The sequence below is a fragment of the Lysinibacillus sp. A4 genome (genome assembly GCF_024919535.1).
Classification (GTDB): domain Bacteria; phylum Bacillota; class Bacilli; order Bacillales_A; family Planococcaceae; genus Lysinibacillus; species Lysinibacillus capsici.
The window spans coordinates 1-57,671 of the sequence record NZ_JANWTB010000011.1 but is presented as its reverse complement, the minus strand read 5'-3'; the positions used below and the strand labels follow the sequence as shown (position 1 = coordinate 57,671).

Here is a 57,671-nt window from a genome sequence, read left to right as displayed (position 1 = left end):
TACCAGTGATAGCATTCAAATAAACAGCCATTGTCGCTGTTAAAGTTTTACCTTCCCCGGTTTTCATCTCCGCGATATTTCCCTCATCAAGAGCAGCAGCCCCCATGATTTGAACACGGAATGGGTACATCTCTAATACACGTTTTGCCGCTTCTCGACAAACAGCAAACGCTTCGGCACGAATCGACTCTAAATGCTCACCCTCAGCATAGCGTTTTTTAAATTCATCTGTTTTCGCTTGTAGTTGATCATCTGAAAGCTGTTCCATTTGAGAAGCGAATCCCTCAACTTGGTCAGCGATTTTTTCTAATTTTTTTAACTCACGTTTATTGAAATCAAATAATTTATTTAATAGGTTTGCCATGAATGTTTTTCACTTCCTATATAGATTCAACTTTCATTTTACCATTGTGTAACAGTTTCATGCAAACTGTCACCTCGGGTACATATGATTGTCATACAAAAAAAGACCCTCGCCATCGCGAGAGCCTTTGTCATCATGAAGTTTTAAGTAGTTTCAATTAAGCCATATTTTCCATCTTTACGTTTATATACAATATTTGTGCCGTTCGATTCAGCATCAGTAAAGACATAAAAATCATGTCCAAGCATATTCATTTGTAGAACTGCCTCTTCTTGATCCATAGGTTTTAAATCAAATTGCTTTGTACGAACAATTGAGTATTCTTCTTCCTCTGACACAGCATCAGCGGCTGCTTGAGTAGTAGCAAAATAAAGGCCTGCACCTTCACGCTCGCGGAATTTACGGTTTACTTTTGTTTTATGTTTGCGGATCTGACGCTCTAATTTATCAACAATTAGATCAACAGCAGCATACATATCATTATGACGCTCTTCAGCACGAAGAGTTAGGTTCTTCATTGGAATAGTGACTTCCACTTTAGTTTGTTTGTCATTGTAAACCTTTAAATTGACATTAGCGTTGGCATTAACATCTTCGTTAAAATAGCGTTCAACTTTATCGATTTTGTTCTCAACATACTCTCGAATAGCTGGAGTTACCTCAATATTTTCACCACGAATGTTAAAGTTTAACATGTAAACTCCTCCTTTATAACTGCTATACTATCTATTTCTACACAAGTGTGTGAAATTCCTCTAAAATCATTCTTTTTTTTACAAAAAATTTTTATAAATTTTATAAATTATTATTTTGTTTTTTCGCTTCAGCTGCTTCCTTTTTTCGTCGAAGCTTTAATTCTTCAACAATCAAATCTTCCACGGTTCCTTGATTATTGAAATAGATGCCATATTGCTTGCCACTCCCAAATGGACGACTCCAAATCACTTCTCCATACGCTCGTACTTCTTGTGTATCAAGCACAAAATGGATATCTAGTGGAGGAGGATTTATACCTAAATCCACTTCCGTAAACATCTTTAATCCACGTGGACTTATATCCAACAAGTCAGCCATAGCCGTTTGTCCATGATTGACCTTTCCATTCTCATAAATAGCAAAAGTTATTTGAATAGGCTCCTTAAATTTAAATCGGAAACCTTCTTGACGCTTAAAGATCATATTCCCACCCCAGTACTCTTTTAAACATGTTTATTGCTTTGATTATGCCATGATACCCAACTAACAGCCACAGGGAATAAGTAACATATTTTACCTTTGAATAGCCTAATTTATGACTATTTCATGATAATAACGATTAACAAAAAAGAGACCATCACTTTCGATGGTCTCTAATTGTGTCTAAATTTGTCCGCTGTTTCCCTGACCAAATTGCTGTTGTCGATTAATGCGAATAACTTCCTTCCACGTATCGCGAAATTCTGTCACAAATCCTTCCACTTCTTCAATAATGGCTACATCATTTTGAATGTTGGCTTCAATTAAACGACGATTTAAAAATTCGTAAAGAGGTAGCAATTGCTTGGAAACCTCAACGTCCATATTGAGTGTTGACATCAGTTCACCGATAATGGATTGTGCTTTTTGAAGGTTCGTATTTTTTTCTTGAATATTCTTTTCTTGAATAGCTAGTTTCGCCTTATGCAAGAATTTTAGGCATCCATTATAAAGCATTAATGTTAGTTCGCCAGGTGAAGCAGTAGTCACACTATTTTGTTTATATGCATTTTGTGCTGTTAAATTTGCTGCCAATAAAGGACAACTCCTTTGATAGGTTACTTATTTACTAGTTTAAACCATTTTACGAAGAAAAGCTATTTGATCAATTACGTCTCGTCGTAATTGTGTCTGGATTTTGAAGTGTGCACACAATTCCTTCGAGGTTCGATCTTCCATTCAGCTGGCGATTTCCTTTATGCTGAATGAAGGAAATCTATTAATTCTTTTTGTCATAATATATCCCATCCATTACACGAACATTCGAATAAGGATTGAAATATTGCTGTTCACTTTTTTTCGTTTTTTGTAGGTTTGCCATATCTTGTTTAACTGCATCCATAACAGCTGCTAACCGCTCTTTAATGCCATTATCCAATTCAAACAATGTAAGATGAATACGATTTTCTTGATTTAATTGAAAGTTCTCCTGCTTTAGTACTTCCATTATTTGTCCACGTTTATCTAGCAGATCATTAATCTGATTAATGTACTCATCACGTTCTTCTCCTGCTGGAATTTCGCCTAAAACCTTAAATAAATTCGCTGACACCTGTAATAATTGTTCGATTGGTTGCATCGTAATCTCCTACTTCAAGTTATTAATTGCCACCCGCAAATTGCGCAAACATGCTAGATTGCTCATTTGCTTTATTAATCGCTTTTTCCATTGCAGAAAATTGCTTCCAATATCGAGCTTCGATATTTTCAAGCTTCGTTTTCCAAGTGTCCATTCGCTGATTTATTCCTACTAGTTCTTTACCAAGAACATATTGTTGGTCTGTCATTGTGGCCCGACCAGCTTTTTTCTCTATAGATTGACTAAAGTCAGTAATAGCACTACGTAATCTTTGTACAATACCACGAGTATCTGTTCCATCTGATTTTTTCTCGCCTTGCTGTGTTAATGTACTAATTACACGCTCTGGATCTTCAGTTAAAGCTTTACGTAGCTGATTTTCATCAATTTGTAACTTACCACCATCACTATAATTACTTGTCGTAGTAATACCCATTGCAGATAATGCATTATAAGCCCCATCACCAAAGCCGCCTACATGCCCTCCTATTGCATAACGTATATCACTCATGCCTTGACGTAATAAAGAATCACTACGCAATAGGCCACTCTTTGCCTTTTCATCCCACAACTTTTGCTCATTTTCGCTCATATCTTTACGTTGTTCATCTGTTAAAGGTGCAAAAGAACGATATTTGGTCTCTTTTAATTGATCGTTAATACCACCAATCAGCTCATTATACTTATTTACGAATTCTTTAATTTTATCCACCATATGATCTATATCATGTGTGGATTTTACAGATACAGTATTAGCTGTACTTTCAGTGAATTCTCCTTTTAATGTAATTTCATAGCCTGAAACATTGACTAAATTAGAAGCACTCTCCATGTCTAGCCCATTAATTTTATAAATAGCATTTTCACCTTCTTGACCTACCCTAACACCATTATCTACAACATTTGTTAAATCAAATGTTGCAACACTATTATCTTTTGTGTGACCTGTTTCTGATGCACCGAATCCTAATTTCCCCAGTAAAGCTGAAACATTCGCATCATCATTCCCATCACCGTCACCATCTTTTAAAACTTGAATACTGCTTGTACTACCATCACTGGTTTTACCAGAGTTATTAGCCCCGATTGTTAGCTTACCATTCGAGAATAGGGCTGTAACCCCTGCACCAGAACGATTTAGATTATTAATAAATGACTCAATTGTATCTGACTTGCTATAAGAAATTTTTGTTTGTTTGGTTTCACCATTCGACTGAATAACATTAAATGTTAAAGAGCCATCCTCAAGTCCTAATTCTCCTAAAAGTGTGTTGCTTTTCGCACTATTGCCACCGCCAGCTACAAACTGTGCAGTACTTTCACCCTTTTTAGAAAAACCTAGCTTCTCTGCATTCGTTTGGCTAGCCACCTCTACATTATTACCTGCAAAAATTCGACCTGTGGTAGCATTGAATTTTGCATCTTTTAATCCTTCTTCATTCATCCTCTTTACAAAATCAGAAATTTTATCACTTGTTGTAAAAGTAATCTCTTTCTCTGTTACATTCCCTTTATCATCTGTAACTTTAAATTTGATACTACCGCCTTCACTGACGCCAATAGCACTCAAAGTATCATCTGCAGTTGCTAGTCTATGCGTTGTATCGCTTACATTCATCACACCTGTTTTAGCATTCGATGCCAATTTTGTAACAGATTGAATCTCTAAATTACCTGCTGCGCCTGCGCCAGCTTTAATAGATACTTTATCACTACTACCGCCACTAACAGATGCTGTTTTTTTCAAGAAATTACTTGATAACAAAATATTATCGAACGAGAAATCACTGAATGTTTTCAGTTTTGTATTGATAGATCGATAAGCATCTCTTTGCCATTCTGCTATTTGTTTCTTTTGAAAAAGTTTATCCATTGGCATTCTTTCTGCCTTCATTAACTTTGCTACCATAGCATCAATATCCATACCTGATGCTAAACCGCCAATTCTATTTACCATATCCTATTCCTCCTAAATTTAGATTTTTTCATCAACAATCATACCAGCTAGTTTTTGCATTTGATAAAATGCATCTAATAATCGTTCAGGTGGTATTTCTTTAATGACTTCTTCTGTTTCTGCATTAACTAAACGAACATAATATTTATGCAATCCCTCATGAAAGACAAATTTAGACGTTTTTCGATCCGTTTGTAAAAATTCATTTATAGAATCTACGGCTTCTTTAAGCTTTTCTTTCATTCCTTCTTGGCTAGATTCGCCCTTTGAATCTATTAATTCATCTACTGGTTTTAGAATAGCTGTAGTAGTTCCTTCTTCTTTTAGTTTACTGCTCGCAATAGCTGCTTTAGCAGAATCAGTAGAAACTTGCGAGCTTTGGAAACTTTCTACTGTTTGTTGTGCATTGATGCGCATCTTTTTAACCCCCTAACTTAAAAATCTAACTATAGTTATTATCGGCACTAAATCTTTGCCTTACATAGGTAAATTAGGAAATCGTCTTAAATCTTCCATATATGTCACATTAACAAAACAAGATTTTTAAAAAAAGAATATTCTATTAAAACCACTAGTCTACTCGTAGAGGATACTAAGCATAAATCGCTGAGGGACTGGCTCATATCTTTGGAGCAGTGAAAGGTCCATCAACCGTACTTCGTTTTCTTGCTACCACGAAAGTGATTTAATATTTCAGTGGCTTTAATTATCAATAACTCTTTAATAGTCATATGCCCTCATGAATCTACTCTTATAATTGATATTATATATTTGCTGAATGATTTTTCTGTTTCTTCATATCGGGTCTACTAATTCCTCGACATAAAATTTTTCGTTTCCATATTTTCATTTTAGGTTCGCATGTCTATCGAATATCATTAAACTTCTTTTTGACTATCAAATAACCCACAAATGATGAAACACTTTATTTTTTTGGAATACTTATCAACAGATGAAATATGACCAGAATTGGTTGTTTCTAAATTTCTACTCCTTTTCTTTCGCATAAATGGTGATGAAATATACCATGTTTTCAAAAATATAAAAAACCTACCATCAATAAAAGATGGCAGGCTACTAACAATCACAATCTATTTAATTTTTAAGCTTTTCAAACGTCCACTCTGATGCACTTACAAACATAGGGGCAATTTCATATTCAAATAAATCAGCCACTGTGACAATATCGCCAATTTCTAGTGCTTGTTTGACTTCCTTCAGCATTCCCAATACTTCGGGTAAACGACTTTTAATACCATAGAAATATTCACGCATCTTATGTTCTACAGTAACAAGCCATTCAATACCCTCACTTAAATCCATTAGCATTTCAAATGCATCTGACTCTTTACCCGTACGTAGACAATTAGCAATTTGCTGACAACCACCTTCTATTTTCACAACATAATCATAGTAAGAATGTTGAGTTTCTTGTAGTAGCTCTTTTTGCATAGTTAAATTCCCCTGTTCCAAATAATTTTATCACCGTATAATTAAAAATAAATAATAAATATTAGCGCAAAAGCAAATCTCTATTAATTTAATACCTCGTATTTCTGAATATTAAAAAATATTATCTTTTTATACTTTACACAGATAGTCTAGTTTGATACTTCCTTATAAAACAAATAACCCTTCACTTGCATTAAACTTTATATTTTAGTTCTTTACTTAAAACCAGGGTTAACTTCCAACTTATAAGCACCTATAATGATATTAGCATTTATTTTTTGTTCAAAGAATTTAGCTTATGTTTTTCCATAAATTAAACCCTTTTCAGTATTCTCTTTCTCACTTCAATTTCTCATCAATTTGCAACCTAAAAAATACTTTTATTAAAATTCAAGAACTTTATTAAAAAAATTATCATATTCATTTAAATTATACTTATATTGTCCTTTAAATTTCCTTTGGTTAAATATCGAGTTGAACCTACAAATCTACCAATAAATAAAACCTAGCTACACAAGGCTTATATTCTTCCATATCTATTCCAAAGTTATCCGATTTTTTTATTTCTTAAAGGAATAAATTTTCACTAAACAAAAAAATGTACCTTTGTAAAATTTTAAAATATTTAAGAGGTATACTTTTATTAAAATAAAACATAAAATCTATAACCTAAAAAAAATCCTTTGTATTTACATATCATTTACTTTTCTGTTTAAATTGATGATTACCCTTTAAATATATCTCAAATTCCCGAATATCCTCTGTTTCATCAATATCAATCACTTTTTCGTCCATTATATAAGCATATTCATTATCATTTAAATTTGTTTCAAAGTTTAATCCTTTTACCTTATTTATATATATTGCTCCATCAACCTTGTATACATCTTGGAAATCTTGTCTGCGAATTATACTACCTTTATTCATAATGGATTGTAACTTACCTTCTCCATCTATAGTTCTCATTAAAATAGGATGCTCTTTTACTTTTGATACACTTACTAAACTGGTATATGAACGGTTTACTATTTCTTCTATTGCTTCATCAATATGTTTTACTTTCCTTGTAGGTTGGGTTGGTTGTAATAAAATTACATAGTCATACTTGCTTTCTAATAATTCAAGTACGTGTATAACAGTTTCTATTGTTTTTGCTTCATCGGTTGCTAGGTACGATGGTCGTAAAAAAGGTACTGTTGCTCCCCATTCTTTACTAATGCTTGCGATTTCTTCACTATCTGTAGAAACAATCACTTTATCAATATATTTTGACTCTAACGCAGGTTCTATTGTATACGCAATTAAGGGTTTATTTTGTATGACAATAATATTTTTATTAGGGATTCCTTTGCTTCCTTCACGAGCTGGAATAACAGCTAAAATTTTTTTATTTTTGTACATATTTTTCACCCCTGTATAGATATAAATTGCTTTTGTATAGTAGTCTTCCATAACCTATCATCATTCAATATCGCCATAAATTTTTTTACACTTTCTCCACTGCCAAATAAAGACTGTGGCTGAAGTTGTAACTTCCCCACTGAATTTATTGCTGCTACAATCTTTTTAGAATCTGCTTCCACATGTAAAATATGTGGCAATTCATTTAATAAATATCTTCCATTTTGACGATTACCTATATCAATTGTGGGTGTTGCATACACCCCTGCTTCTCTAATTCCAGCACTGGAGTTCCCTATTATACTTTTAGCATTTTTCAATAAAGTTAAAAAATACTCAAATCGTATAGAAGGAAATATTTTTATATGAGAATGACCTTCTAATTGTTTATACGCATTTAATATCTTTGAACTTCCTTCATCATTATTGGGATAAATAATGACAAAGTTATCTCGATAATTTTTTATTGCTATTACTAATTCATTTATTTGTAATTCAATAGTATCTATTTCCGTTGTAACTGGATGAAACATAACAATATGGTATTGAGGGAAATTAATTTCATATCTTAACTTTACTTCTTCAATAGTGGGTAAATTATTAGATTGCATAACATCAATATCAGGCGAACCTACTTCAAAAATAGTAGTGTGTTTTTCTCCTAATTGAACAATTCGTTGCGCTGCTTTCTCATTTGCCACTAAGTGAAAATGGGCAAACTTTGTTATTGCATGGCGTATTGACTCATCAATCGTTCCAGACACTTCACCACCTTCTATATGGGCTACTCGAATATTATTAAATGCACCAACTATCGCTCCAGCCAAAGCTTCAACACGATCACCATGTACCACTATCAAATCTGGTTTAAATTCTTCTACATAATTGCTAAATCCCATAATCGTGTTACTCAAAGTAATATCCATTCTTTGATTATCACGCGTATTAACAAATTGATATATATCTGAAAACTCATCTTTCATAATTTCTTTATAGGTAGAGCCATATTTCGAAAGCATGTGCATGCCTGTGACAAATACTTGCAATTTAAATAATTCACTTTTTTCTACTGCCTGCATCAGTGCTTTTATTTTCCCATAGTCCGCTCGGGTACCTGTTAGAAAAACAAGTTTTTTCACTCTATCATGCTCCAATCAATATGTATATCTTTAGCAATATCTATTTTAGCTACTTTTCCAATTAAATCATTATATTTTTCTGCTTTTATTGAACCAGTACCTGGCCTTTTCACCCAAATATTTTCTTTGGAAAAGCGTTCACCTTTTATTATAGGTTTTATTGATACTACTGTTGCAAATGCAAAGTCAATTGTAATTTGCTCTTCTTGAGCAGCCTCTTTAATCCCTCCACGCATTTTTGCAATTTCTTTACTTCCTTCAATTAAACTCTTTAATTGCTTTGGTGTCATTGAACATTCGATATCTGGTCCTGGTCTATCTTTACTATCTGTGAAATGTCTTTCCAAAATATTTGCTCCTAGAGCTGTTGCAGCTAAACAGGCATTATTATTTATTGTATGATCAGATAAACCAATTATCGCATTAGGAAATTCCTCGGCAAGTTGTTGCATTCCGCCTAATCTAACAAGTTCTGGAGGTGTTGGATAAACATTTGTACAATGCAACAAAGCATACGATATATTATTATTTTCTAATATTTCAACAGTTTTACTTATACTTTTTATATCATTCATTCCTGTTGACACAATCATTGGTTTACCAAACGATGCAACATGCTCAATTAACGGATAATTATTACATTCACCTGACCCAATTTTATAAGCAGACACTCCCATTTTTTCAAGACGATCTGCTGCTGCTCGTGAAAAAGGAGTACTAATAAAAATCATTCCTTTTTCTTCAACATATCTTTTTAATTCTATTTCTTCTTGCTCATTTAAAGCACACCTCTCCATAATTTCATAAATTGATATATCAGCATTTCCAGGAATTATATTTTTAGCCTCTTTGCTCATCTCATCTTCTATAACATGCGTTTGATGTTTTATTATCTCAGCTCCCACTGAGTTAGCTGCATCAACCATTTGTTTTGCAACCTTTAAAGAGCCTCCATGATTAATTCCTATTTCAGCAATAACTACAGGCATGTATTTACAGCCTATTTTTCGATTTTCAATTTTTATATATCTCTCCATTAATATCTCCTTAAATAAAAAAGTGGATTTATGCTTATGCCTTACTCATTTCTCCTACATTAACTAAATAATCTTTTTTTAAAATGTGGATTTATTAGTGAATAGTCACCTTTAACTATTCTTTTCATTATCTATATTGGTATTTCGAAAGAATTCATAATATATTAATTATAAAGTTATTAAATAAGCAATTCTATCGGTACATTAAATAATAAAGACGTTTACAAAGTGATCCTGTACCATATAAACATTTTTGCAGCGCCTATCTGTACCTAGATACATATAATTTTAGTATTTTCTCCTTAAACAACCAATACTATCTTTATAAAATGTACAGTATTTTGTTGCTATGAATTAAATTCTCTTTAAACAACATTACTTATAATTAATTGATTGCAATCTATTCGTTTATGCCAAAAACCTTCTTTTAACTCTGTTAGACCTTTTTCTGTAGTAAAACCTAAGGTGAATCCATTTTCTTGTAATACAGGGAGCAATTCTATTTGCATTTGAATTGATTTCTCTCCTCCTCCAAAAGCAGGTGTATACAATTTAATTTCCTTATTTAAAATTTTTTCTAAATATCTTTTACAAACCTTAATTTCTTTTTCATAGAATTCTTGAGGATTACCTGAATACGGTAAATGATTCTCGCAATGTACCCCTATGGACATACCACATGTGTCCATTTCTATAATTTCTCTCTCGGATAAATAAAATTTATCTATAAATACATCTAATGAAGAGTAAATAGAAATTACCTTTTCCTCTAAAAAAGCCCTACCTCTTTCTTCTGGCCAATAAAAATTAAAAAGGTACTTAATTAGTCGTCTATATTTATTCATTTCATAGGAATAATAGATATCACAATTATTTTTTATTTCATCTATATTCACTTGGTTAGAAATTTCTTCCCAAATTTCCTTATCACTAAAATGAGAAAGAAGAGTATGCACTAAATGAAATATCGGCACTTTTCTTTCAACAAGTGGTCCTGACATAACAGCGAAATAGCCAGGTACCCCCATTTTCTTTAAGATTTGAAATGCATTTATATACTGATCTTTCGTTGCATCATCAAAAGAAAGGATACATTTTGGTTTATTAGTATGCCTATGAATATCCTCTGGTTTAATAATTTCATAATGTTCCCTAATCCATTCCACTTGCTTCCTAAATTCAATTGGTGAAATAGGAACACTTCCTCTCCAATTCTCCGGTTCCATTACATAATGGTACATAACAACTAAATCTTCCATATATTTTCTCCTTATTTAATAACTATAGCCCTAGTAAATGAAGTGAAAAAATTTTGCCCATCCCATATCCCATCGAAATCAAGTGCTTGTCCTATCGGTACAATTCTATCCACCCCCCGGGATTGCACTGCTTTAATAAATGATATTAATTGTTGATGTTCTATTCCAAAATATGTAAGGGTCTGATCTTTATCACAAATTATTGGAATAACATCAACTAAATCTGTCACATCAAATTCATAAAACAATCCTCCACCACAATGTAATTCACGCACACTTGATTCAATTTGTTGAAATTTCACACGTGAAAAATACACATCATGATTTACATGATGAACCTTCTTCTCAGCTGCAAGTTGTAATACTGTTGTAAATTTGAGCACCTGAGTTGCAGCCAAAAGATCATATGCCTTAATTCGAATTACTTTTTCAAATGCTGACCAAAAATGTACTCTTGCCTCCTCTTGTTGCTTTCCTGTCCAAATAAGTAAACGGGGCGATGAACAAGCCATTTGATCAAACCAAAACACATCGTTATAAAACTGCCTTGCTAGTTCTTCCAACGCTTTTTCATTTAATGCGATAACTGCTTCACTATTCAATATTGCTAATGAGAAACGGTCAGGGAAGGTCAATTCATTTGCCAAAGGTGCTAAGGGTACCTTTCTAATCGCTTCTACTGTCGCATCCCCTCCCCAAATTACACGTGTATGACAAATTGTACTAATTTGGGCTGTCATCGTTTCTTCATACTTATACGTACAAATTATTGTTTGCTGAGCAATAACTTTAAATTCAGGCTTTGAGAGTTCTTCCAAAATGCTTTGTAGTAATATATTTAAACCATTTTGCTCTTTACTTGAGATACGTATAATATTACGGTTACCTACAAGTAATGAAAGCATCCATGAGTAGACAAAAATTGTATCCACATTCGATGGTGCAATATGAAAAACAGTGCCTCTAGCCTGTATAATTGAATTTTCATGTTGCTTTTCAAAGATTTTTTGCATCTGCTTAATATTTGCTTTGCGTAGCCAATAACCTAACGCTACAATTTCGGGTTGCTTCTTTATACGTACTAAGCGCTTGGACAACGCTTGTGTAAAATCAATAATCTGCTCCTCAAAGGGTTGATTAAGAGGTGTTTTTTGGAAATCATCTAATGCTTCATCAAATGATTTATGCAGTGGCCAGAATAACTTCATCTTTATATTCCCCCTTGAAAAGTATCACTACAACCACGCAACTCGGCTTTTGGAATACGCCCCACTACTGAAAAATACTTTCCTTTCCAGCCACAATTACAATCATCAATTCCATGAACTATTCCTAAATCCTCTGTTAAAAGAGAATGTCCTGGATAACTCTTCGGTAATTCACTAACAACTTGAATTAATCCTTGTTGACCTACAGGTAACAACTCAAAAGTAATAGGATTACGAATGATAATATCTGCATAGCTTGGTGTATGTAAATGTCCTTCACTGCATTCTACAAAAATAGAACCTATCTGCTCGACCATTCCATAGTAGTTATGCACTTCTTGAATACCTAACTGCTCTTTTAATATTCGATTAAAGGTTAGTGAATCAACTGCTTCATCTTCAAGCTTTTTCCATCCTCCACCATGAATTAACAAGCTATCACCAAAATCTAACTCTAGCCTTTTATGACAAGCTTCTTTATAAATATATTGCCAAATCATAAATGTGAATCCAAACAATAAAATTCGTTGCCCTTTGTATTTCTTTAAGAAAGCCTGTAAGCCTTCTACATCCAATGACATATCATCATTTAATGCATAAAAATGTTTACATCCAAAATTAGAAAAACCTAAAATTCCAGCACCTCGAGCACTAAATGATTTGCGATTCTTTAATACCGATTTTGTATCTAAAATAATCATAGGTAGACGTTTTCCACCTAAAATTGGCTTCACAACTTCCACCAATGCCCTTCTTTGAGCAATAGACGTTTCCTTATCTAAATAAATTTTCGATACTTGCTGACCTGTTGTTCCACTTGAAGTTAATATTTTTATGACATTCTCTTGTGATATTGATTTTAAATCCATTAATTTAAATAATTGAATTGGTATATAGGGAACTTCTTTTATGCTATTTGCCTCGATTAACATATTACTTTTTTTAAGCATAGCTTTGTATTCCTTACAATTTTCCACATGCAATTTTGTTAATGTATTTAATTTTTCTAACAATTGCTGTTCTTTTTCAGCCTGTTTTAAATGATACGGAACTATCATAAACAAAGCTCCTTTAATGTAGTATAATTTGTTTTACCATTAGCAAGACGAGGAATTTCATCTATAACGATTACCTTATAAGCAGTCTTATGTAGTTTATATAAATTTTCTATTATTTCTTTTACCTGACCTACTTTATCTACTTTTTCAATGGCTACAATTAATTTATCGTCAGAACCTGTACAAGCTAAAGGAATATGAAAAATCTCTTCTAGTTTTTTTTCTACATCATCTAAATTAATACGCAATCCAAATAATTTAATAAAACGTTTAATACGCCCAGTAATAGTAAAATATCCGTCTTCATCCATCGTTGCTGTATCTCCTGTATGTAAGACACCCTCCAATTCATTACCCTTTGCTAAATCATTTACACTTTCTGCATATCCCATCATCACATTTCCTCCTCGGTAAACTAATTCATTTAATTCACCTTCGATAGAAAGTTGTCCACCAGGTATTGAAATACCAATTGTTCCTGACTTTTCAAGGACTTTATCGTAAGGAACATAGCTAATCCGTGGAGATGCTTCTGTTTGTCCATACATAATATAAAAGCGTTTGTTATGCTGTTGTGCATATTCGCCAAATAATTTCACAAGCTTTTCATTCAATCTTCCACCAGCCTGTGTTAATACCTTTAAATGGGGAAGTTCCATTTGCATAAAGCCAATACGATGTAGCATTTGATAAGTAAAAGGCACGCCAGCAAGTGATGTCGCCTTCTGTTTTTGTACAAATTCCCAAAGTGATTTTTCTATCACGCTTTCATCTGTTAATAAAATTGAAGCTCCTGCTAATAAATGACTATTTACAATCGACATACCATATGAATATGATAAAGGCAAATGCATAATTGCACGCTCATTTTCATCTATTTCCAGATATTCAATGATCGACTGAGCATTTGATTGTAAATTCTCATATGAAAGGCGGACAAATTTTTGGCTTCCTGTTGTTCCTGAAGTATTTAACAACAATGCTAATTCCCTATGAATATGAATAGTTACTGAGCTCTCCCGAGTCAAAATTCCATTATTATATATATAACCTTTTCTTTCTTTCAATCCTATAATCCACTTAGGTAAATAATTATCAATTATTCTTTCTAAAAATTCATTATTGCCCTTTAGATGTAATAACATCACTGCATGTGAAGAGTTTATTGCAGAAATATAAGCAATTAAACTTTCTATATTATTCTCTGTTAATAAAAGAATTAATTCCTTTTTATCACTAATAAATTTTAATAACTCTAATTCTTCAACAAAATATGTTTTTTCTTTTGTTATCACTTTTCCTTTTTCAAATTTCATAAATACCCCTCCCAATTGTTGTATCGGTTAACTTAGTAAAATAAAAAGCTATACCCCTTAACACACTAAGGTATAGCTTATTTTATCAAAGTTCAATATTATATTTTCTTAAGATTTCTTTTCCTTTCTCATAGGAACTAAAGTCAATAATGTCATCCGTTTCTAGCATAATTTCAAAAGTATCTTCTAAAACTGCCATTAAGCTCATGTGTCCTACGCTATCCCAAGAGTCCACATCCTGATATTTTAATGTTGGTAATTCTAATGTTTCCAATTCTAATGTTTCAATAAAAACCTCATTATATTTTTCTAAATTACTCACGCTACTAATCCTCCAAATTAATTTATATCACTTAGTAAAATATTGTATTCTTTTTTCACATCTACTTTTAATTCTTTTCCAATAAGATTTGGTAACTCATTAGGTGGTAAGCCCTCACCAGGTCTTTTACATATCAAATCTTCTTCTTTTAGAACTTCTCCTCTTTTCAAATCCCTTGAAGCAACTATGCTCCGTCTCATTTTATTTCTTTGTTCTAATTCTTGTTGAGACACAATTCTTTCTTTTGTGCCCAAACCTTCAAACACATTATTACATAATTTAATCAATTGAGTAAATTCAGCTGGTTCTGTTGCCATTTGATTATCCATTCCGATTTTCTTACTATTTAAAGTAAAATGTTTTTCAATCAGACAGGCTCCTAGTGCAACTGAAGCAACTGCCATCTCTATTCCTAATGAATGATCTGAAAACCCTATTGTATATTGAGGAAATTCTTCTCTTAATCCAAGAATATTATTTAATTGAGTGAGTTTTATTTCAGTAGGATAAATTGATACGCAATGTAACAAGCATAGATTATTATTACCAGTATCTTCAATTACTTTTAGAGCTGCTCTTATCTCTTCAATACTTCCCATACCTGTAGACAAAATAATAGGTACTTTTTTAGATGCTATATATTTCAAAAAAGTATGATTATTAAGTTCCATAGAAGCAATTTTTATAAAGGGTACATCACATTCATTAATTAAAAAATCAACTTCTTCATTTGAATATGGTGTAGAGGCAAATGATATATCATTCGCTTTACAAAAAATTGATATTTCCTTTAATTCAGAGTTACTAAACGAAAACTTTCTCACGATTCTTTTAGAAATTGGATTAGCATCATAATACGATTCAGCATATAATGAATCTTCCGTCCAAGACTGAAATTTAACACAGTGGCATCCTGCTTTTTTTGCCTTTATGACCATATCTAATGCATTTTGTAAATTACCATTGTGGCTAGAATTAATTTCAGCAACAAAGTATGGTCTTTCAAAATTTCCTATTCTAATGCCATCGCGAAGAACACACATTCCCATTGTATACACCTCAATTTATTGATCAATTGGTTCAATTAGCATCTCTCTTAAGAAAATTTCTCTGTCCAAAAATGGTTTTTGATCTTCCAAAGATCTTCTTACCACTCTTCTTTTTTCATTTAATGCAAAAGAATTATGTAAATATTTTTGATCTTCTACTGCAATAATTTCACACAATACTGGACTAGAAACATCATAAACTTCTTTAAGTTTTTCGCTTATATTATCACTTTTTTCTATTTTTATATACTCTAAGCCAAAACAATCTGCAATTTTTTTAAAATCAGCTGCTCCTACGCCATTTGCCCTATCAGTACCAATAGTCCTTGATCTAAATAACTCTTCTTGTCTTGTACGAATTACAGAATAAAGATTATTATTAACTACAAAGATTTTTATAGGCATTTTATGGTAATTAATTGTTTGTAACTCTTGCAAATTCATCATAATTGATCCGTCACCAATTACAGCTAATACAGGCAATTTAGTTGCACAATAAGCTCCAATGGCCCCTGGCAATGCAAATCCCATTGATCCTTGTGATGGAGAATGAATGCACCTCTGCCCTTTTTTAAATTCAAATGTTGATGGAATAATTAATTCCGTTAATCCTGAATCAGTCATGACAATTGCATTGGAAGGTGCTGTTTCCGAAAGACATTTTGCAAAATAATACAAATCAATTTTTTCGCTTTCTAAATATCTATCTTCACATTTAGGGAATATTTTCTTCCAATGTAAACACTTGTTGATCCATAGTGAATTTGTTTGTTTCACATTAATATCTAATAGTGACTCTATAAAATATCCTGCATCAGTTTTAATAAATTTATCTATTTTAACAGTATTTTTAGAATGCTCTACTTCATCAATATCAACTACAACTATTTTTGCTGCTCTTGCAAATTTATTATACTCTTCTCCAGTTAATTGTGGGGATAATCTACATCCAATAACTATCAATAGATCGGAATTTTGAAGAGCGAAATTTGCACTTCTGCTTCCCCCAATACTTGCAACTGCACCTAAAGACATACTGTTATTTGCTCCAAATGCATCCACATTTGAGGATGAAAAAACTACTGGGATTTTTATTTTTTCAATTAATTTTTCAAAGGAACTTACTGCATTGGCAGACTTAACTCCACTACCTATTAGAATTATTGGGCGCTCTGCTGCATTAATAGCAGTTTTTACAAATTCAATATCATCATCTCTCATCAAAAATTCTTCTGTACTTTCTGGTTCATATCTTTCTAATTCTTCAGCATTCACTTGTTTATTTTGAATATCTAACGGTATATCGATCCATACAGGTCCTTTTCTCCCTGATGTGGCTAAATGAAATGCTTTATCTATTTCATATGCGATGTTTGTAGGATCTGTAATCATAGTAGCATATTTTGTTATGGGTTTTACAATAGAAATAATATCTGCTTCTTGATTACCAAATGTCCGAATCGGGATATTTGTATATCTTGTTGTTTCATTCAATTTATTTTGCCCAGAAATAAAAACGCATGGTATATTATCTTGCCAAGCACACAAAACACTAGTAATAGCATTTGTTGATGCGCACCCTGTTGAGACCATACATACACCCAAATTATTTGTTGCTTCTGAATATGCAACTGTAGCAAAAGCAGCCCCTTGTTCGTGATGTGTACAAATTGCTTCTATTTCACTTTTTCTTGCAACAGCATCTGATAAATATAATATTCCTCTACCAGTCACCATGAATACGTGATTAATACCTTCTTGATGTAATCTCTCAATAACATAGTCAGCTAATCTAGCCACTTTAGCCTCACTCCTTTCTTGGTATAAATTGATTTAATATATCAGGAATTGCTACAACTAATTTAATAGAACAAGCTAATTCACTATCTACAAAGCCTTTTGCAGTTCCATAGGCTAATCCTCTACGAAAAGAATCTAAACTTGCATTGATATCCATACGATCCCCTGGAATTACTTTTCTCTTAAAATGGGCATTTTTAATTGATACAAAACCAGTTTTTTTTCCCTTATTTTCGTTGAGAGTTAAAAATGTCATTAAAAACATTTGTGTTAATGCTTCTATTTGTACAAAGCCGGGAACATTGGGCTCATCTTCAAAATGAACTGGGAAAAACCATTCATTGAAAGTAAAATTTTTATAACCCTTTGCACTCTTTCCTGGTATAGCCTCTTCTACAAAATCAATAAAAAGTAAAGGATATCTATTTTGTTGGTATTGTTGAATTTCTACTACTGTTAAATTTTCTAAGGTATCATTCATTAGTCTCTCTCCCTATAAAAGTTTGGTCGATCTGCATCAGCATCACCTTTAAACACAATCATATTCTCATGTGATACTTCATACCATATCTCGACATTTTGTTGAATGAATGGTTCAAAATAGTTCGGTATAATATTTTGCGTATGTTCATCTTTTAATGTAAACCCTGACTCTACTAAATAATTTGTCGGCAAACCACCAACTAAAAAGTCAATATACTCATAATTCTCATTGATTAACAGTTCATCAGTAAAATTATCTATTTTAGATAACATTTTTATATCTCCAATAAAATCAACAAATCTCAAGATCTTCGAATTGTTTATATTGATTTCTCTAGCTATAATAATTGCTTTATTGGTACCAGTTAAAACAAATACTCGATAATTGTAAACTGGGTGATCAAAATATCTCTTTTTCAAATACCAATCTTCTTTAAAGGGTAAAAATCTATACTCTAGATTTAATTCAAAAGTATTTTTTAATTCAGTAAAGCTTGATATCTCTATAAATTCGACAGAGTCTGTTTTACAATCAGTTACAATACAACTTTTCTGTACTATTTTCGCTATTTTGAAATCGTAATTATTCGGATTTAATTTGTAATAATGGGACATAGTCCCTGTAAATCTTCTGAAAACTCTTTTTACTAACGGTACCATTGTCTTTGGATTTGTTCCAATACCACAATACGTATTATACTTTGTTATTTGAATAAATCTTTTTATTAACTCTACACCTAATAAGGGGATAGCTACATCTTTCCTTACCATTGTCATTACACCACAATAATGCGAATTCCTTTTATTAAACGAATATGGAATAAATCCATGTATACCTGTAATTTCATTACTCTTTTTATCTTCACAAATTATAAAGTTAATCTTATCGCCATCACCATGCTCAAATTTGAAAAAGGTTTCATCATTGCCTAAAATATGATTTTCTCTCCAATGTAGTTTGATGAATTTCATAATATTTTCTTGGTCTGATAGCTTTGCTTGTCTAAAATTATAAATTTCATCATATTTGTTCAAATGGTCATTCCTCCTAAATTGGTATACTTGGAATATTAATTATTTTTAATTTCATACTTTGAGTTACAATTAAACCCGCTTTTGATCATCCCACTAAATCTTTCGTTAATGTTAGTTGAACAATGGAACTATTTCTTTATCATTCGGTATAGTTTTTGTAACTTTAAAGCCTAATTAAGTTTTTATCGTTTCAAATACAATTTTTGACTGAGCATATAAGGATATTGGATATAACTCTGACTGCTATTTCATAAATAAAAATGAGATTTAGATCTCTCTCTTCTAATCGGAACATGTTAAGATGAATATGAGTTGTATAAAACCATATTTATTAAATATATATAATTATTTCAATGGGCTAAGTCTATATATTTTTTAAAAGCTAGATTATCTACATAATAGCAGTCAAATAGACAAAAATATTCTTTATGTATAAATCCTTTTAAAGTGGAAATTTTCGATGTTCTAGTATTACTAATAATACATATCTATTAATTACATAAACTAACTAGTATTTTTCTCTTTACTTTTTAACTAAAAATGTTGGTTTTGAATGAGATAAAGAAAATTTTTGAAGATTAGAACTAATACCTTTCTCTGATAAAAACTCGTCCACTGCCTTTGTTTCACCTTCAACTGTACCATAATCATCTAATACAATAAGCCCTCCTGAAACAACCCTTTCAAATAATAACTCTAAAGCAAGCGCAGTCGGTTCATAGACATCTACATCAATATGCAAAAGAGCTATTTTTAAATAAGGGTGTTGTTCCAAATATTCGGATAAAGTTGTTAAAATATCTCCTTGTATTAACTCAATATTTTCAAATTTTTTATGTTGAAAACTTCTCTCCAAATCCTCTATACTCAAAAAATCATTTCCAAAAGTTTCATTCCAATTTTCCACAAACATTTTATCACTTTCCACTTTATTCGTCATTGGAAATGATCCAAACATATCAAATCCAACGATTTTTCTTGAATATTGATTTTCCAACAATTCTCGAAAAGTAGCAAATTGAATCAATGAATTCCCTTTAAAAACACCTAATTCAATTACATCACCAGGTAAATTGACTATTTTTTTGTATAACTCATAATGTGCTAACATATTGCCTAAGCGATAAGGCTTTGAAGTTAATATATATCCATTTTCATAGTCAAAAGCATCTTGAGTCTTATATTTATTAATCATCTGTTTCCTCCAAAATCATTTTTTTACCGAGTTTCTCTGAAACGTAAGAAATCTCATACTTCATCTCAATGGCTCACAATTATATCTAATGAATAACGACTTGTAGGAATGATCAAGTCTACAAATTAAAAGTATTATAATAGATGAATACATGTACAGATTAACCTTTACTTATCATTGTTTCTGTTATGTAAAAGGCTCTTAAGCCATTGAATCATGTAACTAGTATTCATAAATGTCTACTTTAGAATACTAATTTAGGTCTATAGCCTGTCATGTTCAATGACTCTGTTACAGCACTTTTACAATGATAGTCAAATCCATTATCCAAATGAATAGTTCCATCCTCTCCTATATAACTACCACGTAACAGTCCTTTGTCATTATTTTCATCATCCATATCCTTTACCCAGCTAGCTGTAAATGAATCGGCATGCCATTGTAAATTATTACACTTCACATTTAAATTCTCTACTAAATAATGATCCCATTCACTATTTTCAACGTCTTTAGAACTTGTTAGTAAAGAAATAGTACCTGTTTTTCCATCTATCATTAACTGCTTATCTTCTATTACATGCAAACTAATACGCTTTTGTAAAATACGATCCGCTATTAAGACTTTCTGTTCCGCTCTCTCATCTACCATTATAAAGTAAAAATCACCATTTGGATGTACTGTTGCCTGAACAGGTAAATAACTCATTGTTGCATCGCCAATATTTCTAAATTCCCCAAGTTCGTTATGGCGAGCTTGATAGTGACAACGAATACGTTTACCGATTGTTAAATTATCGATTTTCTCCACTTCATCAATATGATAAATACGCTCTCCCTTTTGAATACAAATGCCAAGTAAATTAAAGTGTACATGATCAGATAAAATCTCCACACTCACTTCATGTAACCCTTCTGAAAGTTTTAATGTTTCAAAAAGAACTTGATGATGGAAAGTAGAAAACTTTTCATCGATATGCTCATAAATCGATATAATCTGCTCCTGCTGATCAATAATAATTTTTAGTTTCAAAGCAGATTTTCTAGTACTTGTTCCAATCAATTGCAGACTTGTTCCTGTAAATTTAAATAGGAATTTAGCCCCTCTCTGAATTGTTTCAGCACTTGCCCCATAATTACCAACTTCACCAGTATATTCTCTCCTTAAAAACCATTTTTTAAGCCAATCTCCCTCATATTGGACTGTACCACAGGTTGCCCCATAATATTCCCATCGCTCTATACTTTTTATATAAGGTACTAGATGTAATTGTATAATAGGATTAATTTTTCGATAAATATCTAAAGTAATTAACATATAACTTCGATATATTTTAATTACTTTTTGAAGTTTTTCATTATTATCTTGTATTTGTTGGCATATTTTTAAGTCTGAGTAAAATCGAGTTGTATGAACTTCAATAATTGGTGCAACAATTAACTCAAATAATTGATTGCGTGTTAATTTCCCTAAGATTTTATACATCTTATCTAGCATTTGGTTGACCTTTTTACCATTAGTATCACCATTTTGCTTTTCAAGTCGATCCAATATTGTCATCATTTCTTCATATAATAGTCTATATTCAGTAGACGATTGTTGTAACTTTTCTATTTTTTTAACATTAGTTTTTATAGGAGTTGTACTTAAATTTTGCCACCATTCTTTATCCACAACTTTTTCTGTTAACTCACTTTTAATCGTTTCAGCTAAAGATTGAAAAATCGTTCCTTTGATTTTTGCTCCACCTTGTGTTGTATTAATGACCTTTAAATTTGGCATTTTTTCGATATATATTTCCATCTCACGTCGCATACCATCGAACTCCTGTTCTGTATATACAAATCCTCCATATACATCTTCAACAGTAAGTAGTTGACCTGATTCAATTTTTTTTAACACGCTATCAGTATATTCAACATTATCAAGTCGTGCGATTCCCTTTGCATAATAGGCATCCTTTTTGTAAGCGAAATTTTGCCCCACTAATATTACTTTTTCTACATTTAATAGTGCTAGTAATTGTAATGTTACATTTGAAATGGTAATAGAATCATTGACTATTTTAAAAACCTTCTCCTGTATATAAGTTGAAAATTTATCTCGATTCATCACCATATGAATTTTAGGGCCTGAAAACAAAGGCAATGTTTCATGCCCTACAGTTGTTCCAAATATTAGCGGGATATTGTGAATATGTTGTTTAGCTAGTTCTAAAAATACTTGATAGTTTTCTATAGATGGGTCATAAGACAATATTGCATCTGGTAAAATATTATGTTTAATTAATACTTCATTTGCTGAACCTACTGCAAAAATGAATGCTAGTCCTTCTTCTTTAATAACACGTAAATTATCCAGTTCCTCTGTCAATGATGGACCTGCTGCAACTAAAATTACTGGTTTTCTTGTAAATACTTGTTGCTCTTGTATGAGCGGTGTATTCAATATCCATGGTGTGTTCATAATAGTATTAATTACCCATCGATCATTAAATGCTAAATTTGCCCTTGTGTTTGTACGTGTATCTTGAATAAATTGTTGAAAGGTTTTTGAAAATTGTTGAAAAGATTTCTGTGCTATTTTTTCATATACAGGATGGACAATTATCACAATATTTTGTGCTAAATATGGTCTGAAATTATATAAATTTCTTAATATATCTTCTTCTGAAGCACCAACGTACTGGTTTGTAATAGCGTTAAGATTTACAGTTGTTTGTTTAGCATACTGTAATATGAGATTGTGTACATCTACTAGTGGTTCATAGGTTGAAATAAATTTATCTGGATAACGTTGTTGTAATACTTTCACATGATATCCTAGACCAGTCCCGTAACAAAAAACATGATCTGCTACCTCAATTTGCTCTTCATAAGAATCAATTAATCGTTCCGCCTCTGCTACTGGATTATATTTACTATGTATAAGAAGCATATGTCCATTATGTTGAATTTGAATTATTGGAAGTCCAGTTTTACTCATCAACACTTCTATGATTGGCTCTGTCATCAGAAAAACTCCTTTATTATACTCTTTATATCTTTATAGTTAATATCGGTTGATTTTCGTATTTCTATAGAAAAAACCTTTCGATATATTATATCGAAAGGTTTTTCAAATGTATTCATTAACCTAATAATTGAAGTACACCTTGTGGTTGTTGGTTCGCTTGCGCTAACATAGATTGAGCTGCCTGTGTTAAGATGTTATTCTTTGTGAATTCCATCATCTCTTTCGCCATATCCACGTCACGGATACGAGATTCAGCAGCTGTTAAGTTTTCTGAAGTTGCACCTAAGTTATTAATTGTATGCTCTAAACGATTTTGTACCGCACCAAGACTTGAACGTTGAGCAGAAACTTTAGCGATTGCTTTATCTAAAGTGTCAAGAGCATTTTGTGCACCAGCTGATGTAGAAACATCTACGCCTGTAATGCCTAAAGAAGCTGAACGCATATCATCAATACCAAATGTTATCGTTTGTCCTTTATTTGCGCCGATTTGCAGTGTCATACCGCCATTACTACTAGCATCTGTTTGTGCACTTGATAGACCTAAATCTTTGACTACTGTCTTACCTGTTTTATCACTTAATTTCACAGGACCTGTTTCACTCACTACTTCAAAACGTCCATCATCTGTAACATTTACTTTAACTTTTGCAATATAACCAGGATCACCAGCTTTTGTAGCACCAGCTGTTGTGTTTGCTCCGGAAATGGCAGCATTTAAAGCATCCTCTAAAATTTTAGCGCCAGATGCCATAGATGTTGAACCACCAGTAATTTCTCCAATTGTTGTGACTTCCATTGTTACTCCATTAATATCTGCAGTAAACTGGGAACCACTAGCAACTGTAGAACCATTGTAATTTGTTGTACCATCTGTTCCAGCTGCTCCACCTAAAGCTTTGTTAACTAGACCACCTGATGATGTTTCAATTTTCGAATTAATGCCCTCTGACCCACTTGTCAGCACTAATTTACCGCCATCCACATAACCAGAAATATGGGCTACATTTGATCCTGAGTTATCAATTGCCTCATTAATTTTATTAATAATTAAGTCAGTAGCTTTTTTCTGGGATGTTGCATCTGAACCTACACCTTTAAGTGTATTTTTCTCATCCTCAGTTAATGAGCCCCAGTTTATTTTAATATCTGTACCATCAATTTTAATTGTTTCTTCTGTAAATTCAGTATCAGTTATCTTATTTCCAGATGCATTTAGTGTACCACTACCAGTTACTTTCCCAGGACTTAATTTCGCTACTTGTGAACCAGTTGTTGTGTTTTGACCAACAGTTGCGCCACCAGCAGATTTTAGGTTACCGTTAAGTAATTTTTGAGTATTGAACTCAGTTGTGTTACCGATACGGTCGATTTCGTCTTTTAATTGTTTTACTTCGTTTTGGATTGCTTCACGGTCGATACCAGTGTTTGTACCGTTTGCAGATTGGTCTGCTAAAACACGGATACGTTGTAGAATATCGTGAGTTTCGTTTAATGCACCCTCAGCTGTTTGGATTAAAGAGATACCATCTTGAGAGTTTTTTGTAGCCATTTCAAGACCACGGATTTGAGAACGCATTTTTTCAGAGATAGAAAGACCAGCTGCGTCATCACCAGCACGGTTAATTTTGTATCCTGAAGATAATCTTTCTAAGTTTTTTGCAGAAGCTGTATTATTAGCTCCTAGGTTACGGTGCGTATTTAACGCAGCAATATTATGTTGAATTCTCATAATAGAATTCCTCCTTGAATTTTATTTTACTCCACATCCTTGTGGAGCAAATTATGTAACTGTTGAATCACCATAGTGGTTCGCTGTTACATAGTTTATATCGTATGTGATTTGAATTATTTAATAGTTTTATAAATAATTTTCAAAAAAATTTTCAAAGAATTACTTTTTTGTCAAACCTTGAAGAATACTAGGTTCAATATTCAATGCAGCTTGATTTTGTGCCTGGATGGCTTCAAAAATTTCAGTACGATGAACCTTCACACTTTTAGGTGCGACTATCCCAATTTTCACCTGTTCTCCATCTATAGATAAAACTTTTATTTCAATATTGTTATCAATCATTATAGACTCGTCTTTTTTTCTAGATAAAACTAGCATGTTTTACACCTCAATTTTAGAAAGTGGAAAGTGTAATGGATAGGCTACATTATCATTAAGAACAATTTGCTTCCCAAGTTTCTTCTTTATATTAAAAATAACTGGAGCTAATAGATTCATCGTTGAATCATTTAAAGATTCTTTCAATGTAACGATTGCATACGTAGCAATATCTTCAGCACTTTCAATCTGTAAATCAGCAATATCTTCCTCACTTATATCAAAAGCATAGTCAGTTTTAAATGTATATGGGTAGGCAATAACAAATCCAATACTAGCATCGTTTATTGATTGCAGAATGGCTATCGGAAGCTCAGAATCTATTGGTAATAAAACAAATCTTTTTTCAGTTGGAAAACCAGGCAATCCACGTTCAAAAGTTAAAATCTCTTTTTCATCAATTACTACTTCGCCTAATAATTTTGTTTGGATTTGCATATAAATTCTCCTTTAACTTATAACATCAATCGTTACAGATGGTCTTTGTAACATTGTACCAGTTACCTTACCAGGTGTATATTCATGGATAGGCTTGTTCACCTTAGTGTCAATTTTAGGTTCTTGACGTGTAATGTTTACATCTGTAGTACCTGGGGTATAGTCAACTTTCACAGATCCTACTGATGGAACAAATTTTATGTTATAGGGACCTGGACGTTTTGGACCTGTATTTTGCTTCGCAATACTTTGCATGACAGAACGCCCTTGTTCCTTACCTGCTCCATTCATCATTTGATACCCCTCTTGCACCCTCCTTGCAATTCCTTTGAGGTTGCCTTCTCTCCCGGCTTGAGCATATTTCTCTATTGATTCTTTCGTAGTTAACATTCCGATATCACGTCTAGCTTGCGAGGAATCAATTTTCAAGTCACTTTTGGTTGTATGAATCTCCAGAATTGCAGCTGGCTGAGTAATACTTTGCTCAGCTCTTGGTTGTTGAATTCGTTGTACTGGTTCTTGTATGTTCCAGTCCATTTGAATGTCCTTTGCTGTGATTTGAATTTGTGGAAACCTCATCATTTAAACCTCTCTTTCAAAAAAGCGTCTGAACATAGTGTTCAAACGCCATAAAGTATTTGTTGAGTAATTGTATTTGTTACAAAATATAAGCTGTAGGTTTATCGAATAAAATCTACTAGTGTTTGTTGAATAATTTTAGCCCCTACGGAAAGTGCTGCTTGGTGAATGGATTCACTGGTAACCAGCTCTGTAATAGCCTTAGAATAGTCTACATCTTCGTTATTTGATAATTGTTTTGTAACACTTATCTCACGGATGGATAGACGATTCTCCATCATTTCAACACGATTTTGACGAGCTCCTATATCGGCCTGAGCCTCTAACACTTTATTGTGTAAAGTTGTAATATCATCAGAAGTGCTAGTGGAGGAGAATCCTCCTAATGCACTACTAATCTCTTCACTTGTTGCTAAAGGACTGCGTTTAGGATCTAAAAGATCTGATATTTTCCCCATTAATGCATCTAGATTTCCAAATAAATCAGCACCAGGTGTATTAACCTGCATTTGTAGCCCGTCATAAACTTCTATTTTTACTTCCCCATTTGGAGCGCTTACCTTTTGATCACCTGTCGCTGTTGTAGAAACAACTGTATTATCCAACAAATTAGTATAGTCAGCATTTATCGTTTTATTGCCATTTGCATCTGTATCTGGTCCAAATAATGCTTTTCCAGTATTTGTTCCGCTGAAAATATATCTATCAGCAATTTTCGTATTACCTACTTCCTGTAAATGCTTGCGAATTTGATCTATTTCTGTTTTGATTTTTTCACGTTCGTCAATAGAATTTGTTCCATTAGCTGCTTGAATTACTAACTCTCGAACACGCTTCATTTGCTCCCCTACCTGATTTAATGATTCATCAGAAGCATCTAGCCAGTTGTTGACCTCATTCATATTACGTGTATATTGCTCAACTCTACCTAAATCGCGACGATAACCCATCCCTTTTACAGCAATAACAGGGTCATCTGATGGTCTAGTAATTTTTGAACCCGAATTAAGTTGATCTTGCAACTTTGACATCTTGCCGTAACTTCTATTTAAGTTTAATAACATGTTATTAGATAACATAGATTGCGTAACACGCATTTTTATAAAAACCCCTTTCTAATAAATTTTTATAATCCTACACGGCCCATGCCATTAATAATCTTATCTAATGTTTCATCTACAACTGTAATCATACGTGCATTTGCGTTATAAGCCTGTTGGAACGTAATCATATTTGTCATCTCTTCATCCAATGACACCGAACTTACCGAATCACGATTATTAGAAAGTGTTAACAATAAGCTTTCAGACGTTTTGTTTAATCGATAAGCCTCTTCACCGTCAGTCCCTAACTTTCCTATCATGCCTTGATAGAAAGTGTTAAACGTCGCTCCCTCTAAGTGTTCTGTTGGGGGTGGAATTACTACAGTGTTTGTACCTACTGTAATCGTTAATCCACCTTCGCCAATTGATTTTGATTGGAGATTTGCGAGTTCAATAGCCCATTTACCATTTCCTTCTTCACCTTTTACAGATGACGCTGCTAATAAGGACGAATTTTTTTTCAAAACTTCATTTACTTTAATATTCGCAGCTGTAAACGTTTCTGGCGGCCCACCATCACCAGTGAAAAATGCAACTCCAGCATCTCCATTTAAATCAAAGCCACCTTTATGTACTTCATTAAATGTATTAGCAAAGGTGCTTGCTAGTTTATTTAGATCGGCTAATGTTTCTAGATAGTATCCTTTTTCACTAACCAAAGCACCACTTGCATTATATTCACCATAACCATATGAATTAATTAAAGATAGTAACTTTCCTTTTCCTGGTTCAAGATCATTATGCTTAATCTTTTTAACCCCTGCACCAGCTGCTGGTTTTGTTGGTGGATCATCTAAGTTGGAAATTTCAATTTGCTTAAATACGTTAGTCAAATCATTGCTATCAATAGGGCTAGATTTTTCACCAGTTGTATTCATTGCAACGTAGTTTTTGCCATTAACAAGTACAATCGGGTCGCCTGTTGAATATGATTTAAAAGAGATTGTTATACTTCCTTCCGCTACATTACTAGCATTACCACCTGAAGGAACACGTTCAATCGAAATAGGGATGTAACTATTTAGTTCATCAATTAATACATCTCGTGCATCGTATAAATCATTTGGTACAAGTCCATTTGGTTCTACTTCTTGCACTTGTTTATTAATTGCAGCAATCTGTCGTAAAAGAGAATTAATTCGGTCTGTAGCAACATTGATTTCATTCCCTAAATTACCTTGAATCGTTTTTAACTGTGTATCCATATAATTAAAGGATTCTGCAAGGTGGGTAGCACGTTCGATAGCTACTCTTCGTGACGATGCATTCTCTGGATTCGTACTAACATCCTCTAGCCCTTTCCAGAATTGCTCTAACGCTGCATTCAAACCAAATTGGGATGGTTCATCAAGGATATCTTCCATTTGTGAAATAGCGTTTGAACGAGATTCCCAATACCCCAGCTTGTTTGTTTCCTGACGATATTGTCGATCAATAAACTCATCGCGAATACGTTGGATAGATGTTGCTTCGACACCAGTCCCTAGATGGCCAGGATAGTAAGGTGAATTTAAACCAGCCGTTGGAAACCCTGGTGTAGCTTGCATATTTACTCGTTGACGAGAGTAGCCTAATGTGTTGGCGTTGGAAATATTGTGACCTGTTGTATATAAAGCAGTTTGCTGTGTGAAGAGGCCACGTTTACTAGCTTCTAAGCCCATAAATGTTGAGCGCATTTTTCTTCCTCCCTTGTTATGCTTGTGAATCGAAATATGATTTTTTAGCTATGGTATTAGTTCCACGTACTTCGTTGCTGGAATAGTTCATTTGCTCTGTACGGGGTCTTACTGCATCTAATGTTAGGTTGACGACTTGTAAGGATTGGAAAACGAGTTTTTGATTTAGATCATTTTGTTTTCGTAGGTCATTGATAATTTGCATTAAACGTTCGCGAACTGCTGATAGTGTTGCTTTGTCAGCTTGTTGTTCAGCAGCCTCGATGACATCCGCGACAGTTGTTTTGTCAGATGAAGCAAGTCCCTTTGCTTCAAGGTAGTCCGTTACCTGTTTCTGACGCTGTTGCTCGAGCTTATCGATGGCTGCTACATGTGCCTGCTCGTCCTTGAGCAATTGGTCTAAAGCTTCGATATCGCCACTTTTAATAATTTCTGTTTTTTTAAAGGCTAGTTCGAGTAAGCTTTTATGCATTCTCTCTAGCATTGTTAGTGTAGAACTAATTGCTTCTACAGACATATCGTTATACACCCTTTCTGCTATTCCCTAGAAACGATAATATTTCAGCATATCCTCTGCCACTTTACGAGCGTCTACTTTGTATTCACCAGAAGCGATATCCTTTTTCAATTGTTGAACATGGTTTGCTCGCTCTGTACTGTATGTTGAAACCCCTTGCATTTCCTGCGCAGCCTTTGAAATTTCAATTTTATCGGCGAAAGATGCCTTGTTTGTATTTGATTTTGCATTGCGTACTTGGTTTTTATAGGCGTTTACTGCATTAACTCCATAAGATGTAATTTTCATTTCAATACCCCCCATCTCTAAATCCTATCTTACTATTATTTCGGATTGTCTCACATAATGTTAAGTTTTCACATAGAAAAAAGTGTGCTAATTTTGTTTAAAATTAACACACTTAGCGTAATTAACGTTTACGTTCTGAGTGATAGGTTACACGGTCACGTTCTTCAACACTTTGGCGAAACTCTTTGGCAGCTTCAAATGTCCGTAAGTCTGCTTTTAATTCATCCTGACATTTCGAGCAGAGCTTTCCTGTAGTCGTTAGATGGCCACAGTTATCACATGGATAGCCAAGGTTAGGGAACATGGCTGGCTGCAGACGCCCCTTACGAACCCATTTATACAATAGTTCCTCTGCTGCTCCCGTGGCTTCCACAATACGTTCTACAGTTGCCGCACGGTTTTCACGTTTACGTAAGAAACGATAAACGATTTGATAAAGCTCCTCCTCTGATTGTGCACACTTATGACACACTTCTCGGACTCCTGTATAATTAAAAAACTCATTACATTTAGGACAATTACGAACTTCTGCCATTGGCCTTTCCTCCTCTTTCTAGCAAATTTATCTACGAATGCTGTCTCATTAACTATTATACATAATACATTGGTATTTTCATCCTTCAATTAATGTGAAGTATTGGACATTTTTAGCACCCGCTTGCATTAAAACCTGTTCAGCATGCTGTAAAGTTGTCCCCGTAGTTTTTATATCGTCAAAAAGAAGATAATTTTTATGTTCGACTTGTGCACCCTCCATTAAGCGAAAAAGTGGAGCTGCTTGTATACGTTGCTCTCTATTTTTAGAGCTTTGGGTTTCTGTCGTTGTCTTTTCTAATAATTGTATAAAAGGAATATGCGCTGCCTTTAATAGTTCATCCGTATGCGAGAATGTACGCTCCTGTTGTTTGAGAGGGTGCATTGGAATGGGTAGAATCATCGCTTTTTCTTTGGTGAGACGATTATGAAGCTCCTGCCGAAATACCTTTGCTAGAGCCACATCTTGAAGAAACTTTAACTGGTGTAAGTAATCCTTCATCGCCTCATTATATTGATAAAGGGATGTAGCAGATTGAGAAGGTACAAAACGAGCGGCACATCTTTCACATATAGTCGGCGAGAATTGCTTGGTTAGAATCATTTTCCAGGAAATAGTTATTTTTAACGGCTGGGTGCATATTAAACAATGAGTTTCTATTTTATTCATTCAGAAAATCCCTTCTTATTATAAAATTGAATTTTTTCGCATGCCTCATCCATCTCTGCCGTGATGCCGTGATGAAAGAATAAGACCTCCCCATCTGGAAATTGAACATCTCGTCCAACTCGGCCTGCAATCTGAATGAGGGCATTGGCGGTAAATATCAATGATTCTGCCCCAATAACAGCCACCTGTACTTTGCTGATTGTAATGCCTCTTTCTAATATCGTAGTGGTTAATAAGCCCGGAACTTCTTTATTTCGTAGCTTTAACACCTTCTTCTTCCGCTCTGGGTCAGCTGTATGCACAGCTAATATGTCTTCATTTAATCCTTGAAAAAGAAGAGTTGCACTATTCATTAAGTCAATTGTCGGGAAAAATAGTAAAAAGGGTTCCTTTTGGTGTAAGCGCTCCTCCACCCACTTTTTTAACCTTTTAGGGATTTTACCTCGCTTGAAGCATTTATTATAGCTCCATAAAGAACGAACTTGGGGGACTGGTAATGGATAATTATGATAGCGTTTTGGAATAAAAGAGTAGCTTTCTTGCTGGAAGGTATGGAGTAATGCTGCTGATGGGGTTGCTGTCACAAATACCAGAGGAGCCTTTTCCTTTTTAGCCTTTTCTACTGCTCTTTGTAGAGTTTCATCAAATGTATAAGGAAAAGCATCTGCCTCATCTACAATAATGACATCAAATGCCTTGTCAAATCGGTAGAGCTGATGGGTCGTTGCTATAACAAGCTGGGCATAGCCATTTTGGTAAGGAGCTCCACCGTATAAAGCATGAATAACTGTTTCAGGAAAAGCCTGTTGAAAGCGTGGATACAGTTCTAACACTACATCTGTTCGTGGTGTAGCAATACAAACACGTAGCCCCCGCTTTAATGCATCATACACAGATGGGAAAAGTATCTCTGTTTTGCCTGCACCGCAAACTGCATGAATTAAATGGGATCGTTTTACTTTCACACTTGCCAAGGTTTCATTAGCTGCCCGTTGCTGGAGTTCAGTGTATTGCCCGGTCCATTTTAATGAATGCTTGTTAATTTTTATCGTCTTGGGACCTGTCCAAATCATCAATCGTGTACAACTACTGACTCTCCCCATCTTAATACAGTGTCGGCAGTACACACATTGTTGCTGACATTTTGAGCAATCGAATTTTATGAATAGGTGCGGATCTGTATTGTGGCATCGATTGCATTTTATAACTGGCTTCATTTGAATTCCTTCTATTATACAGACGTATTTTCGCTGTATTGCTTTCTCAATATCTTCAGATGAAAATGGCGAATGTTCTTTTAACCAAATGCGACCTTCATGAAAATCACGTAATGCTGGGGGCAACAACCAACCCCTATATCTCATCAAAATCTCCCCTTTCATAGAAAAAAGCCTCTACATTTTGCTGTAGAGACTTCTCACAATTCGTTATTTTTTTGTCCATCCTAATCCCATCGACCCTTCACCTAAATGAGTACCAATAACAGGACCAAAATAGCTCAATTTAAAGTTTACGTTTGGGTAAGTTTCGGCTAATTGCTCTAGCCATTCTTGGGCTTCAGCAGGGCAATTGCCGTGAATGACAACAGCGTCCATCGCTGCATACTTTTTTGCATCCACTGCTAGCAATTCTTCTGCACGCTTTAATGCCTTTTTACGTGTTCGGATTTTTTCGAAAGGTACAATTACCTTATCCACAAAATGTAAAACAGGCTTTACTTGTAATAAGCCACCGATTAATGCAGCTGCAGAAGATAAACGCCCACCACGCTGTAAATGTGCTAAGTCGTCTACAATGAAGTAAGCACGAATAGACTGCTGCATGTCCGCTAATGCTGCAAGTATGTCTTTTGCTGAATGGCCCTCTTTCGCCATTTCCGCTGCTCTTAATACGTAAAAGCCCTGAACCGCACAGGATATTTCACTGTCAAAGGCATGAACATTAATGCCTTCCACCATTTCACCAGCCTGTACTGCACCTTGGTATGTTCCACTAATACCACTCGATAAATGGATGGAAATTATCTCATCGTAATCCTTTGCTAGCTCTTCAAAAAGAGCCACAAATTCTCCAATTGGAGGCTGTGTTGTTTTAGGAAATTCTTTAGCTCCACGCACCTTATCATAAAATTCAGATGCTGTGATATCTACTTCTTCTGCAAATAATTGACCTGAGATATTAACACTTAAAGGTATCATATGAATGTTTAAGCGTGCACGTTCCTCAGCTGTAATATATGCAGTACTATCTGTTACGATTGCCGTCCTCATCCATGTCCACTCTCCTATAATTCTTAGTTTACAATCTATTTCTACTTGGTGCAATTGTTGTTCGTTGTTGTTGCTGGCGCTTCGCTTTCGCACAGACAAAATCTTGTTGTTGCTGGCGCTTCGCTTTCGCACAGACAAAACCTGTTGTTGCTGACGCTTCGCTTTCGCACAGACAAAACCTTGTTGTTGCTGACGCTTCGCTTTCGCACAGACAAAACCTTGTTGTTGCTGACGCTTCGCTTTCGCACAGACAAAACCTTGTTGTTGCTGGCGCTTCGCTTTCGCACAGACAAACCTGTTGTTGCTGGCGCTTCGCTTTCGCACAGACAAACCTGTTGTTGCTGGCGCTTCGCTTTCGCACAGACAAACCTGTTGTTGCTGGCGCTTCGCTTTCGCACAGACAAAACCTGTTGTTGCTGGCGCTTCGCTTTCGCACAGACAAAACCTTGTTGTTGCTGGCGCTTCGCTTTCGCACAGACAAAACCTTGTTGTTGCTGGCGCTTCGCTTTCGCACAGACAAACCTTGTTGTTGCTGGCGCTTTGCTTTCGCACAGACAAACCTGTTTTTACTGGCGCTTTTGCATAAATGACGGAAAACAAAAAGAAATGAATGTGAAATGAATGACGAACGTCGGATTCCCGTTCTCGCCCTTCTTGAGTTGTGCTAGTAAGCAGCTTTCATTTCACATTCATTGTCTATGTATAATAGGCATATCTTCACTCAATTGTTATGTTGAATGAAGATAGCTTCTGTTAATTTCCTGTACTTGACTGTGAGTCATCGCCAATATAAAAGACACTCGTCACTTTCCAATCATTGTCCTCTTTCACAAAGACTGTTACCTGACGTCCTGCACTTTCATGTTCGACATTTGTCTCAAGCTGAAGTGAGTGCATTTTCATGTTGGCAAAAACTTGCGCCTCTTCTGATTCATACTTTGCAATTGTTACATTTTCTACTTCACGCTTAATATCAAATTGATCAAATACTTCTGATGCATATGTTTTTTCTTCATCGTATTTAAAACCTTTTGGGTTTTTCGAGATTGTATTCATATAACGATCAATTTCTTCAGCATTTAATGCAGCAATATACTCATCAAAAGATGCTAAAATCGCCTTTTCATCTTCCGCTGGTACATTATCAGCCTTTTCTACGTTTCCACCCATCATTTCAAAGCCAACTGTACCATCCTCTATTACTTTATCTCGTTCTTCATCACTCATTTTCTCATCTTTATTACCACAGGCAGTCAATACTAATAAGATTAGAACTGCTAGAAAACTTTTCTTTAACATCAAAAAACCTCCCGCGCATATTGTAGCATATAAATGCTTTCGTAGGAATTTTGTTGTGCATTTTCAACATTTAGGTGCTACATCTTCCTTATGACGCATTAGGCTGTAAAATGTTGCACGAATTGCTAGTTATCATATTAATACTAATGAATAGTAATGTTACAAAATTGTGAATGACCTATTCTTCATCAAGTTAGCCCAATACAAATTATTACCAAAAAACAATAAAAAACTGTTTTAAAAACTACTTCAATAAAAAGTAGCTTTTAAAAACAGTTTTAGCAATTAGCGTACTTCAACCCAACCATTTTTAATGGCTGTTACAACTGCTTGTGTACGGTCATTCACATTCATTTTTTGTAGAATACTTGATACGTGGTTTTTAACCGTTTTCTCAGAGATAAACAGTGTCTCACCGATTGTACGGTTGGATTGACCATCTGTTAATAATTGTAATACTTCACATTCACGCTTAGTTAGCAAATGGAATGGACGACGAATTTCAGTTTGATGGAAGTTTCCTTTATTTTCATGTTCTGAAAGTCGCTTAAATTCTGCTACTAGGTTTTTCGTTACTTTTGGATGTAAATAAGAACCGCCGTTGGCAACAACTTTAATCGCCTCAACGATTTCATCTGCATCCATCTCTTTTAACATATAACCAAGAGCACCTGATTTTAATGCATGCGTAACATATGTTTCATCGTCATGTATAGACAACATAATCACTTTTGCATCTGGAAATTCAGTAATTAACTCCGACGTTGCTTCCACTCCATTTTTGCCTGGCATGTTAATATCCATAAGTACAACATCTGGTTCGTTTTCAGCATATAACGTAACCACATCTGTACCATCATCACCTTCTGCTACTACATCAAACGTATCTTCAAAATCTAAAATGCGTTTTACTCCTTCGCGGAATAGCTGGTGATCGTCTACAATAATAATCTTTGTCATTTGTCTTTACCCCCTAGATTTCTGCGACAGTTACATCATTCTACTTCAAACGGTATTTTAAATAACACCGTTGTCCCTCGATTGATTTCACTCGTAATGGTGATTGTACCATTTAAAATTTCAATACGTTCTTTCATTCCTAAAATCCCAAAGGAATGATCTTTTACTACTTGTGGGTCAAAGCCTATGCCATCATCTTTTACAACAATGTTGACGGCATCTTTTAACCATTCAAGCTTTACCCAAATGTCTTTACACTTTCCATGCTTCATGGAATTGGTTACACATTCTTGTACTAATCGGAAAATGGATACTTCATAATTTGAAGGTATACGTTTTTCTGTACTTCTCGATTGGAAATGAATTTCAACACCTGGATTATATTCAGTCACTGTCGATAAATACTTCTTTAATGTCGGAATAATTCCCAAATCATCAAGTGCCATTGGTCGTAGATCATAAATAATACGTCGCACTTCAGATAAAGCATTACGTACCGTTTTCTTTAAATCGGCAATTTCAGCCAAAGCCTTTTCAATACCTTTTTCACGATACGTTCTATCTATTAAATCAGTGCGCATAAGGACATTTGCAAGCATTTGAGCAGGTCCATCGTGAATCTCTCTCGATAAACGCTTACGCTCTTCCTCTTGAGCTGCAATAATACGTATCCCAAAATCCTGCTTCATTTTTGCTTGTTCAAGGGCTAAACCAACATTTCTTAAATCTGAAGTTAAGTAATTCAAAACGACATTTACCTGATTAACAATATGATCAGCACGTTCAATTGTATCGAGTAATCCTCTTAATCTTCTCTCTAGATCATCTCTTTTATCCCGTAGCTGTTTTTCTTGTGTTCTAATAACGGAGAGCTTTACTTGAAAATCATGTGCAGTTTCATAGGCTTCTCTAACTTGTTCTTCGGTATAATTATCAAAAGCTTTACTCACTAGCACAAGTCGTTGCTTAGCAAGCTGCGTACTTTTTTCCAATGCATCGCCATCATCAATTACGATTGATATTTGTTTTCGAACAATTTCCAGCTCTTTTTGCATATCTTCAAAGCTTCTGCGGCTTTGTTCACTTATAATAAAGATATCATCCTTTGAGCTCATGATTGTATCTAACATTCGATTAAAAATGTCATCAAGCGACTTTAAATCGAAGGTATCATTTGAAAACATAGTATACTCCCCAGTCTAATGTCTTATGATTACTTACTAATTTAATAGACTAAAATCACATATTCCATAGTCTACACCTATTATAGCATTACCATGCTAAAATTTAATGCTTTTTCTTCATGAAAATTATAGAATAGAACTCTAGTTAAAAGGAGATTGATACGAATGAGAGAAAACTATTTAACAGTAAAAGGATATGGTGAAAGCGAAATTGTCATTTCCAAATCTCGCTTTCTCACTTATATAGAACGTGCAGAAACGGAAGAGGATGCAATTTCTTTTATAGATGGTATAAAAAAATTGCATCATAATGCAACACACAACTGCTCCGCATATATTATTGGAGAGCATGATCATATTCAAAAGGCAAATGATGATGGGGAACCTAGTGGTACAGCAGGCGTCCCTATGTTAGAGGTCTTAAAAAAACAAGGGTTAAAAGATACGGTCGTTGTTGTGACCCGCTATTTTGGAGGCATTAAGCTCGGTGGTGGTGGCCTTATTCGTGCTTATGGAAAAGCAACTACAGAGGGATTAATTGCTGCACAGATAGTTGAACGTAAATTGCATCATTTCATGAAAGTAGCTATTGATTATACATGGCTAGGAAAAGTCGAAAATGAAATAAGAAGTTCATCTTATTCTTTAGAGGAAATACGTTATTTGGAGGGTGTTGAAATCATTGTTTCTGTGCTAAAAGAGGACGAGGAACAGTTCCGAAGTTGGATAACAGAAATGACTAATGGACAAGCTTCCATCACTTTCGAAGATGCTCAATTTGTAGAATTTATTGTCAATTAAATAGTTTTAATTGTCGAAACTAAATATGCATAGTATAATTTTTTTGTTAAGCTATTTTATTGTCCACACAATTACTTAGTTAAAATTGAATAAAAGTTAGCTTTATCGCATTATTATTCCCAATAATTAGAGGAGAATATATCTATTATGAAAAAAAGATCTGTTAGTCCGACTAAAAAGAGGTCTTCTAAAGCTTCATTAATTATAAAAGTTACACTTCTATTAGTTGCCAGCTTGGTAATTTGTGTAACGGCTTATGCTGTTTACCTGACTAAACAGGTAGAGCATGCTGCCGATTCTGCACATGAAGAATTAGAAGGCCGAGAAGTTTCTACACTTCGCGAAGAAAAAGTAGAGCCAGTACATGATAATGTATCCATTTTATTTGTCGGGGTTGATGATAGTGATAATCGAGGACAGGGTTCGGACCATTCACGTTCCGATGCACTCGTTTTAGCTACATTAAATAATAAAACACAAACTATTAAAATGCTAAGCATACCCCGTGATTCATACGTTTATATTCCTGAAGTAGGCTATAAAGATAAAATTACCCATGCTCATGCATATGGTGGCACACTGGCATCAATTGATACTGTTGAAAAATTATTAGATATTCCAATTGACTATTATGTACGTATGAATTTCAATGCTTTTATTGATGTAGTTGATGCATTAGGCGGTATTGAAGCTGAAGTACCTTATGCTTTACATGAATTAGATGAATTCGACAAGTATACAATCAACCTACAACCAGGTTTACAACAGTTAAACGGTAGCCAAGCACTTGCACTTGCAAGAACACGTAAACAAGATAATGATATTGAGCGCGGTAAACGTCAACAAGAAATTCTTTCAGCTATTATCAAAAAAGTTGCCTCTGTTAAGACAATAACAAAATACGATGATGTTATTAAGGCACTTGGTGATAACATGAAGACTAATATGACATTTACTGAAATGAAATCTTTCTTGTCCTATTTATCAGAGGGTGTACCACGAATCGATACTTTAACATTAGATGGTACTAATGATACATCAACTGGGATATATTATTATCAATTAAATCAAGAATCTGTTAATGAAGTGAAAGAAATATTAATAAATCATCTTGGATTAAATGAACCTTCATCAAGTCTTACTAGTAACCGTACTGAAAGAAATGCTATAAGCGAAGAATCTTCGACGAATGAGCAACCTCAATAAATCTAAAAAGCCTTTCCATTTTAATTCATGGAAAGGCTTTTTTTATATGAACTCTTATTAGACACTACTCCAATGTTTTAACAACTGTCACTCTAAGAACGCTTATTTCATCATCAAGATAGTACTATCCGTCTATTTGCCTCTTATACTCACCTCTTGACAGTTTTTATAGTCCCATAATTAACTGCTGATCAAAGCCCAACAGCAGCTAAGTGAATTCATTATTAATCAAACAAAATAATTTATAATTTCTTATCATCTACAAGAAAGTTTAGTGATATTCACTATCCGCTAATTTTCCAATCTTAAAATTAACCTTACTGTTCTGTCTTGTCTAATAACCATAAGAGAGCTCTACTCTTCAAACGTATTGTGAAACTATACTAATCAACATCATAAATTTTTACCACTTATTACTATAAATAAGATTGATTGTTAGAAGTTTATTTAGTAATATAAAAATTGTAATAATTTGAATTATTTGTTATTTATAAAGGGGGCTGCATGTATTTTTTCTAGTTTAGAGAAACGAATTACAAATATACTTATTCAAGAAAGTCATTTTGAAGTTGAACGGGAGAAAATTTTATTCGGTGTCAGGATTATACTGAATGATTTTTGGAAATTTATTATCGTGTATATAATCGCTATGCTGTTAGATTGTTTCTTAGCAACTTTGGTAGCACATTTAGTTTTTTATTTCTTAAGGCAAGTTTGTTTTGGATTTCACTTTCAAAATAATCTCGTTTGCTTAATTGCAAGTATCATCACTTTACCAATTAGCGTTTACATCATCAAGAATATGAATTATTTTCAAGAATATATGACAATAGTAGCTGCAATCTCATCGCTAATTCTAGCTATATTTGCTCCAGCCGAAACTAAGAAAAGGCCTGTATATAATCAGCGCCATAAAACTTTTTTAAGAAAGAAGTTACTCATTCGTTTATTAATTATTTGGGCAATAATTTTTGTACTCTATAAAAATGCAATTACGCACTTTATTTCATTTGGGGTTACTTTAATAGCAGTATTCGTACTTTTTCAAAAACTAGCAGGAGGTAAACTAAAATGAAAATAAAAAAAACAATTCTTAATAAAATATCAGGTCTAGTAATTTTATTTGCAAGTTCAGCAACAGTCCTTGGTTGTACTTTTTTATTTAATGAGTTAGATGTTCCTGAGTCTTTACGAAATCAGCATGAATTTAACAAATAGTAGGAGGAAGACCAATCGAAGAAAAGCTTGTTTTTACAATTTTATTGGAGTTTCTTACTATTGGAATATCACTTTTCTATTTGCAAAAATTAAAACCTAGCAGAATTACATTTTTAATTAGTGTAAGTATTTGTATATTGACTGTGATAACCTATGTATTTCTTGTACCCTGGATGGCTATAATCGTGTTTTTTTGTACAAGTTTCATTGCTTTATTACTCAATTCTAGCTTTTTTAAAATTTGTTTAGACTTTACTGAAATTATATTTATTGGGATGGTATCAGACCATTTAGCCCAAATTATATCAGGTACAAGTGCTATAAATAATGACTACTTGCAATTATTAATTTTCATTTGCTTTTATCTAATTCTGTTTTATCTATTACAATTTTTTGTACATAAATTTTATACAAATAATCAATATACATCTCTAGCAACTATTTCGAAGGTATTCCTTTCCTTATTATCTTGTATAACTATTATTGTCCTTTACTTAAATATTTTTGTACCTAGTACATTTGAAGAACAGCAATTAACCAAAATTAATTTAATTATTCAATTAAGTTATTTAATTATCATTTTCGTAGTATCAATGTTTCTAATTAAAAATAATAAAGAAAAAAGCCGATTAAAATACCAAAAAATAAAACATTCCCAATTCAACGATTACATGAAATCTTTAGAAAAAGTTAATAGTGATATGCAAATGTTTAGACATGATTATTTAAACATTCTAACAACGATATCTAGTTATATTGCAAACGAAGATATGGAACAACTAAAAAATTACTTTAATCATAAAATTATAAAAGTGGAAAAAGAAACATTAAAAAAAAACTTGATGATGAAAGACTTTAGCAATTTAGAAATTATTGAGCTAAAAGGGCTACTAACGACAAAACTTATTTTATCGACAGAAAAGGATATCAATGTCCAGATTGAAATTCCGGATAAAATCAAAGATATTTCAATGGATATAATAGATTTTTCTAGAATTTTAGGTATTTTAATTGATAATGCAATAGAAGCTAGTGAAAAATCCAATGAACCAGAAATTAATATCGTATTTTTACAAACACCAAATAGTTGTATATTTGTCCTTGAAAACTCCTTCAATGGAGAAGTTGATATTAGTAAAATTTTTCAAGAAGGCTTTTCCACAAAAGGTGGTAATCGGGGCTACGGTTTAAAAAATGTTTTAGATATAAAAAAAGGTTATCCGAACCTTTTTTTAAATACAAGATTAGAAAATAATAGATTTATTCAGGAACTCGAATTAACAAATAGGAAGTGATTTAATGAGAGTTATCATTTGTGAAGACGACTATTCTCAGCGTCAATTTATTCAAAATGAGATAAAAACGTATGCAAGTTTTCATTTACCTAGTATTGAAATTGCCTTAATAGCTTCCAACGCAGAAGATGTTATTAATTATACTAGTCATACTCAAGGAGATTGTTACTTCTTAGACATCGAGTTAGAAGGTGATATGAATGGTTTAGAGTTAGCTAGATTAATTAGAGAAAAAAATCCACTTGCTAATATTATTTTTATTACTGCATTTGCCAATAAACTAAAACTGACCTTTAAATATAAAATAGCTGCTATGGATTATATTGTTAAATCAATAGATAAGGCTATTCTATCTAAAAATATTACTGAAGCTCTAGATACTGCTTATAAACGGTACCTAAGTTTAGGTAAAACCCAAACTGCTAACATCATACAAATCAAGATTGGTGATAGCATTAAAAATATTAAGTTTGAAGATATTTATTATTTTGAAACAGCTTCAGTAGCCCATAAAATAAAATTACATACAAAAAACGGAATTTATGAATTCTATGGTAAATTAAAGGAATTGGAAAAACTTGATAGTAGATTCTGTAGATGTCATAATAGCTATTTAATTAATATTGAATATGTAAAAGAATTTACTCCTAAAAGTGGATCTCTACTAATGAATAATGGACATGAATGTTTAGTTTCATATAGGTATTCAAAAAACATAAAAAGAAATACTCATATACGCGTCCTATAAAAAACCTCTAAATAGTAACGGGACTGATCCCAATAAAATAATACAAATAAAAAAGCATCTTGGATTGAATTTGGGATTAAAAACTTAAACTTCAATTAGGAGGTGCTTTTTTATGAGAAAGTGAAAAAACATAAACAAACAAGACAACCCTACTATATCGCCATGAATTTATTCAATCGTGACTTTGCGACAACGGACCTTTCAAGTATTCAAGATTTATATAATGGTGAGATTAACGCTTATTCAATTGGTGAGCACCATGATACGATTTTCGTGTTGCATACATTAACCCAACTAAATCATTTGCCTGAAGGTTGTACGTAGCCTAGTATTAATGCTCGGTATACACATCTATCGTTACCAATAAGCCTAAAAGGGAAAGGCATTATCAGCATGTCCTGTAAAGGTACACCGGCTGATAATGCCTCAATCAAATCGTTTCATTTCTGCATTAATGTCTGAAACGTTCTACTTAGAAAATTGAAAGCGTACTACAATAGCCATCGTAGAACAAAACGTCAAAGATTATATAAATTATTATAACTATATTCGAATATAAACGAAATTAAACAACCAGTTGCCGGTTCATCCTGTCTTATATAAAGGGATTAGTCCCAAATTTATTCGCAGTTTTTTATGGGTTACATAAAAATGAATTTGATTCGGAACTAGCTATAACAAATACAGTTATACCATTAACCTTCGTTTTTTTCAGTCCAGTTACAAATAATTTTTTAATACTGATATAGCCATTTTTTCTGTCTTACCAAACAAATCCCACCGGCCAATTTGCAATTTTATAGTGACCAGAGAGATTATTCCTCTCCGCTATCTCTTCCATTAAATCAACTGTATGATCATAGGTAACATCATTAATTTTATCAATTGATTCTGGAATTCGAATATAACCTGATAGCAATTCACCGAGGTGGAATGCATGTTGAAATACAGCTGCTTCACCAACAGGTTCGTACTCTGGTATAAAATGTGGCATAACTATAGTATGATCAAAATTCACATGATGGAATGCCCCAACATCATTTGAAAAACCAACGCCTGCCTTATAAAAACCAACGACTTGAAAATTCATTACTTCAGAAATCATTTCCAAGGAAAACGTATCGCCGAGTTCATAAATATCCTTATATGCACTTCCCAATACAACACTAATTGGCTCACTCGGTGCCGTAAGCGTAAAATCAGACGTCCGAAGGTTTCTTCCCTCATCAATACTGTCATCGAAGCGATCGAAAATGCTTTCACTTAATAGAACCGTCTTTAGTGGTGTCGTTAAAATTTCATTGCCTTCCCTATCTTGCTTCACAACATTAATTAGGTTTGAAGTCACCATCTCAGCATTAGAAGTTTGATTCTGATCATATCCATCCACAAAACTTGTATTGCGTCCATAATACCCCCTATAAATTAAGGGATATTCGGCCACATGAATATAATCAAAAGTTGATTTCATTTCCTCATACATAGCCTTTACCTCATCAATTGGAACATTTGTTATACCACCGGAAACCTCTTCAAAAGCAAAAACGGTTTTATAGTACGGTTCAAATGCAGGTATGCCAGAGATATAATTTATGTAATCCTTGTAATCTTCAAATGTCGGAGGTTCAAGTGTCATAGTTTGGGATTCTTCCGGTACAACTGTTTCGGTCTGAGTTTGTTGTATATCTGATACACTAACTTCATCTGTTTTGCTACATGCTATCAACATAACAAGTAGCATCATTCCTATAATGAAATAAATAGGTTTTACTAAGCGTAACAATAAATTTACCATTTATTACCAAGCATAGAAAATACGAGGTGTCGCATTTGGAACCAGACCTATAGCTTGATTAGAAAATGCATAGGCGATATCACCTGAATTTAACTTATTTGGACCTGTAGTGTTAACCTTCCCATTGGACCAAATTTCAGCTCGAGCTGTGAAAGTTGGCGCTGTTGTTCTTACCCAGCCATACGCATAATGATCACCACCATGGTTATTTTGATTAATATATAACCCAACGTCACTACCCAAAAGTTTATAAGAAGCAAAAGTTTGAACCTTACTCATACTATTGTCATGTGTTGCCGTATCGCTTCCACCACCTGCTGTCTCATCCATGACATACTCTTTGCCATCAATAGTAATTGACTTTGGCAATTCTGGCGATTCTGGCGATTCAGCAGCCAAAGCTGGAATACTAGCAAACATCATTCCCGCAACTGCCATGCTAGCTGCCATGCTACGTAAAATACTTTTTTTCTTCATTCTAATCTTCCTTTCTTTTCTCTCAATTTCATTTTTTCATTCATCCTATAACATTATAGAACTACAAATATTTTAACATTTATAGAAAAAAAAGGGTGTTCTTCTCTTAACTGCGATTTTTTTAATCCTATCCGCATTCATTATGAATGAAAAACACTTTAAAGAAATTTGAAATTATCATATTACTAGTTTTAAACATATATAAGTATTTTTGTACTTATTATTAACTGGGTTTAATTTAGTAACTTGTCTATTATTGAATATGGATAAATAACATTAACTAAGCAATATTAATAAGAATCTCTAACTCTAACGAAATGATAAATGAACATTTCATATATAGTTCAGGGTTTTCAATTTGATAAAATCCTTATATCCACGCTATTTATAAATACAAAAAAGCAATCATACAAATTGTATGATTGCTTATATTTTATTTACTAAATATCCGTACAAAATTTAATAATGGTTTATAGTTTTTACCAGCCAATCCGATGACCTCTACAAAGATTTCAATAGCTGTTAGGATGACCGCTACAAGTAATATAGCTCCCCAAACCTTTGCCATAGAGAAAATGATAGCTGCTAATCCAAACATTACTGCAATTCCGTAAATAATTAGAACTGTTTGTCGATGTGTAAAGCCCATATCGAGTAATCGATGGTGTAAATGGGATTTATCTGGGTCAGACCATTTCTTCTTCATGCGAACACGACGAACAATCGCAAAGAATGTATCAGAAATCGGAACACCAAGAATAATAATTGGGATGATTAAAGCTACGAATGTAATATTTTTGAAACCAAGTAACGCTAACACGGAAATCATAAATCCAAGGAACAATGCTCCTGTATCACCCATGAAAATTTTGGCAGGGTGGAAATTATAAAATAAGAAACCAAGTGAAGCTACAGCTAAAATGGCTGCTAACGCTAAAACAAACACATTGCTCAAAATAAACGCCATGACAGCTATTGTTATCAGCGCAATCGTAGAAACACCTGCCGCTAAACCATCTAAGCCATCAATTAAATTAATGGCATTTGTAATACCGATGATCCAGATAATCGTTAATGGAATACTCAGTAACCCAAAGTCTAATGTACCTAAGAACGGTAGATTAACCATTTCAATTTCAATACCGCCTACAAAAACAACAATCAGTGCTGCAACTAGTTGACCAAGCATTTTTGCTTTCGCAGAAATCTCACGCATATCATCAATAACACCCGTGATAACGATTATACAAGCACCAATAATGATAGCTAATAAAGCCTCGTTACTACCATGTTTTGTATGAACTAAAAATGAGTATAAAATCGTCACGCCAATAATAAAGGCAAGGAAAATGGCTAAACCACCAAGTCTTGGCATAATTCGAGCATGTACTTTTCGATAGTTTGGTGCGTCGACTGCACCTATTCTAAACGCTAAACGTTTCACTAATGGAGTTAACAAAATGGATGCAACAAATGCTGCTATTAAAGACACGTAAAGCATGTCTCTCCTCCTCAAATAAATAATCTACATTGAAATCCAAATTGATTATAGCATGAACAAGCATTGAAATATACTTTTTCTAAACATTTTCCACGATTTCACAAATATTTTGTACATTTTAGCATTAATAGATTCCTATACAGTCAAATGTAGTCACCATTCGCAAAATTTGATAGAATAATGGAGTGTCTAGCATGTAGACAACTTTAAAGGAGCGTATATTTCATGTTCTCAATTTTCAAAAGTAATAAAGAGCAAACTAGTGCTCGTCAATTAAAACGCTACTACAAAATAGTAGATCAAATTAACAATCTTGAAGAAAAATATGTTAACAAGTCAGATGCCGAATTACGAGAAATGACTTTTATTTTCAAAGATCAATTAGAACAAGGTGAGCCTATTACATCGATCATCCCAGACGCATTTGCTGTAGTACGCGAAGCCTCAAAGCGTGTATTAGGAATGCGTCATTTTGATGTGCAGCTTATCGGTGGTCTAGTATTAACAGAAGGTAATATTGCTGAAATGCCTACTGGTGAAGGTAAAACACTTGTTGCTTCTCTCCCCTCTTATGTGCGTGCATTAGAAGGTAAAGGTGTTCATGTCATTACAGTTAATGATTACCTAGCGAAACGTGACTATGAGCTAGTCGGTCAAATCCATCGTTTCCTTGGCTTAACTGTCGGTTTAAATGTACCGATGATGGAACCTGGTGAAAAGAAAGAAGCCTACAATGCAGATATTACATACGGTGTGGGTACTGAGTTTGGCTTCGACTATTTACGTGACAATATGGCTTATAGCTTAGCAGATAAAGTACAGCGTCCTTATCACTTTGCTATTATTGATGAAGTGGATAGTGTATTAATCGATGAAGCAAAAACACCGTTAATTATCGCAGGTAAAATGCCTTCTAACGATGAATTGCATCGTATTGCTGCTATGTTAGCAAAACGCTTTAAAGCAGACGAAGATTATGATTTCGATGAAGAAACAAAGGCTACTTCTCTTACAGATAAAGGAATAGAAAAGGTTGAAGCAGCCTTCAATGTAGACAATCTGTATGACTTAGAGCATCAAACACTTTTCCATTATGTAATCCAAGCTGTGCGTGCACATGTTATGTTTAAGCGCGATGTTGATTACATTGTAAAAGAAGACAAAATTGAGCTTGTTGACATGTTTACTGGTCGTATTTTAGAAGGTCGTTCACTTTCTGATGGCTTACATCAAGCAATTGAAGCTAAAGAAGGCGTAGCCATTACGGATGAAAATAAATCCCAAGCGCAAATTACTATTCAAAACTATTTCCGTATGTATCCTAAGCTTTCTGGGATGACAGGTACAGCGAAAACTCAGGAAAAGGAAATTCGCGAAGTGTACGGCATGGAAGTTATCCAAATTCCAACAAACCGTCCACGTCAACGTGTTGATCAGCCTGATATTATTTTTAGCACACAAGAAGCAAAATATAAGTATGTTGCAGCTGAGGTGAAAAAGCGCCACGAAAAAGGCCAGCCAATTCTTATTGGAACAACATCGATATTACAGTCTGAAACTGTAGCTGACTATCTGAAAAAGGAAAAATTAACATTCCAATTACTTAATGCAAAAACAGTTGAACAAGAAGTTGAACTTATTTCACAGGCAGGTCAAAAGGGTCGTATTACTGTAGCGACAAACATGGCTGGTCGTGGTACAGATATCATGCTAGGTGATGATGTCCATGAACTTGGAGGTTTATATGTAATCGGGACTGAAAAACATGAAAGTCGCCGTGTAGACAATCAGTTACGTGGACGTTCAGGTCGTCAAGGTGATATAGGTGAAAGCCGCTTCATTCTCTCTATTGAAGATGATATGTTCCGACGCTACGCAAAAGAAGAAGTAGAAAAATTCTCTGCAAAAATGATTGTAGATGATAAGGGCATTATTCAAAATAAAGAGGTACAAGAGCTTATAGACCGTACACAGCGTATTGTTGAAGGTTCACAGTACAGCATGCGTGAATACAACTTAAAGCTAGACGATGTCATTAATGACCAGCGTGCGGTTCTTTATGGCTTACGCGACAAAATTTTAGCTGGTGAAGACTTGATGGGTGAGCTAAAAAAAATGCTTCGTGAAACCGTTGAATTTGCTGTTCATGACGCTGCACCTGAAGATGTATCTTCTATTGATTGGGATTATGATCAAATGGAGTACGCACTTAACTCCCTGTTCATCACACCCGTTACAATCGATCGCGAAGTTGGAAAAGTAAAGCAAATTTTAATGGATGTTCAGCCTTCTGAACAAGAACTGTTAAGTCATATGGAGAAATTTGCTGAAAACGAAAGAGTAATGGAAGTACTTCCTCAAATCATGCTTAGCCATATTGATAGTGGTTGGGTAAAGCATCTAGAGGCAATGAGTCATTTAAAAGAAGGAATCGGTTTACGTCACTATCAGCAAGAAGATCCAATGCGTATTTACCAACGTGAAGGACTTGAATTATTCGGTAAAAACTTCCAGGAATTACGTCGTTCAATAATCATTGAAATTACAGGCTTCATGAAAACAGTTGAGGCACAACAGGAGGCACAATAATGGGCTTATTTTCATTCTTTAAAAAAACTGATAAAGTTGTTCAGGAAAACACAATTGATTCAAAAGATTTATTAGGAAATACTGCAAAAAACACGGGTGATAATCGTGATGTAGAAACAAAATTATCATTCCATCCTGAGTGGGATGTGCCACAAGAACAAAAATACATTTTTAACTTCCTAGCGAATGAGCTAGAACCATTGAAACCAAATCAATTATCACTATCTTCTATTAGTATTGAAGAAGACATACTCACTCGTAAATGGCTTGTTCGTGCATTTTTCCGTTCATCCTTACCCCAAGCAATTGAACTAGGTGAAATTGAGCTTTTCATCTTAGATAAAAACGATGAGCTTGTAGCATCTAAAAAATTCGATTTTAAAGCACTAGGTACAATTCCAGCAGAAAGTGCCCGTCCATGGGTGTTTGAGTTTGAAAATGCTACAATTAAGGCAGATGAAGTGCCAGAAGATGGTTGGAAAATTGCCTTTAACCTAGTTTCCCTTCGTGGTCATCAATTAGAATTAGATCCATCATGGGAAGAACAATTACCAGAAGCACAAAAAGAAGAGCTTGCGAAAATCGTCAAAACTTTACCAGAGTTAGGCGAAACAGAGGTAAACTTCACTGGTTTACAGGCAAAACTAGCTGAAAATGGTAATTTAAATGCAACCATTTTTATCCGCAATGGGCATAAGAAAGCAATCAATTTAGAGCAATTACCGTTAGAAATTATTGATGCAACAGGAAAACAAATTGCAAAAGGTTCATTTAAAATGAATCCAATTTTAACTGTTCAACCAAACTCTACAAAGCCTTGGACGTTTATTTTCCCAGCAGAACTTGTGAATGCTAAAGACGCTGACCTCTCTCGTTGGACAGCACGTGTAACACAATAACCTAAAACCCCTTCTCCTAAAAAAGAGAAGGGGGTTTTACTAAAATTAAAAGCGATTTTTGCCTAGACAAAAATCGCTACTTTTTATTTCACGCTATCAAAACGTTTGTAGGCTACTAATTTAGAAGACCAGTAAGAGTACGTAACATCCGAAACTTCTACACCATCTGTACCTGCATGAATGAATTTATTATCACCGAGATATATTCCCATATGAGAAATACCTTCTTTATACGTATTCTCAAAGAACACTAAATCGCCAGGTACTGGATTTTCTACATGGGTAGTATTCCCGTAAAAATAGCCCTCACTGCTTGCTCTTCCTATTTTTAAACCACCTTGATTAAAGGCATAAAAAATAAAACCACTGCAATCAAGCCCTACAGGTGTATTTCCACCATATAGATAGGGTGTTCCAACCAATGTATTGGCAACTTCCACTGTTTTGTTATAAATCGCTTGTCCATTAGCTGTAGGGTCTTTCGCAGTTACTTTTGACGGAGTGCCCGTACCTGAAGTCACATTATTATGTATAGTACCGCCATCGGGTATTACTGCGCCTGGAGAAAGCTTCAACACTTGCCCAACAAAAATTGTGTCTTTTTCAAGCTTATTCCAATCCATTATCTCCTTAATTGTCACATTATATAGCTTTGCGATTTTTGATAATGTGTCACCTTTAGCTACTGTATGAGAACTTGCTGCTGGTTTTCCAGATGTTGATGGAGTGGAAGGCTTTACTTCCTCATTCGATGATTGTTTTGGAATCTCAAGCTTTTGAGCTACATAAATCGTATCTTTCGATAGATTATTCCACTTCATAATATCCCCAATCGTGACTTGATGATTTTGAGCGATTTTCGTTAAAGTATCTCCTTTTTGTACAGTATATGTTGCTGCTTCTGCTGTTTGTAATGCTAAAAATGAAGTTGCTAAAGTACTTAGAACAAGAATTCTCCATTTTTTTGTCTTTTGCATACCAAAGTGCCTCCGTTCGTGCTAGAATATTCTCTTGTGTGTCTATCATACTAGATAATTATTGCATGAAAAATCGGAAAAACTGACTATTTTTCAAACATTATAGGAAACTTATAGAATACGACGAAATCCGACTATATTGAAATACTGTTTTCATTGCAAGATTAGTGCTCCTATGATAACATACATTTCTGTATTTAAAATTTTTAGAAAGTTTTATCTTTTCAATCTTAAAGGAGTTAATATACTTATGAAAAACATCTTGCATTTCATCAAAGGAAATTTAGCAGTAGGATTACTACTATTTGCCTTGTTCTTGGGTGCTGGTAATATTATTTTCCCACCATTATTAGGCCAACAAGCAGGTGAAAACGTCACTGTAGCCATGATTGGTTTCCTGATAACAGGTGTTGGTCTACCACTGTTAGCGATTGTTGCTGTTGCCAAAGCAGGAGGCGATTTACAACTGCTTGCTAACCGTGTTAGTCCTGCTTTTGGGGTGATTTTCACCTCCATTGTTTACTTAGCAATTGGACCGTTCTTTGCTGTACCACGAACAGGATCTGTGTCCTACGAAATAGGCATTGCTCCGTTTCTCTCTGAAGGTATGAGGGATCATTGGGCACCACTTTTTATCACATCTATTTTGTTTTTCACGTTAATTCTCTATTTATCTATTAATCCTTCGAAGCTCGTTGATCGAGTAGGAAAAATTTTGACACCTGCCCTACTTTTCGTTATTTTATTGCTTGCTGTTAAAAGTTTTATTTCTCCTATGGGAGAACCAGGAGAAGCTGTAGGAAACTATAAAGTGTCACCTTTAGCTGAAGGATTTGTACAAGGTTACTTAACGATGGACGTTCTAAGTGCTCTTGTTTTTGGTATCGTCATTTTACAGGCCTTGCGTGATATGGGTATGAAAGATACAAGAAAACAAGTTAAAACAACGATTTTTGCGGGGGTCGTTGCTGCAATAGGTTTATCCTTTGTCTATATCTCTCTAGGGCATATTGGTAATACAAGTATCAATGCAATCGGTATTTCTGATAATGGCGGAAATATTATTGCAAAATCAGCTGAGGTGCTCTTTGGAAATCTTGGAAGTATTATTTTGTCTGCGACTATTTTACTAGCTTGTATATCCACAGCTGTTGGTTTATTAACTGCTAATGCACAATTTTTCCATAAGCTATTCCCTCAAATTTCATATAAAACGTTTTTAGTTGTCTTCACTATTTTTAGTACAGCTATTACAAATGTGGGACTTTCAACAATAATTAGTGCATCACTACCTGTACTATTAATTATTTATCCTTTAGCTATGGTATTGATGGTCTTGTCACTAGCAGATCATTTCTTTAAAGGTGGACAAATTGTTTATATTTTAGCGCTCGTTCCAACTTTCCTTGTCAGTCTATATGATGGCTTAAAACAAATGAAAGTTGAAATTACACCTTATGAAACTATCCTAAAAGCATTGCCAATGTATGAACAAAATTTAGGCTGGCTTTTACCAGCTATTGTTGGTGCATCAATTGGTATTATTATTCATAAATTGATAAAAAAATAATTTACAAGAATCTACTTGCCCATAGCGACAAGTAGATCTTTTTCTATCTCATATAAGTCCACCACTATAGCGATGGCTTCATGTATAATAAAAAATAGATACTCAATTGCATAATGTAACCATCCATTTAATACCTAATAAGGATACATTCTATTTTGAGTTCTAGAAAAGAGGTGTCCAATGAAAAAGTTATTATGGTCATTCGTATTTGTTCTAGGCTTCTTCCTTCTCCCTTTTACAACTACTCACGCTGCTGAAAATGATCAACAGCTTATCAAGGAAATTAAGGAGATTGTGAAAGATACTTACGTTGGAACAATTAATGGAAACTTAGAGAAGGCTACATCCATCTCTGAAATCATGAGTATGCTTGATCCTTACTCAACCTACTTCACTAAACAAGAATTTGAAAATTATATGAATAGCATCAACCTAGCTACTATAGGTATAGGTGTGGTGATTGAAGAACGCGAAGATGGAATTCATATTTTACAAGTAATCGAAGGCAGTGGCGCATTTGAGGCTGGTGTTCAGGCTGGAGATATCATAATTGGCGTTAATGGTGAATCCATTATCGGGCGTTCTACACAAGAGGCCTCTTCCCTTTTAATCGGTAATGAAGGGACTAAGGTGGAAATTACATTAAAGAATAGTGACGGTTCAAACACTACCAAAACTATTACACGTAAAACATTCACATTACCGAATGTACAAACTGACCTGCTATTTGGGAATGTGGGCTATATTTCGTTGGCTTCCTTTTCAGAGGATGGTGCACAGCTTGTTAAAAATGCACTGATAGACTTAAAAAAACGGGGTGCAACATCGTTCATCTTAGATTTACAAAATAATGGTGGAGGTTATGTGACAACAGCTGAAGAACTAACAGGATTATTCCAATCTGCTAAAGTGGCGTATTTATTAGAAGAAGCGCATAACTCTTATACCATCCCAGCAGTTCAACAAGATACAAAGTTTCCTAAAGATACCCGTATCCTTGTAAACCGCTATAGTGCCAGTGCTTCTGAAATGCTTTCCGCATCATTGAAAGACCAGAAGGCTGCTATTTTATATGGAGAAACCACCTATGGGAAAGGTGCTATGCAAGGCTTTTACACATTACAGGATGGAAGCTATTTAAAGCTTACAGTTGGTAAATTTACGGGTCCTGCGGGTCATACTATTCATGAAGTAGGCGTTAAGCCAAATGTTCCAACCACAACAGCACCTATTTTCCAGGCACATTATGATGCATTGAAGGAGAAATATCCTAAATATAAACAACTTTCCACAGTAAAAAAAATAGCTGACACACAAAAATTTACTGTGAAAATTCCTACAGGGCTTACTTCACAAATCGCTAAGAGCAACATTCAACTGGCTGCTCTAGGAGCTAATGAAGTACCCGTAGCAGTTAAAATTGAAGAGCGTTCAATAACTGTTACACCTAAGAGTGCTTTATTAGCGGATCAGGAATATATGCTACTTATTCACCCAAAGAGCAAAGATCAAAAAGGCTACTATCAGCATATAAAAATAAGCAATTAAAAAAACTGTCATCGATAATAAGTATCGATGACAGTTTTTTATATCACTTTTTTGGTTTTCCAAAAATATAATTGTACAATATCATTCGCAAGTTCTGCAGGTAACCTTTTTTCTTCTAATAAATTCGTGATGATGAGTCTTTCTACTGAGCCTACTAAACTATCGATCATGATTTTTATATCCACACTATACAATTGTAGATCTTTGTCACAATCATGCAGATAAATAAGGTGGATCAATTGCTGTGTCATTTGGTTTTTTACCAAATGTGCTTGCTTGGATTCAATAAAACCTATTTTTGTTAATTCAGGATTTTCAATTATGTATACGAACAAGTTCAATAACTTTTGCTCTAAGAGCGTGATAAAACCCTGTAATCCATATTCAATAATGTCAGTTGACTTACTATTCATTACTGCCAAGAATCCGCTTTGAAATTGCGCATTCAAATCGTTATAAAGGGCATCCTTGCTTTTAAAATAGAGATAAAAGGTAGGCTGAGTTACATTGGCAGCCTTTACAATGTCACTAATTTTTGTGTGATGATAACCTTTATCAGAAAATAGCTCTATCGCTTTTTCAAGTAATAGTTGTTTACTTTGTTCGCCATTTGAATTAACTTTTCTGCCTCTTGCCATACTTTCCACCTTATCTTAGTTTAGAGTAGTCATTTTCCCTTTTGTATTGCTTATATAGACACACTATTCTAAATCAAAAGTAACTATAAATTCACAAAACGTACATAATTTAATCTTGATTATATACCATTTTATTATAATACACCCTGTTTTTTTTTACTATAAACTACTATTAATATGATATTTAAATTGAAAAATGAAAAAGTGGATATCTAAGAATCACTTCTAAGAATACCCACCAATAAATTATATCAAAAAACTAATAATTCTATATTTTAAGTCTAAATACTATCTTGCCATTCAAGTAACCCACTATCAAAATATTATACATATGCGCAAATTTAGACATATACTAATCAACATAAAGCAAATCTACTATTTTGAAAAGTCCTCTTTTTTTGAAAAAAATTTTTTAATTTAAATTTTTTTATGAAAAAGTCAATGACTGCAATAGTTTATCTCACTAACTGACTTTGAAAAATATTTTTTCTGAAAATCAAACTATTTTACTTTTCAAAAAAAGTGTTATAATCGCCAAGAATTTAAATTTTTCATTTTTGGAGGCATATGATGGTATTACGTGACTTTTTCATTTACTTATCAGAGAACAAATTATTAAACAGCGCTGCACAAAAATATGGTTTAAAAATGGGTGCACAAAGTGTTGTTGCTGGCACAAGTCTACCAGAAGTTGTGCAATCGATTAAAGAATTAAACAAGGCCAATATTTCTTGTACAGTCGATAATCTAGGCGAGTTCGTCTACGAAAAATCAGAGGCAACTGCTGCCAAAAATAATATTTTAGCTGTTGTACAAGCAATTCATGATGAACAGCTTGATGCACACATCTCTCTTAAACCTTCACAACTGGGTTTAGATATTGATTACGCATTTTGCTATGAAAACTTAAAAGAAATCGTAGCTCTTGCACATCAATATAATATTTTCGTGAATTTTGATATGGAAAACTACGAGCGTTTACATAGCTCTTTTGAGTTATTAGAGGAATTACACAAAGAGTATGATAACGTAGGGACAGTTATTCAAGCTTACTTCTTCGAATCAGAGGAAAATATTGAGAAATATAAAAACTTCCGCTTACGTATTGTAAAAGGCGCTTATAAAGAACCTGAGAATGTGGCTTATCAATCTAAAACTGATATTGACCATAATTACTTAAAACTAATTGAATATCATTTGCTACATGGTAAATTTACTTCGATTGCAACACACGACCATAATGTGATCAACCATGTAAAACAATTTGTGAAACAACACAATATTCCAAATGAAAAATTCGAATTCCAAATGCTATATGGTTTCCGTAAAGAAATGCAGCTAGACCTTGCTCGTGAGGGCTATAATTTCTGCACATACCTACCATTCGGTAATGATTGGTACGGTTACTTTATGCGCCGTTTAGCTGAGCGTCCACAAAATGTAGCACTTGTGACAAAACAAGTGTTTAACAAAAAAACGAACATGGCAATCGGCTTAGGAGCAGCAGCATTTGCGCTTGGTCGCCTTTCGAAAAAAGGAAAATAATTATACAAGCATGAAGCTATCCATCAGTTTCAGGAACCTATCCAAAAAGCGAAAACATTGTTAATCATTGTTTTCGCTTTTTTTATTGAGCTTATAGTTTTTAACTCGATACTGTAAACTTTGTCGACGAATCCCTAAGGCAGCAGCTGTTTTGGAGATATTGCCTTGATGAAAATCCAATGCCTTTGAAATATAGTACTCCTCTACCTCTTTCATATAGACATCTAATGGTCGAATATCCTGTTGATTTTTAATGACAAACAAGTCACTCGTAGAAACCTCTTTTTCCGTCTCCTCACAAGAGCTTTGGATTTTCCATTTGAAATGCACTGGCAGCATATGTGATTCAACTATCGTCTCATTGGTGATCAATGAGGTTATTTCATCCAGCAGTACTTCTAATTCCTTTAAATTTCCTGGCCAATCATATTTTAAAAAGGTATCTCGCACTTCTTCTGAAAGCCCGTGAATAGATGAGCCAAAGCTATCACGATGTCTTTTGAAATAATCATCGATAAAAGGCATAATATCTTCTTTTCTTTCTCGTAAAGGAGGTACATAAATCGTAATACCCGAAAAAAGTCTGTAAAGCTTTTTGGATAGCTCATGCTTTTGAATCAAATCAATTGGATCTTTGCCAACACTAGCAATTAAAACATGCTGATGATTAGGATGATTATTAAAAAGTTCAACAATCTTTTCTTGTGCTTCTAGAGATAAATATTCAATGCGCTCAGCAAAGAAGGTTATTTTCTCCTTTTCCACAATATATTTTTCAAATTGCTTTAATACCGTTTTCTCATCTCGACGGCAAATTAAAGCAATAAACATATCATTTTGTACCTTTAGATCATGATGTATTCCCTCTGCAACCATATCAATCCCAGTACCTGATTCCCCTATTAACACAACAGGCATTCTACTTAGTGCCACAATTTTTGCTTTTTCAATGACATCCTTCATGACTGGTGATACAGCCGTGATGATGTCAAATGTCAATGGAGCGCCATACCTTCTCAATGGCTGATACATCATGTATTCAAGCTGTGTAATATCTCGGGCAAATTCCACAGCGCCTATTAAAGAGCCTTCATAGTGCAACGGATAAATATTGCTTATGTAGGTCACTTCTTGATTTTTTTTATTCCAATACGTTTTTTTTATATTGTGCACTGGCGTTTCAGAGCTGAGGACCTTATAAATATCGCTTTTTTCGATTTCAAAATCAATAATCTCTAAGGCTCGCCTCTCCTCAAATTCATCCTCATTAACGCCTTCTAATTCTCTCATTTTTTTATTGTATATAAGCAATTTGCCCTCTGTGTCTACCACACAAATTCCCATATCGCCTTTTTCAATGACGTATTTATAAATACTTAGTAGTACATTGTTATCCATTTTGTCCTCCTGTATTCCATTAAGCTTATTCTAACACCAATATGAAAAGCAGATGCAAAAATTAAAAAAGTTTTAAAAGTTTGAGTTGATTAATGCCAAATTATATTGCATTATATAATTAACACAATCTAAAAAGGTGCATAATCATTTGGCACTACTTATACCTGGGAGGAAACTGACATGATTCCATACAAACACGAACCATTCACAGATTTTTCACAAGAGGCAAACTACAATGCTTATGTAGAGGCTTTAAATAAAGTTGAAGGTTACTTAGGTCAAGACTACCCACTAATTATTGGTGGCGAGCGCATTACAACAGAAGATAAAATCGTTTCGTACAATCCTGCAAAGAAAACAGAAGTCATTGGTCGCGTTTCGAAAGCAAGCAAAGATTTAGCTGAAAAAGCGATGCAAGCGGCAGATGAAACAT

The 57,671-nt window shown here is 33.9% G+C and carries 56 protein-coding genes and 1 pseudogene (1 of these 57 running past the window's edge); 14 read left to right on the top strand and 43 right to left on the bottom strand.

The window, feature by feature from the left end; translation table 11 throughout:
* The 37 genes from secA to NY607_RS19220 form a co-directional block, all read right to left on the bottom strand.
* A protein-coding gene (secA, locus tag NY607_RS19405; protein WP_259420211.1) for a preprotein translocase subunit SecA crosses the window boundary here: on the bottom strand, positions 1 to 364 show its start. The gene continues 2,147 nt to the left of window position 1, outside the view; the window shows 364 of its 2,511 coding nt (coding positions 1-364); the start codon lies at positions 362 to 364; its stop codon lies beyond the left edge, outside the window.
* A 143-nt stretch (positions 365 to 507) separates the two neighbouring features.
* Complete coding sequence (hpf, locus tag NY607_RS19400; RefSeq protein ID WP_004227537.1) at positions 508 to 1,059, bottom strand: ribosome hibernation-promoting factor, HPF/YfiA family; 552 nt, start codon at positions 1,057 to 1,059, stop codon at positions 508 to 510.
* Positions 1,060 to 1,159: 100 nt separating this feature from the next.
* Positions 1,160 to 1,543 (bottom strand): PilZ domain-containing protein, encoded by a 384-nt coding sequence (locus NY607_RS19395; RefSeq protein ID WP_259420210.1) that lies wholly within the window; start codon positions 1,541 to 1,543, stop codon positions 1,160 to 1,162.
* 180 nt (positions 1,544 to 1,723) lie between these two features.
* Positions 1,724 to 2,134, bottom strand: a complete 411-nt coding sequence (fliS, locus tag NY607_RS19390) for a flagellar export chaperone FliS (RefSeq protein ID WP_221679463.1) — start codon at positions 2,132 to 2,134, stop codon at positions 1,724 to 1,726.
* A 184-nt stretch (positions 2,135 to 2,318) separates the two neighbouring features.
* A complete protein-coding gene (gene fliT, locus NY607_RS19385; protein ID WP_259420209.1) occupies positions 2,319 to 2,678 on the bottom strand; it encodes a flagellar protein FliT in 360 nt (119 codons plus the stop codon).
* Positions 2,679 to 2,700: 22 nt separating this feature from the next.
* A complete protein-coding gene (gene fliD, locus NY607_RS19380) occupies positions 2,701 to 4,635 on the bottom strand; it encodes a flagellar filament capping protein FliD (protein WP_259420208.1) in 1,935 nt (644 codons plus the stop codon).
* Between the two features lie 18 nt (positions 4,636 to 4,653).
* The gene (locus NY607_RS19375; RefSeq protein WP_259420207.1) at positions 4,654 to 5,052 is read right to left on the bottom strand and encodes a flagellar protein FlaG; all 399 of its coding nucleotides are present in this window, start codon (positions 5,050 to 5,052) and stop codon (positions 4,654 to 4,656) included.
* A 678-nt stretch (positions 5,053 to 5,730) separates the two neighbouring features.
* Positions 5,731 to 6,087, bottom strand: coding sequence for a DUF8042 domain-containing protein (locus tag NY607_RS19370; RefSeq protein ID WP_259420206.1), 357 nt, complete (start codon positions 6,085 to 6,087; stop codon positions 5,731 to 5,733).
* Between the two features lie 696 nt (positions 6,088 to 6,783).
* A complete protein-coding gene (locus NY607_RS19365) occupies positions 6,784 to 7,488 on the bottom strand; it encodes an acylneuraminate cytidylyltransferase family protein (RefSeq protein ID WP_259420205.1) in 705 nt (234 codons plus the stop codon).
* A 5-nt stretch (positions 7,489 to 7,493) separates the two neighbouring features.
* A complete protein-coding gene (gene neuC / locus NY607_RS19360; RefSeq protein WP_259420204.1) occupies positions 7,494 to 8,627 on the bottom strand; it encodes a UDP-N-acetylglucosamine 2-epimerase in 1,134 nt (377 codons plus the stop codon).
* Positions 8,624 to 9,664 (bottom strand): N-acetylneuraminate synthase, encoded by a 1,041-nt coding sequence (neuB, locus tag NY607_RS19355; RefSeq protein ID WP_259420203.1) that lies wholly within the window; start codon positions 9,662 to 9,664, stop codon positions 8,624 to 8,626. Before neuB ends, neuC begins: the two co-directional genes overlap by 4 nt.
* A gap of 365 nt (positions 9,665 to 10,029) precedes the next feature.
* Positions 10,030 to 10,923: a polysaccharide deacetylase family protein gene (locus tag NY607_RS19350; protein ID WP_259420202.1), complete on the bottom strand. Its 894-nt coding sequence runs from the start codon at positions 10,921 to 10,923 to the stop codon at positions 10,030 to 10,032.
* 11 nt (positions 10,924 to 10,934) lie between these two features.
* A complete protein-coding gene (locus tag NY607_RS19345; protein ID WP_259420201.1) occupies positions 10,935 to 12,131 on the bottom strand; it encodes an acyl-CoA reductase in 1,197 nt (398 codons plus the stop codon).
* Between the two features lie 2 nt (positions 12,132 to 12,133).
* A complete protein-coding gene (locus tag NY607_RS19340; RefSeq protein ID WP_259420200.1) occupies positions 12,134 to 13,189 on the bottom strand; it encodes a LuxE/PaaK family acyltransferase in 1,056 nt (351 codons plus the stop codon).
* Positions 13,186 to 14,505, bottom strand: a complete 1,320-nt coding sequence (locus NY607_RS19335) for an AMP-binding protein (RefSeq protein WP_259420199.1) — start codon at positions 14,503 to 14,505, stop codon at positions 13,186 to 13,188. The genes NY607_RS19340 and NY607_RS19335 overlap by 4 nt, the downstream gene beginning before the upstream one ends.
* Before the next feature lie 85 nt (positions 14,506 to 14,590).
* Positions 14,591 to 14,827 carry an acyl carrier protein gene (locus NY607_RS19330; protein WP_259420198.1) on the bottom strand — a complete coding sequence of 79 codons (237 nt, stop codon included), beginning with the start codon at positions 14,825 to 14,827 and terminating at the stop codon, positions 14,591 to 14,593.
* 17 nt (positions 14,828 to 14,844) lie between these two features.
* Entirely contained in the window at positions 14,845 to 15,876 is a 1,032-nt protein-coding gene (locus tag NY607_RS19325; protein ID WP_259420197.1) for an N-acetylneuraminate synthase family protein, read from the bottom strand.
* Positions 15,877 to 15,891: 15 nt separating this feature from the next.
* The gene (locus tag NY607_RS19320) at positions 15,892 to 17,676 is read right to left on the bottom strand and encodes a thiamine pyrophosphate-binding protein (RefSeq protein ID WP_259420196.1); all 1,785 of its coding nucleotides are present in this window, start codon (positions 17,674 to 17,676) and stop codon (positions 15,892 to 15,894) included.
* A 7-nt stretch (positions 17,677 to 17,683) separates the two neighbouring features.
* Positions 17,684 to 18,157 carry a 3-hydroxyacyl-ACP dehydratase FabZ family protein gene (locus NY607_RS19315; protein ID WP_259420195.1) on the bottom strand — a complete coding sequence of 158 codons (474 nt, stop codon included), beginning with the start codon at positions 18,155 to 18,157 and terminating at the stop codon, positions 17,684 to 17,686.
* The gene (locus NY607_RS19310) at positions 18,157 to 19,194 is read right to left on the bottom strand and encodes a hypothetical protein (RefSeq protein WP_259420194.1); all 1,038 of its coding nucleotides are present in this window, start codon (positions 19,192 to 19,194) and stop codon (positions 18,157 to 18,159) included. Before NY607_RS19310 ends, NY607_RS19315 begins: the two co-directional genes overlap by 1 nt.
* Positions 19,195 to 19,717: 523 nt before the next feature.
* Positions 19,718 to 20,389 (bottom strand): TylF/MycF family methyltransferase, encoded by a 672-nt coding sequence (locus NY607_RS19305; protein ID WP_259420193.1) that lies wholly within the window; start codon positions 20,387 to 20,389, stop codon positions 19,718 to 19,720.
* 244 nt (positions 20,390 to 20,633) lie between these two features.
* Positions 20,634 to 23,399 (bottom strand): motility associated factor glycosyltransferase family protein, encoded by a 2,766-nt coding sequence (locus tag NY607_RS19300; protein ID WP_259420192.1) that lies wholly within the window; start codon positions 23,397 to 23,399, stop codon positions 20,634 to 20,636.
* A 118-nt stretch (positions 23,400 to 23,517) separates the two neighbouring features.
* Positions 23,518 to 25,134, bottom strand: coding sequence for a flagellin N-terminal helical domain-containing protein (locus tag NY607_RS24270; RefSeq protein ID WP_310794753.1), 1,617 nt, complete (start codon positions 25,132 to 25,134; stop codon positions 23,518 to 23,520).
* A gap of 162 nt (positions 25,135 to 25,296) precedes the next feature.
* Positions 25,297 to 25,515, bottom strand: coding sequence for a carbon storage regulator CsrA (csrA, locus tag NY607_RS19285; protein ID WP_259420191.1), 219 nt, complete (start codon positions 25,513 to 25,515; stop codon positions 25,297 to 25,299).
* Between the two features lie 3 nt (positions 25,516 to 25,518).
* Complete coding sequence (gene fliW, locus NY607_RS19280; RefSeq protein WP_259420190.1) at positions 25,519 to 25,953, bottom strand: flagellar assembly protein FliW; 435 nt, start codon at positions 25,951 to 25,953, stop codon at positions 25,519 to 25,521.
* 12 nt (positions 25,954 to 25,965) lie between these two features.
* On the bottom strand, positions 25,966 to 26,532 hold the full coding sequence (locus NY607_RS19275; protein ID WP_259420189.1) for a DUF6470 family protein: 567 nt from the start codon (positions 26,530 to 26,532) through the stop codon (positions 25,966 to 25,968).
* 101 nt (positions 26,533 to 26,633) lie between these two features.
* Entirely contained in the window at positions 26,634 to 27,629 is a 996-nt protein-coding gene (gene flgL / locus NY607_RS19270) for a flagellar hook-associated protein FlgL (protein WP_259420188.1), read from the bottom strand.
* Between the two features lie 29 nt (positions 27,630 to 27,658).
* Positions 27,659 to 29,311 (bottom strand): flagellar hook-associated protein FlgK, encoded by a 1,653-nt coding sequence (flgK, locus tag NY607_RS19265; RefSeq protein WP_259420187.1) that lies wholly within the window; start codon positions 29,309 to 29,311, stop codon positions 27,659 to 27,661.
* Positions 29,312 to 29,327: 16 nt separating this feature from the next.
* On the bottom strand, positions 29,328 to 29,828 hold the full coding sequence (locus NY607_RS19260) for a flagellar protein FlgN (RefSeq protein WP_131522738.1): 501 nt from the start codon (positions 29,826 to 29,828) through the stop codon (positions 29,328 to 29,330).
* 27 nt (positions 29,829 to 29,855) lie between these two features.
* Positions 29,856 to 30,116, bottom strand: coding sequence for a flagellar biosynthesis anti-sigma factor FlgM (gene flgM, locus NY607_RS19255; protein WP_016994952.1), 261 nt, complete (start codon positions 30,114 to 30,116; stop codon positions 29,856 to 29,858).
* A 121-nt stretch (positions 30,117 to 30,237) separates the two neighbouring features.
* Complete coding sequence (locus NY607_RS19250; RefSeq protein ID WP_131522739.1) at positions 30,238 to 30,651, bottom strand: TIGR03826 family flagellar region protein; 414 nt, start codon at positions 30,649 to 30,651, stop codon at positions 30,238 to 30,240.
* Between the two features lie 78 nt (positions 30,652 to 30,729).
* Complete coding sequence (locus tag NY607_RS19245) at positions 30,730 to 31,320, bottom strand: ComF family protein (protein WP_259420186.1); 591 nt, start codon at positions 31,318 to 31,320, stop codon at positions 30,730 to 30,732.
* On the bottom strand, positions 31,317 to 32,702 hold the full coding sequence (locus tag NY607_RS19240; RefSeq protein WP_259420185.1) for an ATP-dependent helicase ComFA: 1,386 nt from the start codon (positions 32,700 to 32,702) through the stop codon (positions 31,317 to 31,319). Before NY607_RS19240 ends, NY607_RS19245 begins: the two co-directional genes overlap by 4 nt.
* Before the next feature lie 45 nt (positions 32,703 to 32,747).
* Positions 32,748 to 33,590, bottom strand: coding sequence for a DegV family protein (locus NY607_RS19235; RefSeq protein WP_131522742.1), 843 nt, complete (start codon positions 33,588 to 33,590; stop codon positions 32,748 to 32,750).
* Positions 33,591 to 34,343: 753 nt separating this feature from the next.
* A complete protein-coding gene (locus NY607_RS19230; protein WP_004227588.1) occupies positions 34,344 to 34,889 on the bottom strand; it encodes a DUF3225 domain-containing protein in 546 nt (181 codons plus the stop codon).
* 285 nt (positions 34,890 to 35,174) lie between these two features.
* Entirely contained in the window at positions 35,175 to 35,849 is a 675-nt protein-coding gene (locus tag NY607_RS19225; RefSeq protein WP_131520840.1) for a response regulator transcription factor, read from the bottom strand.
* 35 nt (positions 35,850 to 35,884) lie between these two features.
* Complete coding sequence (locus tag NY607_RS19220; RefSeq protein ID WP_259420184.1) at positions 35,885 to 37,033, bottom strand: sensor histidine kinase; 1,149 nt, start codon at positions 37,031 to 37,033, stop codon at positions 35,885 to 35,887.
* A gap of 165 nt (positions 37,034 to 37,198) precedes the next feature.
* Here NY607_RS19220 and NY607_RS19215 point away from each other — a divergent pair, with 165 nt between their 5' ends.
* The 8 genes from NY607_RS19215 (at position 37,199) to NY607_RS24365 (ending at position 42,860) form a co-directional block, all read left to right on the top strand.
* Positions 37,199 to 37,834, top strand: a complete 636-nt coding sequence (locus NY607_RS19215; protein WP_131520838.1) for a YigZ family protein — start codon at positions 37,199 to 37,201, stop codon at positions 37,832 to 37,834.
* A gap of 147 nt (positions 37,835 to 37,981) precedes the next feature.
* Positions 37,982 to 39,040, top strand: a complete 1,059-nt coding sequence (locus NY607_RS19210; RefSeq protein ID WP_259420183.1) for an LCP family protein — start codon at positions 37,982 to 37,984, stop codon at positions 39,038 to 39,040.
* A gap of 472 nt (positions 39,041 to 39,512) precedes the next feature.
* Positions 39,513 to 40,115: an accessory gene regulator ArgB-like protein gene (locus NY607_RS19205; RefSeq protein ID WP_259420182.1), complete on the top strand. Its 603-nt coding sequence runs from the start codon at positions 39,513 to 39,515 to the stop codon at positions 40,113 to 40,115.
* Entirely contained in the window at positions 40,112 to 40,258 is a 147-nt protein-coding gene (locus tag NY607_RS19200; RefSeq protein WP_193767357.1) for a hypothetical protein, read from the top strand. Before NY607_RS19205 ends, NY607_RS19200 begins: the two co-directional genes overlap by 4 nt.
* A gap of 185 nt (positions 40,259 to 40,443) precedes the next feature.
* Positions 40,444 to 41,553, top strand: coding sequence for a sensor histidine kinase (locus NY607_RS19195; protein WP_259420181.1), 1,110 nt, complete (start codon positions 40,444 to 40,446; stop codon positions 41,551 to 41,553).
* A 4-nt stretch (positions 41,554 to 41,557) separates the two neighbouring features.
* Complete coding sequence (locus NY607_RS19190; RefSeq protein WP_259420180.1) at positions 41,558 to 42,301, top strand: LytR/AlgR family response regulator transcription factor; 744 nt, start codon at positions 41,558 to 41,560, stop codon at positions 42,299 to 42,301.
* A 120-nt stretch (positions 42,302 to 42,421) separates the two neighbouring features.
* The gene (locus NY607_RS19185) at positions 42,422 to 42,625 is read left to right on the top strand and encodes a hypothetical protein (RefSeq protein WP_131520834.1); all 204 of its coding nucleotides are present in this window, start codon (positions 42,422 to 42,424) and stop codon (positions 42,623 to 42,625) included.
* A 172-nt stretch (positions 42,626 to 42,797) separates the two neighbouring features.
* Positions 42,798 to 42,860, top strand: a complete 63-nt coding sequence (locus NY607_RS24365) for a hypothetical protein (protein WP_131520845.1) — start codon at positions 42,798 to 42,800, stop codon at positions 42,858 to 42,860.
* Between the two features lie 204 nt (positions 42,861 to 43,064).
* Here NY607_RS24365 and NY607_RS19180 read toward each other — a convergent pair whose 3' ends face one another.
* The 3 genes from NY607_RS19180 to NY607_RS19170 form a co-directional block, all read right to left on the bottom strand.
* Positions 43,065 to 43,937, bottom strand: coding sequence for a hypothetical protein (locus NY607_RS19180; RefSeq protein WP_259420179.1), 873 nt, complete (start codon positions 43,935 to 43,937; stop codon positions 43,065 to 43,067).
* A 162-nt stretch (positions 43,938 to 44,099) separates the two neighbouring features.
* Complete coding sequence (locus NY607_RS19175) at positions 44,100 to 44,573, bottom strand: hypothetical protein (protein WP_004230904.1); 474 nt, start codon at positions 44,571 to 44,573, stop codon at positions 44,100 to 44,102.
* Positions 44,574 to 45,006: 433 nt separating this feature from the next.
* Positions 45,007 to 46,074: a glycosyltransferase family 4 protein gene (locus NY607_RS19170; protein WP_131520833.1), complete on the bottom strand. Its 1,068-nt coding sequence runs from the start codon at positions 46,072 to 46,074 to the stop codon at positions 45,007 to 45,009.
* Positions 46,075 to 46,299: 225 nt separating this feature from the next.
* Between NY607_RS19170 and secA2 the strand changes: the two genes are divergently transcribed.
* Together secA2 and NY607_RS19160 are read left to right on the top strand one after the other, a co-directional pair.
* On the top strand, positions 46,300 to 48,663 hold the full coding sequence (secA2, locus tag NY607_RS19165) for an accessory Sec system translocase SecA2 (RefSeq protein ID WP_259420178.1): 2,364 nt from the start codon (positions 46,300 to 46,302) through the stop codon (positions 48,661 to 48,663).
* Complete coding sequence (locus NY607_RS19160) at positions 48,663 to 49,562, top strand: accessory Sec system S-layer assembly protein (protein WP_259420177.1); 900 nt, start codon at positions 48,663 to 48,665, stop codon at positions 49,560 to 49,562. The genes secA2 and NY607_RS19160 overlap by 1 nt, the downstream gene beginning before the upstream one ends.
* An 83-nt stretch (positions 49,563 to 49,645) precedes the next feature.
* Here the strand turns inward: NY607_RS19160 and NY607_RS19155 are convergent, their stop codons facing one another.
* Positions 49,646 to 50,539, bottom strand: coding sequence for a C40 family peptidase (locus NY607_RS19155; protein ID WP_131520830.1), 894 nt, complete (start codon positions 50,537 to 50,539; stop codon positions 49,646 to 49,648).
* Between the two features lie 250 nt (positions 50,540 to 50,789).
* Between NY607_RS19155 and brnQ the strand changes: the two genes are divergently transcribed.
* A complete protein-coding gene (brnQ, locus tag NY607_RS19150; protein ID WP_131520829.1) occupies positions 50,790 to 52,109 on the top strand; it encodes a branched-chain amino acid transport system II carrier protein in 1,320 nt (439 codons plus the stop codon).
* A 180-nt stretch (positions 52,110 to 52,289) separates the two neighbouring features.
* Positions 52,290 to 53,657, top strand: a complete 1,368-nt coding sequence (locus NY607_RS19145) for a S41 family peptidase (RefSeq protein ID WP_259420176.1) — start codon at positions 52,290 to 52,292, stop codon at positions 53,655 to 53,657.
* Between the two features lie 38 nt (positions 53,658 to 53,695).
* On the opposite strand, the gene NY607_RS19140 is transcribed toward NY607_RS19145, so the two are convergent.
* Entirely contained in the window at positions 53,696 to 54,295 is a 600-nt protein-coding gene (locus NY607_RS19140) for a TetR/AcrR family transcriptional regulator (protein WP_131520827.1), read from the bottom strand.
* Positions 54,296 to 54,865: 570 nt separating this feature from the next.
* Between NY607_RS19140 and NY607_RS19135 the strand changes: the two genes are divergently transcribed.
* Positions 54,866 to 55,840, top strand: coding sequence for a proline dehydrogenase family protein (locus tag NY607_RS19135; RefSeq protein WP_036074906.1), 975 nt, complete (start codon positions 54,866 to 54,868; stop codon positions 55,838 to 55,840).
* 60 nt (positions 55,841 to 55,900) lie between these two features.
* On the opposite strand, the gene NY607_RS19130 is transcribed toward NY607_RS19135, so the two are convergent.
* A complete protein-coding gene (locus NY607_RS19130; protein ID WP_259420175.1) occupies positions 55,901 to 57,238 on the bottom strand; it encodes an AAA-type ATPase lid domain-containing protein in 1,338 nt (445 codons plus the stop codon).
* Between the two features lie 180 nt (positions 57,239 to 57,418).
* Here NY607_RS19130 and NY607_RS19125 point away from each other — a divergent pair.
* Positions 57,419 to 57,671, top strand: a pseudogene (locus tag NY607_RS19125) (L-glutamate gamma-semialdehyde dehydrogenase); the annotation flags it as partial.

What these genes read in the sequence shown, in the direction of transcription:
- hpf (WP_004227537.1), bottom strand. Translation starts at nt 1,059, where the DNA reads ATGTTAAACTTTAACATTCGTGGTGAAAATATTGAGGTAACTCCAGCT.
- NY607_RS19395 (WP_259420210.1), bottom strand. Translation starts at nt 1,543, where the DNA reads ATGATCTTTAAGCGTCAAGAAGGTTTCCGATTTAAATTTAAGGAGCCT.
- fliT (WP_259420209.1), bottom strand. Translation starts at nt 2,678, where the DNA reads ATGCAACCAATCGAACAATTATTACAGGTGTCAGCGAATTTATTTAAG.
- fliD (WP_259420208.1), bottom strand. Translation starts at nt 4,635, where the DNA reads ATGGTAAATAGAATTGGCGGTTTAGCATCAGGTATGGATATTGATGCT.
- NY607_RS19375 (WP_259420207.1), bottom strand. Translation starts at nt 5,052, where the DNA reads ATGCGCATCAATGCACAACAAACAGTAGAAAGTTTCCAAAGCTCGCAA.
- NY607_RS19370 (WP_259420206.1), bottom strand. Translation starts at nt 6,087, where the DNA reads ATGCAAAAAGAGCTACTACAAGAAACTCAACATTCTTACTATGATTAT.
- NY607_RS19365 (WP_259420205.1), bottom strand. Translation starts at nt 7,488, where the DNA reads ATGTACAAAAATAAAAAAATTTTAGCTGTTATTCCAGCTCGTGAAGGA.
- neuB (WP_259420203.1), bottom strand. Translation starts at nt 9,664, where the DNA reads ATGGAGAGATATATAAAAATTGAAAATCGAAAAATAGGCTGTAAATAC.
- NY607_RS19350 (WP_259420202.1), bottom strand. Translation starts at nt 10,923, where the DNA reads ATGGAAGATTTAGTTGTTATGTACCATTATGTAATGGAACCGGAGAAT.
- NY607_RS19345 (WP_259420201.1), bottom strand. Translation starts at nt 12,131, where the DNA reads ATGAAGTTATTCTGGCCACTGCATAAATCATTTGATGAAGCATTAGAT.
- NY607_RS19340 (WP_259420200.1), bottom strand. Translation starts at nt 13,189, where the DNA reads ATGATAGTTCCGTATCATTTAAAACAGGCTGAAAAAGAACAGCAATTG.
- NY607_RS19335 (WP_259420199.1), bottom strand. Translation starts at nt 14,505, where the DNA reads ATGAAATTTGAAAAAGGAAAAGTGATAACAAAAGAAAAAACATATTTT.
- NY607_RS19325 (WP_259420197.1), bottom strand. Translation starts at nt 15,876, where the DNA reads ATGGGAATGTGTGTTCTTCGCGATGGCATTAGAATAGGAAATTTTGAA.
- NY607_RS19315 (WP_259420195.1), bottom strand. Translation starts at nt 18,157, where the DNA reads ATGAATGATACCTTAGAAAATTTAACAGTAGTAGAAATTCAACAATAC.
- NY607_RS19305 (WP_259420193.1), bottom strand. Translation starts at nt 20,389, where the DNA reads ATGATTAATAAATATAAGACTCAAGATGCTTTTGACTATGAAAATGGA.
- NY607_RS19300 (WP_259420192.1), bottom strand. Translation starts at nt 23,399, where the DNA reads ATGACAGAGCCAATCATAGAAGTGTTGATGAGTAAAACTGGACTTCCA.
- NY607_RS24270 (WP_310794753.1), bottom strand. Translation starts at nt 25,134, where the DNA reads ATGAGAATTCAACATAATATTGCTGCGTTAAATACGCACCGTAACCTA.
- csrA (WP_259420191.1), bottom strand. Translation starts at nt 25,515, where the DNA reads ATGCTAGTTTTATCTAGAAAAAAAGACGAGTCTATAATGATTGATAAC.
- fliW (WP_259420190.1), bottom strand. Translation starts at nt 25,953, where the DNA reads ATGCAAATCCAAACAAAATTATTAGGCGAAGTAGTAATTGATGAAAAA.
- NY607_RS19275 (WP_259420189.1), bottom strand. Translation starts at nt 26,532, where the DNA reads ATGAGGTTTCCACAAATTCAAATCACAGCAAAGGACATTCAAATGGAC.
- flgL (WP_259420188.1), bottom strand. Translation starts at nt 27,629, where the DNA reads ATGCGTGTTACGCAATCTATGTTATCTAATAACATGTTATTAAACTTA.
- flgK (WP_259420187.1), bottom strand. Translation starts at nt 29,311, where the DNA reads ATGCGCTCAACATTTATGGGCTTAGAAGCTAGTAAACGTGGCCTCTTC.
- NY607_RS19260 (WP_131522738.1), bottom strand. Translation starts at nt 29,828, where the DNA reads ATGTCTGTAGAAGCAATTAGTTCTACACTAACAATGCTAGAGAGAATG.
- flgM (WP_016994952.1), bottom strand. Translation starts at nt 30,116, where the DNA reads ATGAAAATTACATCTTATGGAGTTAATGCAGTAAACGCCTATAAAAAC.
- NY607_RS19250 (WP_131522739.1), bottom strand. Translation starts at nt 30,651, where the DNA reads ATGGCAGAAGTTCGTAATTGTCCTAAATGTAATGAGTTTTTTAATTAT.
- NY607_RS19245 (WP_259420186.1), bottom strand. Translation starts at nt 31,320, where the DNA reads ATGAATAAAATAGAAACTCATTGTTTAATATGCACCCAGCCGTTAAAA.
- NY607_RS19240 (WP_259420185.1), bottom strand. Translation starts at nt 32,702, where the DNA reads ATGAAAGGGGAGATTTTGATGAGATATAGGGGTTGGTTGTTGCCCCCA.
- NY607_RS19235 (WP_131522742.1), bottom strand. Translation starts at nt 33,590, where the DNA reads ATGAGGACGGCAATCGTAACAGATAGTACTGCATATATTACAGCTGAG.
- NY607_RS19230 (WP_004227588.1), bottom strand. Translation starts at nt 34,889, where the DNA reads ATGTTAAAGAAAAGTTTTCTAGCAGTTCTAATCTTATTAGTATTGACT.
- NY607_RS19225 (WP_131520840.1), bottom strand. Translation starts at nt 35,849, where the DNA reads ATGACAAAGATTATTATTGTAGACGATCACCAGCTATTCCGCGAAGGA.
- NY607_RS19220 (WP_259420184.1), bottom strand. Translation starts at nt 37,033, where the DNA reads ATGTTTTCAAATGATACCTTCGATTTAAAGTCGCTTGATGACATTTTT.
- NY607_RS19215 (WP_131520838.1), top strand. Translation starts at nt 37,199, where the DNA reads ATGAGAGAAAACTATTTAACAGTAAAAGGATATGGTGAAAGCGAAATT.
- NY607_RS19210 (WP_259420183.1), top strand. Translation starts at nt 37,982, where the DNA reads ATGAAAAAAAGATCTGTTAGTCCGACTAAAAAGAGGTCTTCTAAAGCT.
- NY607_RS19200 (WP_193767357.1), top strand. Translation starts at nt 40,112, where the DNA reads ATGAAAATAAAAAAAACAATTCTTAATAAAATATCAGGTCTAGTAATT.
- NY607_RS19190 (WP_259420180.1), top strand. Translation starts at nt 41,558, where the DNA reads ATGAGAGTTATCATTTGTGAAGACGACTATTCTCAGCGTCAATTTATT.
- NY607_RS19180 (WP_259420179.1), bottom strand. Translation starts at nt 43,937, where the DNA reads ATGACACTTGAACCTCCGACATTTGAAGATTACAAGGATTACATAAAT.
- NY607_RS19175 (WP_004230904.1), bottom strand. Translation starts at nt 44,573, where the DNA reads ATGAAGAAAAAAAGTATTTTACGTAGCATGGCAGCTAGCATGGCAGTT.
- NY607_RS19170 (WP_131520833.1), bottom strand. Translation starts at nt 46,074, where the DNA reads ATGCTTTACGTGTCTTTAATAGCAGCATTTGTTGCATCCATTTTGTTA.
- secA2 (WP_259420178.1), top strand. Translation starts at nt 46,300, where the DNA reads ATGTTCTCAATTTTCAAAAGTAATAAAGAGCAAACTAGTGCTCGTCAA.
- NY607_RS19160 (WP_259420177.1), top strand. Translation starts at nt 48,663, where the DNA reads ATGGGCTTATTTTCATTCTTTAAAAAAACTGATAAAGTTGTTCAGGAA.
- NY607_RS19155 (WP_131520830.1), bottom strand. Translation starts at nt 50,539, where the DNA reads ATGCAAAAGACAAAAAAATGGAGAATTCTTGTTCTAAGTACTTTAGCA.
- brnQ (WP_131520829.1), top strand. Translation starts at nt 50,790, where the DNA reads ATGAAAAACATCTTGCATTTCATCAAAGGAAATTTAGCAGTAGGATTA.
- NY607_RS19145 (WP_259420176.1), top strand. Translation starts at nt 52,290, where the DNA reads ATGAAAAAGTTATTATGGTCATTCGTATTTGTTCTAGGCTTCTTCCTT.
- NY607_RS19140 (WP_131520827.1), bottom strand. Translation starts at nt 54,295, where the DNA reads ATGGCAAGAGGCAGAAAAGTTAATTCAAATGGCGAACAAAGTAAACAA.
- NY607_RS19135 (WP_036074906.1), top strand. Translation starts at nt 54,866, where the DNA reads ATGGTATTACGTGACTTTTTCATTTACTTATCAGAGAACAAATTATTA.
- NY607_RS19130 (WP_259420175.1), bottom strand. Translation starts at nt 57,238, where the DNA reads ATGGATAACAATGTACTACTAAGTATTTATAAATACGTCATTGAAAAA.